We start from the raw sequence: 56,324 nt of genomic DNA, 5'->3' as shown, positions 1-56,324 counted from the left end.
GTATCGCCAGGAGTGCTGGCGGCGATCTCCAGCTCGCACATGGTCAACGACATGATGCAGTCGCTGATCCTGGCCATCTATCCGGTGATCAAGGGCGGTTTCAATCTCAGCTTCACCCAGATCGGCCTGATCACGCTGACCTACCAGCTCACCGCCTCGATCTTCCAGCCGCTGGTCGGGCTTGCTACCGACCGCCGGCCGGCGCCGTACTCCCTGCCGATCGGCATGGCCTCGACCTTGTGCGGCATGCTGCTGCTGGGATTCGCGCCCAATTACGCGATGGTGCTGCTGGCCGCCGCGCTGGTCGGCATCGGTTCGGCCATCTTCCATCCGGAAGCCTCGCGCATTGCACGCCTGGCCTCCGGTGGCCGCCACGGTCTGGCGCAGTCGGTGTTCCAGGTGGGCGGCAACTTCGGTACGGCGCTGGGGCCGCTGATCGCCGCGGCGGTGATCGTGCCCTACGGCCAGCATGCCGCATCGTGGTTTGCCGGTGCAGCGTTGATCGGCATTGCCCTGCTGACCTATGTTGGCCGCTGGTACTCGCTGCATCTGGGGGCTCCCCGGCCAGCAGCGCACGGGGTGATCGCCGCGCGCCATCCACCACGCACGATCGCCCGGGTGCTGGTCATCCTGCTGGTGCTGATCTTCAGCAAGTACTTCTACATGGCCAGCATCGGCAGCTATTTCACCTTCTACCTGATGCATCATTTCGGCATTCCGGTGGCGCAGGCGCAGCTGCATCTTTTCGCCTTCCTGGTGGCGTCCGCCGCGGGCGGCTTCTTTGGTGGGCCGCTGGGTGATCGTATTGGTCGCAAGCCGATCATCTGGGCCTCGATCCTGGGCGTGGCACCGTTCGCGCTGATGCTGCCGCATGCCGATCTGCTGTGGACCACGATTCTGGCGGTGCTGATCGGCTTCGTGTTGTCTTCCGCGTTCTCGGCCATCGTGGTGTACGCACAGGAAATGATGCCGCACCGGATCGGCATGGTGTCCGGCCTGTTCTTCGGCTTCGCCTTCGGCATGGGCGGCCTCGGTGCAGCAGTGCTGGGTTTGTTGGCCGACAAGACCAGCATCGAATTCGTCTACCAGCTCACCGCGTTCCTGCCGTTGCTTGGCATCGTGGCGGCATGGTTGCCGCCGTCCAGGCCTGCTGCGCACTGAGGGGGTTCTTCTGCAGGGCTGCGCCCTGCACCCGACGATGCCAGGGCAATGGCGACAGCCAAAGCAACAGCGGGCATTCCGTGGGTGGGCGGGGTGGGTCCGGTTGCGGGGGACGCCGTAAACCCATCCCTGGGGGCTTGGCCGCGGCATCCATGCCGCGGACACCCCCGCAACCGGACCCACCCCGCCTTCGACAGATTTCTGCGAACTGATTGAATGGCTCTTGGGGTCAGATCCGTTTTCCGTAGGAAAACGGATCTGACCCCAGATTGATTTCGATATCTGAAAGAGATTCATCCAGGCATGGCGTGGATCTACTGCTCGCGGGAAACTGTCGAAGGCGGGGCACTGTGGGTTTGCGGGGTGTGAGCGGCATGGATGCGGCGACCAAGCCTACAAGGACGTACTTGCGGCGGCCCCGCAAACCCACAGTGCCCCGCCATCCCTCGGAGTACCGCTGTTGCTGTTGCCGTGGCTTTGGCTGTTGCCTCTGCAGGTGCAGGGCGCAGCCCTGCCGAAAACTCCCTTGGGCGTAGAATGCGGGCATGAGCGAATCCCTCGACAACCACCTGGTCCACGGCCGCCGCCAGCGGCCCGACGGCCCTTCGCCGATCGATGTCATTTCGGTCCAATCACAACTGGTCTACGGCCATGCCGGCAACAGCGCCGCGCTGCCACCGATGCGCGCGCTCGGTGTGCGCGTGGCCTCGATCCCGACCACGCTGTTGAGCAATGCGCCGTTCTACGAGACCACCCGTGGCCGTGTGCTGCCCAGTGACTGGTTCGCCGACCTGCTGCTCGGCACGCGCGAGCGTGGCCTTCCACAACGGGCGAAGATGCTGGTATCCGGCTACTTCGGCAGCGCCGCCAATGGTGCCGCGTTTGCTGACTGGCTGGACGAGATCCTGCCGGCATGCCCGCAGCTGCGCTACTGCCTGGACCCGGTGATCGGCGATACCCACACCGGCCCCTACGTGGAGCCCGGACTGGAAGCGATCTTCGCTGAGCGCCTGCTGCCGCACGCCTGGCTGGTGACCCCGAACGCCTTCGAACTCGGTCGCCTGACCGGCATGCCGGCGCTGGCCGAAGCCGATGCCATCGCCGCCTCGCATGCGCTGTTGGCGCGCGGTCCGCAATGGGTGCTGGCCCACAGCGTCGGCGGCAATCCGGGCGAGCTTGTGACGCTGGCTGTGGGGCGCGAGGAAACCTGGCGCTGGACCTCGCCGCTGCTGCCAGTCGATGTGGCCGGTACCGGCGATGTGCTGATGTCGCTGATGGTGTCCTTCCTGCTGCGCGGTGAGCCGATGCAGACGGCCATCTCGCGTGCCATCGCCGGCACCCATGCGGCGCTGGAGGCGACCCTGGCCCTCGGCTTTGAAGAGTTTGACGTCATCGCGGCCGCACCGGCGGCCCTGGCCGACGGAATGCGCTTCCGCGCCGAACGGCTGGCATGAGCGGGCTGCACGAACGCACGCCGCGTACGGTCGGCATCGTCGGCAGTGCCGGCGCCTACGGGCGCTGGCTGACCCGCTTCTTCGAACAGCACATGCAGGTGCAGGTGATCGGCCACGATCCGGCCGATCCGGATTCGCATGCGCCGGAGCAGTTGCTGGAACAGGCCGATGTGCTGGTGTTCTCCGCACCCATCCGCCACACGTCCGCGTTGATCGCTGAGTACGCGCGCCTGTCGGCTGGCCGCGAGCAGGAACGCTTGTGGCTGGACGTAACCTCGGTGAAGGAAGCGCCGGTGCAGGCGATGCTGGCCTCGCGCGCCGAGGTGGTGGGCCTGCATCCGATGACGGCGCCGCCCAAGGCGCCGACTCTCAAAGGCCGGGTAATGGTGGTCTGCGAGGCGCGTCTGCAGCAGTGGCGGCCCTGGGTCGACGCGCTGTGCCTGGCACTGCAGGCTGAGTGCGTGCGGGCCAGCCCGCAGCACCACGACCAGATGATGGCGCTGGTGCAGGCGATGGTGCATGCGACCCATCTGGCCCAGGCGGGAGTGCTGCGCGAGTACCAGCCGCAGCTGGGTACGCTGGCGGCGATGCTGCCGTATCGGTCGGCCTCGTTCGAGCTGGATACGGCGATCATCTCGCGCATCCTGTCATTGAATCCGGCGATCTACGAAGACATCCAGTTCGGCAATCCCTATGTGGCTCCGATGCTGCAACGCCTGATCGGCCAGCTGCAGACACTGCAGGCGCAGGTCGGGCAGGGCGACGATGCTGCGCGTGGCGCGTTCCGAGAGCGGCTGCTGGGGGCCAACAGGACCGCCTTCGGCGACCAGGCGCTGGCTGCGGGAAACTACACCTTCGAGCGCGTCGGCTATCTGCTGGCCGACCTGACCGAGCGCAACGCCCTGTCGGTGCATCTGCCTGAAGACCGCGCGGGTTCGTTGCGCGAGCTGCTCAACGTGTTCGAGCAGCATGGCATCAGCCTGGCCTCGATCCATTCCTCGCGCACGCCGGCCGGTGAGGTGCATTTCCGTATCGGCTTCGTGGCGGGCAGCGAGCCAGGGGCTATCGCGGCCGCCGCCGCCGAGGTGGATGCCAGCGGGATCGGCCGGGTGCTCGCATAGAACATTCATCCACAGGGCGTGTGGATGGCTTCTGCGCAAACATGTGGATAACCGGCTGCAGGCCTTGGCAGGAAAGGCTGTCAAGATGGTTGGTCAAAAAATGACCAGCCTTCTTTGATGGGGCCAATGGCGGGGCAGAACGTGGATCGGCGCTACGGCGGATCGCTAGATCGACAACCTGACCTCACCACCGCTGGTGGTGAATTCGCGGCCGTTGCGCACCAGTTGGCGGCCGTCATCGAGTTCATAACGCGGCGTTGTCTCGGAGCCATGCCCGCTGCCGCTGGCTTCGGGCTTGAACTCGATGATGATGTGGCTTTCGCCATTGCTGTCGACAGCAGGGAACTGACGGAACGACATGCTGGACCTCCCTCAGTGGTTCATCGCTACGCCGACAGAGTGATCCGGCCGGTGTTAGCCGGCCGTCATCAATCGATGAACTGCAGGCGTGCAAGCTCGGCATACAGGCCGCCTTCAGCCAGCAGCTGCGCATGCGTGCCCTCGGCCACGATGCGGCCATGATCCATCACCACGATGCGGTCGGCCTTCAGCACGGTCGCCAGCCGATGGGCGATGACCACTGTGGTTCGCCCGGCCATCAATCGTTCCAGCGCCTGCTGTACGCCATGCTCGCTCTGCGCGTCCAGCGCGCTGGTGGCTTCGTCGAGCAGCAGGATCGGTGCGTCCTTCAACAAGGCACGGGCGATCGCCACACGTTGTTGTTGGCCACCGGACAGGCGGGCACCGCGCTCGCCCAGTTCGCTGTCGTAACCCTGCGGCAGTGCACGCAGGAAGGCGTCGGCTTCGGCCGCACGGGCTGCTTCTTCCACTTCGGCGTCGCTGGCCTCCAGCCGGCCGTAGCGGATGTTGTCGCGTGCGCTGGAGGCGAACAACGTCGGCTGCTGCGGCACCAGCGCGAGCTGTGCACGAAGCGCGGCCGGATCGACGTCGCGCACATCGATGCCGTCCACGCAGATGCGCCCGGCGGCCGGATCGTGGAAGCGCAGCAGCATCGACAGCACCGTGCTCTTGCCGGCGCCTGACGGGCCAACCAGGGCGACGGTTTCGCCCGGGCGCACGTGCAGGTTGAAATGATCCAGTGCGGCCTGGTCCGGTCGCTGCGGGTAGTTGAACACCACGTCGTCGAACTGGATTTCGCCACGCAGCGGCTGCGGCAGCGCACGCGGCGTGGCCGGCGCTCGGATCTCGATGTCTTCCTGCAGCAGCTCGCCGATGCGGCCCATGCCGCCGGACGCGCGCTGCAGTTCGTTCCACACTTCGGCCAACGCACCGACCGAACCGCCGCCGATCAGTGCGTACAGCACGAACTGGCCCAGCGTACCGGCGCTGAGACGCCCGTCGATGACGTCGTGCGCGCCCAGCCACAACACGCCGACAATCGCGCCGAACACCAGCAGGATGGCGCTGGCGGTGACCAGCGACTGCGCGCCGATGCGCCGGCGTGCGGCGCGGATCGCATCGCCCAGCGCATGGTCGAAACGGCCGCGTTCATAAGGTTCGCGCGCATGCGCCTGCACCGTGCGCACCGCGCCCAGCGTTTCGCTGGCCAGGCTGTTGGCATCGGCGATGCGGTCCTGGCTGCTGCGGGCGACGACGCGCAGCTTGCGCGCGCCGATGATGATCGGCAGCACCGCCAGCGGAATGCCGAGCAGCGACCAGGCGGCCAGCCGCGGGCTGGTGACGAACAGCATCGCCAGGCTGCCGACCACGGTGACGCTGCTGCGCAGCGCCACGGACATGGTCGAGCCGACCACGCTGCGCAGCAGTTCGCTGTCGGCAGTCAGGCGCGACACCAGTTCGCCGCTGCGGCTGCGGTCGTGGAAGCCAGCGCCGAGCTGGATCAGGTGCGCGTAGAGGCGGCTGCGCAGATCCGCCACGACCTTCTCGCCGAGCAACGAAACAAAGTAGAAACGCGCGGCCGTCGCCAGCGCCAGCACCACAGCCACCAGCATCAGCAGCGCAAAGGCACGGTTGATCTGGCCGCCGCTGCTGAAGCCGTGGTCGATCATCTGCTTCACGGCCGGCGGCAGGCTCAGGGTCGCCGCCGAAGAAACGGCCAGGGCCAGCAGCCAAGCGCTGAACAAGCCGCTGTGGCGGCGCACGAACGGCCACAGCGTACGCAGGCTGCCGAGGCGGCGCAGCGGCGGGGTGGCCGGGTCGGAGGCCGGTGCGTCCTTGTCAGTCATCGAGGGGGTCATCTTGGATACGGATACGATCACGAGTGGCGTCGCGCAGGCGGATTTTCAATGCGTCGACCTGGTCTGCAGGCAGTTCCACCCGCAATCTCACGCCATTGGCATCGAACTGTTCATCGCGCTTCTCGGCGGCGTGGGCGGGCAGGGCAGCGTGCAGCGCGCCCAGGTCCTCGAATCCGGCCAGCAGCTGCAGCCGCGCCATCGCGACCAATGGCAGGCGCGGCGCGGTGCGCAGGCATTCGGCAGCGGCGCCGCCGTACGCGCGGACCAGACCGCCGGCGCCCAGCTTGATGCCCCCGAACCAGCGGGTGACCACCACCATCACCCGATCAAATCCCTGGCCATCAATGGCGGCCAGGATCGGCCGGCCAGCGGTGCCGGCTGGTTCGCCATCGTCGCTGGAGCGATAGTCCTGGCCGTGCCGGTAGGCCCAGCAGTTGTGGGTCGCATCGGCCACGGCCACCGCCTGCAGAAAGGCCAGCGCAGCAGACGCACCCTCGATCGGCGCGGCATGCGCGATGAAGCGGCTGTGCTTGACGTCCAGGGTGTAGCTGACCGGTTGGGCGAGGGTATCGGGCATTCCCTTCATTCTACGGGCTTGCCGCCGACGTGCTTCAGTCGTCCAGCAATGGCCGCACATCCTTTGGCAGGCGCGCCTCGGGATAGGTCTGCAGGTAGCGCTCCAGGCTCGCCCTGGCCAGGTCGCGTTGGCCGGAATCGCGACGCTCGCGGATCTTCTGCAGCCATTGCCGGCGGGGCAGCCCGGCGTCGGCCTGCACTTCAGCCTGCACGGCCTCCGCGCTGAGGCCGGCATCGCTGGCGCGGCGCATGACGCCAGGTGCGGTTCTGCCGGCCGCGTCCTGCTTGGCTGCGGTGAGTGCGATGCGGTCTTCGGTCGTGGCCTGTGCCGAGGACATTGATTCCGCCGTCGCCGCAGTGGCCTTGCGCGCCCTCATCGCCGCGGCAGGAGCCGCAGGCGCGGAGGCAGGCGCAGGCATCGAATAGGCTTCCGGTGCGGCAGGCGCTGCCGCGGGCATCGCAGGCGCGGCAAACGCCGTGTCGGCGGCAGGCGCAGGTGGCGGTGCCGGCGCCATCATCGGAGCAGGCAACTGCCGCGGTGTCACGGGCGCAGGTTTCGGCACGTCTGCGATGGCCGCTGCCGAAGCAGGTGCTGCCTCAACGGCCGCAGGTGCCGGTGCTGCTGTCGGTGCCGGTGTCGTCTCGGCGGCCGCGACATCGGCGGCTGCGCTGTCGGAGGCCATGACTTCGGCGCTCGCATCGGCTGCCATTTCCTGTGCAGCCGGCGCGGTGGCAACCGCCTCCGCAGGGGCCGACGGCGGCTCTGGACGCATCTGCCAGGCGATGCCAACGGCAAACACTGTCGAGGCGGCCACGCCGAAGACGGCCGGCCAGCGGCGGCGCGGGCGCAGTGTGCGCGGTGCCGTCGGCGTCAGGGACGCCTCGCCCGCCGGTGCGTCCACGGCCGCACGCGCAGCGGCCAGGATCGCCGCGTCCAGCGCCGGCGGAGGGCTCTGTTCGGCGCGTCGCCCAAGCAGGCGTGCCAGCTCGCGTTCTTCCGGGGTCAGTGGATCGTCTCGGTTCATGCGTTCAGTCCCGCACGCAGCTTGTCCATCGCATAGCGCAGCCGCGATTTCACGGTTTCCCGGCCAACGCCGGTGATCTGGCCGATCTCCTCCAGGCTCAGTTCCTGTTCCAGCCGCAGCTGCAGCACTTCGCGCTGTTCTGCGGGCAGCTCTTCCATCGCCAGTTGAATGCGGCGACGTTGTTCGAATTCGGACAGCTCCGCTTCCGGGGTCTGCCCATCCTCCAGCGCTGCCAGGCGCAGGTCGGCGTCAGCCGGTGCAGGGGGCCGATGGCGGGCGGCACGCCAGTGGTCGTTCAGGCGGTTGTGGGCGATGCGGAACAGCCAGGTGCTGAAAGCCGCGTCGGCCTGCCAGCCGGCGCGTGCGCTGATCACCCGCTGCCAGACGTCCTGGAACATCTCCTCGGCCAGCGCGGTGTCGCGCAGCTGCCGCAGCAGGAAGCCGAACAGGCGCTTGCGATGACGTGCATACAGGCTTTCGAACGCGTGCACTTCACCGGCGGCCCAGGCCAGCATCAAGGCTTCATCGGTTGGCAGGGCGCTGGCGTCCACGCCGTACAGGGTAAGCCCTGCAGGCGGTGGCGCATAGCCGGCGATGGGGTGGGGCAAGGCGACGGTCACGGCGGGAATCGGGAGAGGATCGACAGGAAAAACGCCCGAAGGCACGTTTCGGGGTTGCCGGGCTTCCATTGCCCCCCGGGTGGCGCGTTATGCTCGGTAATTCAGGGGAGGCGGCGCTCAGGCGGCGCCAAGAGAACGTCATTTGTCCACCGAAGCCGACCGCGCGCTGGAAGCGTCACACAACGAGCCTGTGCTGAGCGCGGCGCTGGTACGCGCGCTGCATGCGCTGCTGCCGGAAACGGCGGTCGTGCGCGTCGGCTGGGACGATCCGCAGCTTGGCAGCGGGCAGGGCGGTTGGCCGATCAGCGGCGGCGGCGAGGACGTCTGGCAGCCGCTGGCCGACGATGCCGAAGGTCGCCACAGCTGGGAGTACGATGGCGCCCGGCTGCTGCTGTCGGTGCGCGGCGCGACACCCTCTCCGGCCTGGTGGGGACTGTCCCGGCAGGCGATGGAGCTGGCCCTGCAGCGCGACCGCCAGGCGGGCCAGATCAAGGCGCTGGAACAGGCCGAGCGGTTGCAGCAGGCCTTGTTCCAGATTGCCGACCTGGCCGGTGCCGACCTGGAAATGGGCGAGATGCTGCGCCACGTGCATGGCGTGCTGGGCATGCTGATGTACGCGCAGAACTGCTACATCGTCGAATATGACGACGCCCGCCGGCAGATCCGCTTCCTGTACTTCGCCGACCAGGTCGATGACTTCGTTGCCGATCCTGCACAGTGCTACGACATCGACCAGATGCCGCGCAGCCTGACCGTGGCGTTGCTGCGGCATGGCCGGCCGCTGAGTGGACCTTCGCGCGAACTGCTGGCGCGGGTAGACCAGGAGCACGACCCGCAGCGCGGCCCGGAAAGCCTGGACTGGCTGGGCGTACCGATGCTGCGCGATGGCCGCGTGTGCGGTGCGATCGTGGTGCAGAGTTACGAGCATGCCGACCGCTACGGCGAAGCCGAACGCGCGCTGCTGGGTTTTGTCGCTCAGCACGTGCAGACCGCGATGGACCGCCGCCAGGCGCAGGTGCGGCTGGAGCAGCAGGTGGAACGGCGCACGCAGGAGCTGCAGCGTGCCAATCTGAGCCTGCAGGATGAAGTGGCCGAGCGCCGCCGCGCCGAGCAGTTGCAGACCGCGCTGTACAACATTGCCGAAATGGCGATGTCGGCCGACAGCCTGGCGCAGTTCTACGGGCAGGTGCACGGGGTGGTCGGGCGCTTGCTGGATGCACGCAATTTCTATATCGCGCTGGTCAATGCCGAGGGCGATGGGCTGGATTTCGTCTATTCGGTCGACGAGCACAACGCCAGTCGTGCGCCGCGCGCGTTCAGTCGTGGCCTGACCGAATATGTGGTTCGCCATCGCCGGCCCTTGCTGGCCTCGCGTGCGCAGATCGATGCGCTGCTGGAAACCGGCGAGGTGCGCGAATCGGGCGCGCGTTCGCAGTGCTGGCTCGGTGTGCCGTTGCTGCGCGATGACGAAGTGGTCGGTGCGATCGTGGTGCAGAGTTACACCGAGCAGATCGCCTTCAGCGTGCATGACCAGCGTTTGCTGACCTTCGTCGCGCAGAACATCGGCACCGGTCTTGCGCGCCAGCGCGACCAGCAACGACTGCGCGCGGCGCATGCCGAGCTGGAAAAGCGGGTGGAGGAGCGCACCCGCGAATTGGGCGAGGTCAACGAAAAACTGCTGGGCCAGATCGGCGAGCGCCTGCGCGCCGAGCAGCGACTGACCCACCAGGCCATGCACGACGCGCTGACCGGACTGCCCAATCGCCTGCACCTGCTGGACAGGCTGCAGGATGCGCTGGCGCTGGCCCGGCGCGAAGGCGGCCCGGTATTCGCGGTGCTGTTCCTGGACCTTGACCGCTTCAAGCTGGTGAACGACAGCATCGGCCACGCCGCCGGCGATCGCATGCTGGTGGAAGTGGCCAAGCGCATCGTGTCCATGGCGGGTGACAACGATGTGGTGGCGCGCCTCGGCGGCGATGAGTTCGCCGTGCTGCTGCACTGTCCGGAAGGCCTGGCGCAAGCCCTGGATTTCGGCCAGCGGCTGTTGCTGGCGCTGCAGGAGTCGATGTGGATCGCCGGTCGGGAGCTGTTTCCCTCCGGCAGCCTGGGCATCGCCCTGTGGAACCCGCGCTATCGCACTGGCGAGGAGCTGTTGCGCGATGCGGATGCGGCGATGTACCGGGCCAAGGCGCAGGGCCACGACCGCTGCTCGATCTTCGATGAGGAGATGCGCGAGCAGGCGCTGCGCAGCCTGGACCTTGAGGCCGACCTGCGACGGGCAATCAACAACCGTGATTTCGTGCCGTTCTACCAGCCGATCGTGCGCCTGTCCGATGGCGAAGTGGTTGGCCACGAGGCCCTGCTGCGCTGGAAGCACGAGCGCCGCGGCCTGTTGCTGCCGGGCGCATTCCTGGAACTGGGCGAGGAAAGTGGCCTGATCGAACAGGTCGACTGGCTGATCTACGAGCAGGTCATCGCCGGCCTGGCCGACGGCGGGCGTGGCTATGTGTCGGTCAACGTGTCGCCACGGCATTTCCGCTCCGCCGAGTTCAGCGAGCGGCTGTATGGTCTGCTGGAGGCCTGCAACGCGGACCCGCGGCGGCTGCGCCTGGAGATCACCGAGGTCGCGCTGCTCGACGATGGTCCGCATACGCTGCGCATCCTGAAGGGCCTGCGCGAACGCGGCATCCAGGTGCAGCTGGATGACTTCGGTACCGGGTTCTCGGCACTGTCTTACCTGCACCGGTTCCCGATCAGCACATTGAAGATCGACCAGAGCTTCATTGCCGGCCTGCATGGACCGGAGGCGCAGAGTACGCGCGCGCTGGTGGAGGGCGTGCTGTCACTGGCACGCACGCTGGGCATCGAGACGATCGGCGAAGGCATCGAGACCGAGGCGCAGCGTGACACGCTGTTCGAACTCGGCTGCGACTACGGCCAGGGCTACCTGCTGGGCCGACCGGCGCCGTGGACGCGCGCGGCGGCCTGAGCCACCGCGCACGCGGTCTTCAGCGCAACGCCGCGCGGCGCTTCTCGTCGATCCACTTCGACGCCTGGGCCGGCTGGTAGTTCTTCATCCAGGCCAGCATCTCTTCGATGTCCGAGCCGTACCACAGGTCCTGGCGCTGCTCGGGGTGCAGGAAGCGCTCTTCCACCATGCGATCGATCATGCCGATCAGCGGTGCGTAGAAGCCGTCCACGTCGAGGAACGCGCAGGGCTTGTTGCCGATGCCGAGCTGGCGCCAGGTCAACATCTCGAAGATCTCTTCCATGGTGCCGAAGCCGCCGGGCAGGGCGACGAAACCATCGGACAGATCGAACATGCGCGACTTGCGCTCATGCATCGAACCGACGATCTCCAGTTCGGTCAGGCCGCGATGGGCCACTTCCCAGTCGGCCAGCTGGCGCGGAATCACGCCGGTGACCTCACCGCCGGCGGCGAGCACGGCATTGGCCACGGTGCCCATCAGGCCGACGTTGCCGCCGCCGTACACCAGTCGCATGCCGTCGCGGGCGATGCGGTCGCCCAGCGCGATGGCGCGTTCGGTGTAGACCGGCTTGCTGCCAGCGTTGGAACCGCAGTACACACAGATCGACTTCATGGATCTTCCTTTCTTGGCCGGAAACGAAAACGCCCCGCGGTCGACCAGTGAAGCCGGTCGCAGGGCGGGGTGTCCGGGCAATTATGAGGCCTTACCGATGTTCTCTGTAGCGCCGGGCCATGCCCGGCGGCATTTCGTTCAGATCACCGCCAGCCCGTCAGCCTTCAGCCGGGCAGCGCCCGGCTCTACGAGGGTCTGGGGTTACGCAGCGGCAGCCTGTTCGCGGCGGGGCCCTTCACGCAGCGCGCGGCCTACCATGCCCACCAGCAGGTCCAGCTCGCTGCTGTCCATGCCGAAGTGCGGGGTGAATCGCAGCGAGTTCTCGCCGCCATGGATCACGTTGATGCCGTGCTGGCGCAGCCATTCCTCGGTGGAATTGGCGCCATAGCACTTGAACTGCGGGGCCAGCTCGCAGGAGAACAGCAGGCCGGTGCCCTGCACCTTGGTGATCAGGCCGCCCAGCTCGTTCTTCAGCTGCTCCAGCTTGCGCACGGCCTCAGTGCCACGCTCTGTGATCGCCGCGCGGACCTGCGGGGTCAGCTGGGCCAGGGTGGCGCAGGCCACGTCCAGCGCACGCGGATTGCTGGTCATGGTGTTGCCGTAGATGCCCTTGCGGTACAGCTGCGCGGCGTGCTCGGTCACTGCCAGCACCGACAGCGGATACTGTGCAGCGTTCAGCGCCTTGGAATAGGTTTCCATGTCCGGCGCATCCAGGCCTTCGAAGCCGGGATAGTCGACCACCGACAGCACGCCATGGGCGCGCAGGCCAGCCTGGATCGAGTCCAGCAACAGCAGGCTGCCGTGGGCGCGGGTCAGTTCGCGGGCCAGTGCATAGAACGCCGGCGGTACGGAGCGGCCCGGGTCACCTTCGCCCATCACCGGCTCCAGGAACACCGCTTCGATGAACCAGTTGTTCTGCGTAGCCTCCTCGAACACCTTGCGCAGGCCGGCCTCGTCGTACGGCGCGATGGTGATCACCGAGTCCTCGCCACGGTAACTGGCCAGGTGCTGCATGTAGGTCTTGCGGCTGGAATCGGAATACAGCGCCGGTCGGTCGGTACGGCCATGGAAGCTGCCCTTGATGACCACGCGCTTGATCGCCGCACCGGCATGGCGGGCGCCCGGGTCGGTCTGCAGCTTGGCGTTGACGTCGGCGATGCGCGCCGCCAGGCCGACCGCTTCCGAACCGGAATTCAGGCACATGAAACGAGTGAACGGACAGCCGCCGCGACGGTGGCCGATCTCGGCCCGCAGCGCGCTGATGAAGCGCTGCTGGGACAGGCTGGGGGTCATGATGTTGGCCATCACCTGCGGCCGTGACATCGCCTCCATGACCGCATCGGGGGTGTGGCCGAAGCCGAGCATGCCGTAGCCGCCGGCGTCGTACAGCACCGCGCCCTTCAGGGTGACCACCCACGGACCGCGTGCGGCCAGCGCCACGTACGGGGTCACCGCATCATCGGCGTAGAAATTGACGAAGCCGTCCTGCATGGCATCGATCTGCGCCTGCTCATCCTGTGCCAGCAGCGGCCCCAGCTCGGCCTGCACGCGCGCGAATTCGGCAGCAGCGGCATCGACCGCAGCGACCAGTTGCGGGTGGTTCGCGGCGAGGGCGGTCAGGGTTGCGTCATCCAGGCCGTGGGTGAGGCGGGTGCCGGGCTGGGCGCGGAGGGGGGCGAGGCGTTCGATGAAGCTCATTGCAGATCTCCTGAAACGTTGGGTCGCACGGGCCTTCAAAAGCAAAACGCGCGTCTTTACGCGCGCTTGGGGCGGGCTCGTGCAGCGGACTTCCTCGTCGATGCTAGCACTTGTTTTTTTGCGCGATAACCCCGCAAAAGACTGCTGCATAGCAGCATTTTGCGCGACGTTCGGGCTCGGTCGTGCCGGCTCGCAGACGCTGGACGTACAATGCGCGCCATTGTCGACCTGTTGCCGTCCACTGCCTTGAAGAAGTCCGATTTCCATTACGACCTGCCGGCTGAACTGATCGCCCAGGCCCCCCTGGCCGAACGCTCGGCGAGCCGCCTGCTGCTGGTACCGCCGGCGCCGGCTGCCTTCACCGACCTGCAGGTGCGCGACCTGCCGTCGCTGCTGCAACCGGGCGACCTGCTGGTGTTCAACGACACCCGGGTGATCCCGGCGCGCCTGTTCGGGCAGAAGGCCAGCGGTGGCCGCGTGGAGATCCTGATCGAGCGCCTGCTCGGCGGCCAGCAGGCACGAGCCCAGGTGGGGGCCAGCAAGTCGCCGAAGCCCGGCAGCCGCATTGCCCTGGATGCCGGTGGCGAAGCCGAAGTGCTCGGTCGCGATGGCGAGTTCTATGTGCTGCAGTTCCATGTGCCGGAGTCGCTGGAACAGTGGCTGCTGCACGCCGGGCGGCTACCGTTGCCGCCTTACATCCAGCGCGAGCCGGGCGTGGATGATCGCGAGCGCTACCAGACCGTGTTCGCGCGCGAAGTGGGCGCAGTGGCGGCACCGACCGCCGGCCTGCATTTCGACGAGCCGCTGCTGGCCGCGCTGAAAGAGAAGGGCGTGGACTTCGGCCACGTCACCCTGCACGTCGGCGCGGGCACGTTCCAGCCGGTGCGCGCCGACGACCTGAAGGACCACGTGATGCACCGCGAGTGGCTGAACGTCGGTGCCGAGCTGGTGCAGCAGGTGCGGCGCACGCGTGCGGCCGGTGGCCGGGTGATCGGCGTGGGCACGACCGTGGTGCGCGCGCTGGAAAGCGCGATGCGCGATGGCGAACTGCTGCCGTTCGCTGGCGAAACGCAGATCTTCATCACCCCGGGCTACCGGATCCGCAGCGTCGACGCGATGGTGACCAACTTCCACCTGCCGGAAAGCACGCTGCTGATGATGATCTCGGCCTTCGCCGGCAAGGAGCGGGTGTTCGAGGCCTACCAGCACGCCATCGAGCAGCGCTACCGCTTCTTCAGCTATGGCGACGCGATGCTGCTGTTCCCGCAGGCGGGGTAGGGCTGAGGTGGGTAGCGCCGGGCCATGCCCAGCGTGGCGGAGTTGCGGGCCATCCGCCGGGCCATGCCCAGCGTGGCGGAGTTGCGGGCCATCCGCCGGGCATGGCCCGGCGCTACCGGAGCAGAAAAGGCGATTTTGGGAGACAATAGGCGACTATTTGCCCGAACGACCGCTCCATGTCCCGATTGCAGTTCCAGCTCCAGACCCGTGATGGCCGCGCCCGCCGTGGCCGCCTGACCTTCCCGCGTGGCACGGTGGAAACGCCGGCCTTCATGCCGGTGGGGACCTATGGCTCGGTCAAGGGCATCCTGCCGGACCAGGTGCGGGCACTGGGCGCCGAGATCATCCTCGGCAACACCTTCCACCTGTATCTGCGTCCGGGCCTGGACATCATCGCCGACCATGGCGGCCTGCACGGTTTCTGCCGCTGGGATGGCCCGATCCTGACCGACTCCGGCGGCTTCCAGGTGTTCTCGCTGGCCCACCGCCGCAAGATCACCGAGCAGGGCGTGACCTTCGCCTCGCCCACCGACGGTGCCCGGGTGTTCCTGGGCCCGGAAGAGAGCATGAAGATCCAGAAGGTGCTCGATTCGGACGTGGTGATGATCTTCGACGAGTGCACGCCGTACCCGGCCACCGAGGACGTCGCCCGCCGCTCGATGGAGCTGAGCCTGCGCTGGGCGCAGCGCAGCCGGAATGCCCATGACGAGCTCGGCAACGACGCGGCCCTGTTCGGCATCGTCCAGGGCGGGGTGCACACCGATCTGCGCAGCCGTTCGGCTGAGGCCCTGCAGGGGATCGGCTTCGACGGCTATGCCATCGGCGGCCTGGCCGTGGGTGAGCCGGAAGACGAGCGCAACGCCATGCTCGACCATCTGGACCCCGAGTTGCCCGCCGACCGTCCGCGCTACCTGATGGGCGTGGGCCGCCCCGAGGACCTGGTCGAGGGTGTCGCACGTGGCGTGGACATGTTCGATTGCGTGATGCCGACCCGGAATGCGCGCAACGGCCACTACTTCACCTCGTTCGGCACCGTTCGCATCCGCAATTCACAGTACGCGCGGGACATGGACCCGATCGAGCCGGGCTGTGGCTGCGTGGCCTGCGCCGGCGGCTATACCCGCTCGTACCTGCGTCATCTCGACCGCTGCAACGAGATGCTGGCACCGATGCTGGGCACCCAGCACAACCTCTTCTATTACGAAAAGCTGATGGCCGACATCCGCGCGGCCATCGAGGCGGGAACCTTCCTGGCCTTCCGCGAGTCCTTCTACGCAGCACGCGGGGCGGTAGCGCCACCGCTGTAAACCCGCAGCACCCCCTGCCAAACGGCCCAAGGACGAATGCCCGGGGCCGTGGCATACTTCAAGGCTGACCCAGATCCGCGGTCGACACCTCGTGCCCGTGAAACGGCCGAAGCGCCGCCCAACCAAAGGACCAACGATGAACCTGCTTGCCTTCCTGATTCCCGCCGCCCACGCCCAGGCCGCTGGCGGCCAACCGCAGGGCATGGGCCTGACCACGCTGCTGTTCCCGATCATCCTGATCGCCATCATGTACTTCCTGATGATCCGCCCGCAGATGAAGCGGCAGAAGGAGCACAAGGCCATGCTGGAGAAGATCAAGCGCGGCGACGAAGTGCTGACCAACGGCGGCATCGCCGGCAAGGTCACCGATATCGGCGACAACTTCGTCACCGTCGAAGTGGCCGAGAACGTGCGCATCCGCGTGCAGAAGGGCGCTGTCGGCAGCGTTCTGCCGACCGGCACCCTGGATTCGGCCAAGTAAGCCACTCCCTTTCTGAAGCACAACCGCGGCGCCGGGGATGGCGCCGCGCGGGACCCAAGCAATGCTCGAATTTCCACGCTGGAAGTACGTCGTCATCGTGATCGTACTGGCGCTCAGCGCGCTGTACGCACTGCCCAACATCTACCAGAAGGACCCGGCCATCCAGATCACCGCCAACCGTGGCGGCCAGGTCGACGATGCGCTGCGTGACCGCGTGCTGGCCGACCTGAAGAAGGCCGGTGTCACCACGCTCGGCGCAGAGAAGGAAGGGGACAGCCTGATCGTCCGCCTGTCGGACCTGAAGTCGCAGTCCGCCGCCAGCGATGCGCTGCGTGACAGCGTGGGCGAGAACTACACGGTGGCCCTGAACCTGGCCTCGACCGTGCCGGACTGGCTGGCCAAGCTCGGCGGTCGCCCGATGGTGCTGGGCCTGGATCTGCAGGGCGGCGTGCACTTCGTGCTGCAGGTCGACCAGAAGGCCGCGCTGGACAAGCGCCTGGATGCCTACACCGAAGACGTGCGCAGCACCCTGCGTGATGCGCGCATCGCCTACCAGTCGGTCGAGCGTCGTGCCGACAACACCATCGTCGCCAACCTGAGCCCGTCGGCCGGTGAAGACGCCGGTACCCGTGCCCGCGCCGCGCTGGCCAAGGCGCAGCCGACGCTCGGCTACGACGTCAGCGGCAACCGCATCACGGTGTCCATTCCGGAAGCCGAGATCGCGCAGATCGCCAACGGTGCCATCGAGCAGAACATCAACACCCTGCGCAACCGCGTGAACCAGCTCGGCGTGTCCGAGCCGATCATCCAGCGCCAGGGCGCCGACCGCGTGGTGGTGCAGCTGCCGGGCGTGCAGGACACGGCCGAAGCCAAGCGCATGATCGGTGCCACCGCCACCCTGGAATACCGGGCGGTTGTGGATGGCAACGCGCAGGACGCTATCGCGTCGGGTCGTATCCCGCCGGAAGCCAAGGTCTACCAGCGTCGTGACAACGGCGGCCCGGTGCTGCTGAACAAGCGCGTGATCGTCACCGGTGACCAGATGGTGGCCGCGCAGGCGGTGACCGATTCCACCAGTGGCACCCCGGCAGTCAGCGTGACGCTGAACAATGTCGGTGGCCAGCGCATGTTCGACTTCACCAGCGCCAACGTGAACAAGCCGATGGCGGTGGTGTACACCGAACGCGTGCCGACCGTGACCGTCGTCGACGGCCAGGAAGTGCGTGGCTTCAAGGTCAACGAGGAAGTCATTTCGGTGGCCAACATCAACGGCGTGTTCGGCAAGAACTTCCAGACCACCGGTCTGCAGAAGAAGGAAGCCGAAGACCTGGCCAAGCTGCTGAAGTCGGGCTCGCTGGCTGCCCCGATGGACTTCGTTGAAGAGCGTGTGGTCGGCCCGAGCCTGGGTGCGGAGAACGTCAAGAACGGCATCACCGCGGTGGTCTACGCGTTCATGTTCACCCTGGTGTTCTTCACCATCTACTACCGCATGTTCGGTCTGATCACCTCGATCGCGATGCTGTTCAACCTGCTGATCGTGGTGGCGGTGATGTCGCTGTTCGGCGCGACCATGACCCTGCCGGGCTTTGCCGGCCTGGCGTTGTCGGTCGGTCTGTCGGTCGACGCCAACGTGCTGATCAACGAGCGTATCCGTGAAGAGCTGCGTGCCGGCGTGCCGGGCAAGACCGCGATCGTGACCGGTTACGAGCGGGCATCGGGCACCATCCTCGACGCCAACCTGACCGGCCTGATCGTCGGTGTGGCGCTGTTCGCATTCGGTACCGGTCCGCTGAAGGGCTTCGCGCTGACCATGATCATCGGTATTTTCGCTTCCATGTTCACCGCGATCACCGTATCGCGTGCACTGGCGACGCTGATCTACGGCCGTCGCAAGAAGCTCCAGAACGTGGCCATCTGACGGGACGACACGCACATGAAACTGTTTCCGCTGCACATCCTCCCGAACGATACCAAGATCGACTTCATGCGCTGGCGCCATGTCGCGATGGTCGTCACGATCATCGTGTTCCTGGCATCGATCGGCATCATTGGCTTCAAGGGCTTCAACTACGCGCTGGACTTCACCGGCGGCACCCTGATCGAAGCCCGCTTCGAACACGCGGTGGACGTCGAGGACGTCCGCAGCAAGCTTGAGCAGAACGGCTTCGACGGCGCCCAGGTGCAGAGCGTCGGTGGCAACACCGACCTGCTGATCCGCCTGGCCCCGCACGGTGAGCACGCTCCGGGTACCGGCGGCGCCTCTGCCGAGGACAAGGCCACTGCTGCGGCCGTGGTCAAGGCGGTCTCTTCGGCCGACAACCAGGCCACGGTGCTGCGCAACGAGTTTGTTGGCCCGCAGATCGGCAAGGACCTGGCGATGAATGGCCTGTACGCCACCATCTTCATGTTGGCGGGTTTCCTGATCTACATCGCGGTGCGCTTCGAATGGAAGTTCGCGGTCACCGCCAGCATCGTGGCCATGTTCGACTTGATCGTGACGGTGGCCTACGTGTCGCTGCTCGGCCGTGAGTTCGACCTGACCGTGCTGGCCGGCCTGCTGTCGGTGATGGGTTTTGCGATCAACGACATCATCGTGGTGTTCGACCGTGTCCGTGAGAACTTCCGCAGCCTGCGCGTGGAGCCGATGGAAGTGCTGAACCGTTCGATCAACCAGACGCTGTCGCGTACGGTGATCACGGCGGTGATGTTCTTCCTGTCTGCGCTGGCCCTGTACCTGTACGGCGGCAGCTCGATGGAAGGCCTGGCCGAGACGCACATGATCGGTGCGGTGATCGTGGTGCTGTCCTCGATCCTGGTCGCCGTGCCGATGCTGACCGTGGGTGCCCTGCGCGTGACCAAGCAGGACCTGCTGCCCAAGGCCAAGGACGTCGAGGCTCTGGCCCGTCGCCCGTAAGCCTCTGCTGCACGCAGTACACAGAGAACCCCGCGCAAGCGGGGTTTTTTGTTGGCAGGGCTTGCAGCCCTGCACCTGCCGAAGCAACAGCAACAGCAACAGCGGGCATTCCGTGGATTGGCGGGGCGGTGCCGGAGTGCGGGGACGCCGCAAGTACGTCCCTGTAGGCTTGGCAGCCGCATCCATGCGGCTGACACCCCGCAATCCGACACCGCCCCACCTCTGACAGATCCCCACGGTGGGTAGGTGTCGACCTGGGTCGACACATCTGTCAGACATCGAAACAATTCTGGGGTCAGATCCGTTTTCCTTCGGAAAACGGATCTGACCCCACGAGCCGTTCCAACAGATCGCAGGAAACTATCGAAGGCGGGGTGGGTCCGGTTGCGGGGGCGTGAGCGCCCCTTGAGAGTGTCCAGAAGTACTTGACCACCACATATTTACGGCGTCCCCCGCAACCGGACCCACCCCGCCATCCCTCAGTAGCCCAGCTTTTGACGTTGCTTCGGCCGTTGCCGTTGCCTCTGCAGGTGCAGGGTGCAACCCTGCAGAACACCACCACCCTACGCCAGCGTCGGTTGTGCAATCGGCCCCTGCGCACTACGATCCTGCGGTTCGCGCGCACACGCGTGCCCGTATTCCTGCTGAGCGCCCCGTGCGCCGCATCTGCCAACCCGAGGTCTTCATGGTCATCAAACCGCGCGTCCGCGGCTTCATCTGCGTCACCACCCATCCGACCGGCTGCGACGCCGCCGTCAAGCAGCAGATCGACTACATCCGTGCGCGTCCGCCGATCCAGAACGGCCCCAAGCGCGTCCTGGTGATCGGTGCCTCGACCGGCTATGGCCTCGCCGCGCGCATCACCGCCGCCTTCGGCAGTGGCGCGGCAACCCTGGGTATCTTCTTCGAGCGCCCGGGCAGTGAAACCAAGCCGGGCACGGCGGGCTGGTACAACTCCGCGGCCTTCCATAAGTACGCCGACGAAGCAGGGCTGTACGCCAAGAGCATCAACGGCGATGCGTTCTCCGACGAGGTGAAGGCCAAGACCATCGAGATGATCAAGGCCGATCTCGGCCAGGTCGATCAGGTGGTCTACAGCCTGGCTGCGCCGCGCCGCAAGCATCCGAAGACCGGTGAGATCATCAGCTCCACGCTGAAGCCGATCGGCGAGCCGATCACCCTGCGCGGTCTGGATACCGACAAGGAAGTGCTGACCGAGACCCACCTGCAGCCGGCGACCCCGGAAGAGATTGCCGGTACCGTCGCAGTGATGGGCGGTGAGGACTGGCAGATGTGGATCGACGCGCTGGCCGATGCCGGCGTCCTGGCCAATGGCTGCACCACCACGGCCTTCACTTACGTGGGCGAAGAGATCACCCAGGCGATCTACTGGAATGGTTCCATCGGTGCCGCCAAGAAGGATCTGGACGACAAGGTGCTCGGCCTGCGCGAGAAGCTGGCCAAGATCGGCGGCGATGCGCGCGTGTCGGTGTTGAAGGCGGTGGTGACCCAGGCCAGCTCGGCCATTCCGACCATGCCGCTGTACCTGTCGCTGCTGTTCAAGGTGATGAAAGAGAAGGGCACCCACGAAGGCTGCATCGAGCAGCTCGACGTGCTGTACGACATCCTGTACGGCGCCAAGGCCGATGGCGTGGCGGTCGATCGCCTGCGGCACGACCTGGTCGATGGCGAGGGCCATGCCGTCGCGCTGATCGATGAAGAAGGTCGCCTGCGCGCCGACTACAAGGAAATGGCGGCCGACGTGCAGGGCAAGGTGCTGGCGCTGTGGCCGCAGGTGACCAACGAGAACCTGTATGAGATCAGCGACCTGGCCGGCTACAAGGCCGATTTCCTGCGTCTGTTCGGTTTTGGTGTCGACGGCGTCGACTACGAAGCCGACGTCAACCCGGACGTGAAGATCGACAATCTGGTCGATCTGACCTGATTGAAAAAGGCCGGCGCAAGCCGGCCTTTTTCTATTGGTAGCGCCGGGCCATGCCCGGCGAGCGTAGCGGTTTGCCGGCCATCCGCCGGGCATGGCCCGGCGCTACCGGCGAGGCATCAACCGAACTCGAAGTTCATCGCCGGCGCCGCAGGGCCGACGAAATCGCCCTGCACGTAGTCCACGCCGGCACTGAACAGCAGTGTCATCGAGTTGGCGTCGCTGACGAACTCGGCCATGGTGCGGATGCCGGCTTCCTGTGCGCGTGCGGTGATCTGGCTGACCCGGTCGATGTTCTCGCGGGTGGCGGCCAGGTCGCTGGTGAAGCCGCGATCGAGCTTGAGGAACTGCGGCTGGAAGTGGGCCAGCAGCTGGAACGAATCCAGGCCCGAGCCGAACTGCTCAAGACCGATCCGGCAGCCGAGAGGTGCTACTTCCGCCAGGAACTGCTGGGCGCTGCGCAGGTGCGTGAACACCTTTGACTCCGGCGCATGCAGCCACAGGCGTTCGCCCGGTACGCCGTGTGCCTGCAACTGCTGGCGCAGCGTGGCGATCATCTTCGGATCGTCGAACGATTCCGGCGTGACCTTCACCAGCATCTGCGTCGGATGACCCTCGCGCGCACGCGCGCCCAGTACCGTGATCGCCTGCGAGACGACCCAGCGGTTGATGTCCGCCAGCAGGCCGTGTTCTTCGGCAATGCCGAGGAAGGCGGTCGGGCTCAGCAACTCTCCGTTGTGTTCCAGCCGCAGGTAGGCTTCATACAGCTCCAGCGACTCGCCCTGCAGGTTCAGCACCGGCTGGTAATGCAGTTGGAAGCCATCGCCTGCCAAGGCCTCGCGGATACGCGCGACCCAGCGCTGCACGCGCTCTTCTTCCACGCGATCGACAGCGGCCGGGTCGAAGATGCGGCAGGTATTGCCGAGGGCGGCAGCGGCCTGTGTACATTCACTGGCGCGCGCCAGCACCTGGCCGATGCTGGCGATCTTCTCGCCCACCTGCACCCCGCCAATGCTGACGGTCACCGTAGCCGAACGCGCACCGATGCTGAAGACGTGCGCGGCGTAGGCTTCGCGGATGCGCTCGGCCAGTGCGACGGTCTGCGCATAGGGGCCTGACTGCAGCACGGCGAAACTGTGTTCGCCGAAACGGGCCAGCTGCGCGTCCTCCCCGACCACGTCGGCCAGCAGGGCGGCGAGGGCGCCGATCAGGGCGTCGGCCGAGGCCAGTCCAATGTCCGGTAGCAGGCGCGCGTAGTGGTCCGGTTCGACCATCAGCAGGCCGAACTGACCCTCGCTGCGCCCGGCCTGGGCAACCGCGTCCTCGACCTGCAGCATGAAGGTCGGGCGGTTGAGCAGGCCGGTGACCTGGTCGCGCTGGCGCAGGTCTTCGACCTCGCGCGCCAGCTCCGGGTCGAATTCCATGCGCCGGCGGAACACCACCTGCAGGCACGATTCGCCCTCGTAGGTGGCCGCGGTGAACTCCATCGTCGCCGGGAAGGCGCTGCCGTCCTGGTGGCGGGCATCGAGCTGGTACTGCGGTGGTGGCGCTTCGCCGCGGCTGAGTGACTTCAGCAGCTGCTTGAAATCATCCACGTGCTGGGCGGCGACCATGTCCAGCAATGAGATGCCTTCGACTTCCTCGAAATCCTCGTAGCCGAACATGTCCAGGTAGGCGTCATTGGCGCGGATGTGCATGCCTTCGTGGACATAGGCAATCGGCTCGCGCGACGAAGCGATCAGCGCGTCGCAGCGACGCTCGGTCTCGCGCATCTGCGCTTCGATCCGACGCAGGCCGCGGCGCGCCTGCAGGTCGACCCACTGGTCGCGGACCACTGCCAGCAGATGTTCGGCGCGCTGGCGCAGGGCGAGGGCGCGAACGCCGTTGCTGCTGGCCTGTACCAGTTCATCCTCGTCAATGCGCTCGGCCAGCAGCACCAGCGGGATGTCCTTGCCGCTGGCGGCGATGTGCTGGGCCACCAGTGGCAGCGGGATGCTCTGCGAGGGCGCCGCCAGCACCAGGTCGATCGCCTGGCTGGCCAGTACCTGCGACAGCTCGGCCGAGTCCTGCGGGCGCCATGGGCGCACCGCGATGCCGCTGTTGCGCAGGGTGCTGACGATGGCTTCGGCGTTTTCGCCGCTGTCATCGACGATCAGCAGGCGGATGGTGATGTCGTTCGCGTTCTGCATGCACTGCTCCCCAATCTGCAAATCTAGATACACGATGCGTGGCGGCGCGTCCATGCGCGCAACGCTTGCGTGCCTGGAACGGCGATGCGGTTCACACCACGCCGCCGGCCGCGTGCCCGCTGGCCCAGGCCCACTGGAAGTTGTAGCCACCCAGCCAGCCGGTCACGTCCAGCACCTCGCCGACGAAATGCAGGCCGGGCACGCGCTTGGATTCCAGCGTCGACGAAGAGACTTCATTGGTATCGACACCGCCCAGGGTGACTTCGGCGGTGCGGTAGCCCTCGGTGCCACTGGCCACCAGCGGGAAGGCTGACAGCACCTGCGCCGCCTTGCGCAGGTCCGGCTCGTCCAGCTGGCGCACCGGTCGGTCGGGCAGCCAATGCTCGCACAGGCGCTGCGCCAGTCGCTTGGGCAGCACATCGCCCAGCACCGTACGCAGTTCCGCGGCAGGTCGTTCGCGCTTCATCTGGCGCAGCCATTCGGCGGCATCCTGGCCGGGCAGCAGATCCAGTGACAGCGCGTCACCGGGCTGCCAGAACGAGGAAATCTGCAGGATGGCCGGGCCACTGACGCCACGATGGGTCAGCAGCATGAAGTTGCGGAAACTCGTGCCGTTGCAACTGGCCTCGACCGGCAGGGCGACGCCGCTGAGTTCGGCCAGGCGCTCCTGGTGGGTGCCACTGAGGGTCAACGGCACCAGGCCGGCACGGGTGGGCAGCACCTGGTGGCCGAACTGGCGCGCGATCTCATAGCCGAACCCGGTGGCACCCAGGCTTGGAATGGACAGGCCGCCGGTGGCGACCACCAGCGAGGCGCAATGGAACAGGCCGTGCGTGGTGTGCACGCGGAAGCCGTCAGTGCCGTGCTCGATGCGCTCCACGCTGCACTGGGTGCGGATCTGCACGCCGGCCTGCTGGCACTCGTCCACCAGCATCTTCACGATCTGCTTGGACGAGATATCGCAGAACAGCTGGCCCAGCTCTTTTTCGTGATAGGCGATGCCGTGGCGCTCGACCATGTCGATGAAGTGGTAGGGCGAGTAGCGCGCCAGTGCCGATTTGCAGAAATGCGGATTGGCCGAGAGGAAGTTGGCCGGGGTGGTGCCGGTGTTGGTGAAGTTGCAGCGGCCACCGCCGGACATCAGGATCTTCTTGCCGATCTTGTTGGCGTGGTCGATCACCTGCACATGCCGGCCCCGCTGGCCCGCCGTGATCGCGGTCATCAGCCCGGCTGCGCCGGCACCGATCACCAGCACGTCGCAGCGGATCGTGCTCATGCCTTGGCGCGCTTTCGCCAGTTGGGGATCACATCCAATTGCATCTGATCGTTGAGCAGCTGCACTTCGGCGTCCTGGATCAGCACGCTCCAGCGCATCGCACGCTGGATCTGCTGGCCCCACAGATCGACGAATCCACCGTCCAGGTCGACCACCGACAGATTGTCGAAGCGGGCCAGGCCCTTGCCCTGTTTCTGCCACCAGATGTCCGACGCATTTCCGCCGTAGTTGACGACCTGCACCTGTCGGCTGCGGTTGCTGGCCTTGCGGATGCGCGACTCGTCCGGATGGCCGAGGTCGATCCACTGCAGGATGTCGCCGGTGTAGTCGTGTTCCCACAGGTCCGGCTCATCGTCGGTGCTCAGGCCGCGGCCGAACTCCAGGCGGTCGCCGGCGTTCAGCGCGAAGGCGAGCAGGCGCACCATCAGGCGTTCGTCGGTTTCGGACGGATGCTGGGCCAGGGTCAGGTTGTGGGTCGCGTAGTAGCCGCGATCCATGTCGCTGATCTGCAGTTCGGCCTTGCGGATGGTGGCGGTGAGGGCCATGAAGATCCAGAGGGGTAAAGACCGTCAATGATAGAGGTTTGCCCCGGGGGTGTCCGGTATGGGGGTGTCGGCAGGGCGTGATCGGTGGCACGCTGGCCGCCCTGATTCTTCCGGTCTGCCCTCTCGTATGTCCCGTTCACGTCCGCGCCGCGTGCAGATCGATGGCGCCACGGCCGCGCCATGACCACGCCCAGCCGACTGCAGCTCCCACCCGGTGACTGGGCTTCCCTCCTGGAAGGGCTGTGCGCGCGATTCCCGCGCGTCGATCGGTTGCAATGGGAGAGTCGCTTCGCGCGCGGACGGGTACAGGACGCACAGGGCAGGGCGCTGGCGGCGGACATGCCCTGGCAGGTAGGGCTTGAGATCCGCTACTTCCGTGAAGTGGCTGATGAGCCGGTGATTCCCTTCGTGGAGACCATCCTGCATCACGACGCGCACCTGCTGGTGGCTGACAAGCCGCACTTCCTGCCGACCGCGCCTGCCGGTGCCTTTGTGCGCGAAACCCTGCTGGCGCGCCTGGTCGAGCGCACCGGCAACACCGAGCTGGTGCCGTTGCATCGGCTGGACCGGTTGACGGCTGGGCTTGTGCTGTTCTCCACCCAGTCAGAAACGCGCGACGCCTACCAGCGCCTGTTCCGTGAGCGCCGCATCGAGAAGACTTACGAGGCGCTGGCACCGGCCTTGCCCGATCTGCGGTTTCCGCTGGAGCGGCACAGCCGGCTGCAGCCAGGGGAACCGTTCTTCCGCATGGCCGAAGTTCCCGGCGAACCGAATGCGCGAACCCGTGTCGAGGTCATTGACGCGCATGGCCCGGTCTGGCGCTACCGGCTTGTGCCGGAATCCGGACGCAAGCATCAGCTGCGCGTCCATATGGCTGCGCTCGGTGCGCCGATCCTGGGCGACGGGTTCTACCCGCAGCTGCAGGACCGGCCGCAGGGTGAGGGCGAGCCGCCGTTGCAGCTGCTGGCGCAGGCACTGGCCTTCAACGATCCGTTGACCGGCCAGCGGCGCAGCTTCCGCAGTGTGCGCACCTTGAGCGTTTCCGGCTGAGGTGCAGCTGGATTCACCTGTTCGGGCGGCGCGCCAGCCAGCGGTCCAGCTCGGCAGCGAACAGCTGGCGGTCACGCGCACCCAGAGGGGGCGGTCCACCGGTCTGCACGCCCGCGCCGCGCAGTTCTTCCATGAAATTGCGCATCGACAGCCGCTCGGCCATGTTGTTGGGGGTGTACAGCTGGCCACGCGGGTTCAGCGCCACGCCCTTCTTCTCCAGCACCAGGGCGGCCAGGGGGATGTCCTGGGTGACCACCAGGTCGCCGGCGGCCACCCGCTCGACAATGGCGCTGTCAGCCACGTCCAGCCCCTGCGGCACCTGGATCGAGCGCAGCCAGCGCGACGGCGGGGTGCGGATCCACTGGTTGGCGACCAGGGTCAGCTCGACGCCCACCCGTTCAGCGGCGCGGAACAGGATGTCGCGAATGACGACGGGGCAGGCGTCTGCGTCCACCCAGATGCGGGGGAGGAGGGGTTCAGCTCGGGTTTCAGCTTCAGTCATTTACCCAGTGTAGGGTAGGAAAAACCTGAATGGGGGCCCGGGTTTAGCCTCGATCTGGTGCAATCCCTTGCCGTGCCTAGGGGCCGGCCGTTTGTCGCTGAATATCAGGGCTATCGCTTTTTGCTCAAAACACGCGTATCGTCTGGCCCACTGTGTTTGCTAGGGTCACCGTGAATCGTGGCCTGGTGCAGTTGATCTCACGATCCGCTCATCGATCCGCTTTACCAACGCCTGCAACTCAGTCTCGGCCCCGATACCCGGTGGCTGCGATTTTTTTCAACATGTGTTTCAGGAGTTAGTAAATATGTCTGATCGTCAGACCGGCACTGTCAAGTGGTTCAACGACGCCAAGGGCTTCGGCTTCATCACCCCGGAAAGCGGCCCGGACCTGTTCGTGCATTTCCGCGCGATCCAGGGCACCGGCTTCAAGACCCTGCAGGAAGGCCAGAAGGTTACCTTCGTCGCCGTCCAGGGCCAGAAGGGTATGCAGGCTGACCAGGTGCAGGCGGTCTAATCCGTCTGCTACCGTTTGGTAGCCAGAACGCCGGGAGCGAAAGCTCCCGGCGTTTTTCGTTATGGGCTTCTGTAGTGTCGAGCCAGGCCCGGCTCTACAAAGGGCATGCACCCGGCACGGTACGATGCAGTCCTCTCCAAGGATCGTCCCCATGCGCATCGTCCATCATCTGGAAAACTCCCGTTCGCTGCGTGTGCTGTGGATGCTGGAGGAGCTGGGGCTGGACTACGAGCTGCGCCGCTACCCGCGCGACCCGAAGACGATGCTGGCGCCGCCGGAGCTGCGCCAGGTGCACCCGCTGGGCAAGGCGCCGGTGCTGCAGGATGGCGAACTGATCCTCGCCGAATCCGGCGCCATCCTCGACTATCTGGTTGACCGCTACGACGTGCATCGGCAGCTGTCGCCGTCGCCGGTACCGGCCGACGGCAAAGAGCGCATCGATTACCGCTACTGGCTGCACTATGCCGAAGGCTCGGCGATGCCGCCGATGCTGCTGACCTTGGTGATCAGCCGCATCCGCAGCGCGCCGATGCCATTCTTCGCGCGGCCGATCGCCCGCAGCATCGCCGACAAGGCCGAGCGCGGTTTCGTCGGCCCGCAACGACGCCTGCATCTGGACTGGATGGAGCGGCGTCTGGCCGAAAGCCCGTGGTTTGCCGGCGAGCGCTTCACCGCCGCGGACATCCAGATGAGCTTCCCGATCCAGGCAGCGGCCGCACGCGGTGGCGGGCTGGACGACAAGCCGGCGTTGCGAGGCTTCCTCAAGCGCATCGGCGAGCGTTCGGCCTACCAGCGTGCCGAGGCGCACGGTGGCGCATTGCAGGCCCTGCGCGGCGATTGAGGACGGCCGTCGCCGCCCCCATGCTGTGCTCATGGATACCACGGCTCCCCAGTTCGACAACCGCCTGCTGACTCTGCTGCCGGGCGATCCCGAGTCCGGCCCGCGCCGGCGCGAAGTGCTGGGTGCGGCCTGGTCGCCGGTGATGCCGACACCTGTAGCAGCGCCGGTGCTGCTGGCGTGGTCGCCGGAGGTTGCCGCGATGCTCGGGTTCGATCCTGCGCAGGTCGATGATGAAGGCTTCGCCCAGGTGTTCGCTGGCAACGCGCTGTATGCGGGCATGCAGCCGTGGGCGGCCAACTATGGAGGCCACCAGTTCGGGCACTGGGCCGGTCAGCTGGGTGACGGTCGCGCCATCTCGCTGGGCGAGTTGATCGGCGCCGATGGCAGGCACTGGGAACTGCAGTTGAAGGGCGCCGGGCCAACGCCGTACTCGCGCGGGGCCGACGGCCGTGCGGTGCTGCGCTCGTCGATCCGCGAGTTCCTGTGCAGCGAGTCGATGCATCATCTCGGCGTGCCGACTACCCGCGCCCTGTCGCTGGTCGGCACCGGCGAGGACGTAGTGCGCGACATGTTCTATGACGGTCATCCGCGCGCGGAGCCCGGCGCGATCGTCTGCCGGGTATCGCCCTCGTTCCTGCGTTTTGGTTCATTTGAACTGCCCGCTTCACGTGGCGAGACCGCACTGTTGAAGCAGATGGTCGACGCCTGCATCGCCCGCGATTTCCCGGAACTGAAGGGGCAGGGCGAAGCGCTCTATGGCGACTGGTTCGCACAGATCGCCGTGCGCACCGCAGAGATGATCGCGCACTGGATGCGCGTCGGTTTCGTGCATGGGGTGATGAACACCGACAACCTCTCGGTGCTCGGCGTGACCCTGGACTATGGCCCGTATGGCTGGGTCGAGGACTTCGATCCGGACTGGACGCCGAACACCACCGATGCGCAGGGGCGTCGCTATCGTTTCGGCACCCAGCCGCAGGTGGCGTACTGGAATCTCAGCCGTCTGGCACAGGCGCTGCCGCCGTTGTTCGCTGATGTGCAGCCGCTGCAGGCAGGGCTGGCCGCCTACCAGGCGACCTTTGTTGCGTGCACCCGTCGCGATGTGGCGGCCAAGCTGGGTCTGGCGGCGGCCGACGATGCCGATCTGCAGCTCTACCAGCGTTGGCAGCAGCTGATGCAGGACGGTGGCATGGACATGACCCTGGCATGGCGTGCGCTGATGCGCATCGATACAAATGCGCCCGATGCGGGGGTACTGGCAGAAGTCTTCTACGACCCCGAGCGGCAGCACGCGGTGCAGGAACCTCTGCAGCAGTGGCTGCAGGATTACGCGGCCCGGCTGCGTGCCGATCCACTGTCGGCACCAGAGCGGTTCGTGAAGATGGGCGCAGCCAATCCGCTGTATGTGCTGCGCAACTGGCTGGCACAGGAAGCAATCGACCGCGCCGAGCAGGGCGACCTGGGCGGAGTGCACGCCCTGCAGGACGTACTGCGTGATCCATACACCGAACGTCCGGGGCTGGAACATTACGCCGGCAAGCGGCCGGCGTGGGCTGACGATCGCGCAGGCTGTTCAATGCTGTCCTGCAGTTCCTGAGGGTGGGTTTTGGCAGGGCTGCGCCCTGCACCTGCAGAGGCCAGGTCAACAGCCAGAGCAAAAGCTGGATTCCGTGGTTTGGCGGGGCGGTGTCGGAGTGCGGGGACGCCGCAAGTACGTCCTTTTAGGCTTGGCAGCCGCTTGCTCGTGTGCGCGTTCCTGCGCACACGGCAAGACCGGGGTTGGGCGTCCTGCCCAACCCGCCCGACGCATGCGTCGGGCCCATGCGGCTGACACCCCGCACTCCGACACCGCCCCACCTCCGACAGATTCTCGCTGCTGTGGGTAGGTGTCGACTTTGGTCGACACGGTAGATCCACGCCATGCGTGGATGCTCTTCGTTCAATTCTCGAAATATTCGATCTCGATGGAGATTCATCCACGCATGGCGTGGATCTACTGGCCACCGGCAAACTGTCGAAGGCGGGGCACTGTGGGTTTGCGGGGTGTGAGCCGCATGGATGCGGCGACCAAGCCTCCATGGACGGATTCACGGCGCCCCCGCAGACCCGCAGTGCCCCGCCATCCCACGGAATGCACGCCGTTGCTGTTGCCTCGGCTGTTGCTGCTGCCTCTGCAGGTGCCGGGCGCAGCCCGGCCGAACCCCTCAACAGGCAGCCGGCGCCCGGAACAGGTACCCTATGCCGCCATCAGACAACCGAATCGCCATGACCGACGCCATCGTCGCTCCGCAGTGGGCCTCGCGCCTGCGCGACATCGCCGACTTCCCCAAGCCGGGCATCCTGTTCAAGGACATCATGCCGCTGCTCGCTCACAGTGAGGACTTCCGTGGCGCGATCGTGGCGATGGCTGATCGCTGGCGCGATCAGAAGCTGGACGCGGTGGTCGGCATCGAATCGCGCGGCTTCATCCTCGGTGCGGCGATGGCGCTGGAACTGGGCGTGGGCTTCGTGCCGGTGCGCAAGCCGGGCAAACTGCCGGGCAAGGTGCTGCGCGAGGAATACACCCTGGAATACCGCAGCGACTGCATTGAAGTGCATGCCGACGCGTTGCCGGCCGGTGCGCGCGTGGCGATCATCGATGACGTGCTGGCAACCGGCGGTACGCTGGTTGCTGCGTTGTCGCTGGTGCGCCGCCTGGGCGTGGAAGTCGTCGGCGCCGGCGTGCTGGTCGAGCTGGACGGCCTGGGTGGCCGTGGCCGCTGGGAAGCGGATCTGCCGCTGCACACCGAACTGGTGTTCTGATTTCGCAGGTGCCAACCAAGGTTGGCATCTACCCGAGCGAATCGCGGCAAACCGGTAGCTGCCAACCTTGGTTGGCACCGGATGGATGGGCCAACCAAGGTTGGCCACTACCAGGTCATGTCGCTGCCAACCGTGATTGGCAGCGCTCCTTCAATCACATCATCCGCACGCGGAACCGTCGGCCCTTGATCTTGCCGGCTTCCAGCTTCGCCACCGCCTTGTTGACCTGCTCGCGGGCGATCGCCACGTAGGAACGGGTCGGGAAGATCGCGATCTTGCCGATGAACTTGGCCGACAGGCCGGCGTCACCGGTGAGTGCGCCGAGGATGTCGCCCGCGCGCAGCTTGTCGGTCTTGCCGCCATCGATACGCAGGGTGCGCATCGCCGCCTGCGGCAGCTCGGCCGGGCGCGACGTCGCCAGCGGCGTCTTCTGCCAGTCCAGCGGCTCGCCGCGCTGCGCTTCGATGGCGTCGGCGCGGTTCTTTTCGCGGCCCGCCACCAGGCTGATCGCCAGGCCACTGGCGCCGGCACGACCGGTACGGCCGACACGGTGCTGGTAGCTCTCGACGTCGGTCGGCAGCTCGTAGTTGATCACCGCGGCCAGCTCTTCCACATCCAGCCCGCGTGCGGCGACGTCGCTGGCAACCAGCACGTTGCAGCTGCGGTTGGCCAGGCGCAGCAGCACTTCCTCACGGTCGCGCTGCTCCATGTCGCCATGCAGGGCGAGCGCGGAGAAACCGAACTGCTGCAGCGAGTTGGCCACTTCGTCCACGTCCTTGCGGGTGTTGCAGAACACCACGGCCGATTCGGGCGTGTACTTCAGCAGCAGGCCAGCCAGCGCCTTCTGCCGGTGGGCCGGTTCGACCTCGCAGAACAGATGGCGGATGGCCGGCGCCTGGTCGGCGCCTTCCACGGTCACTTCCACCGCATCGCGCAGCAGGTCGCGGGCCATGGCGCGGATGGTGTCGGGGAAGGTGGCCGAGAACAGCAGGCTCTGGCGATCGCGGTGGGTGCGGCCGGCGATCTCACGGATCGGTTCCTCGAAGCCCATGTCGAGCATGCGGTCGGCTTCGTCCAGCACCAGCGTTCGCACGGCGCCCAGATTCAGTGCGCGCTTGCGCGCCAGTTCCTGTACGCGGCCGGGCGTGCCGACCACCACGTGCGGGTCGTGGCTTTCCAGCGATGCCAGCTGCGGGCCGAGCGGCGTGCCGCCGGTCAGCAGCAACAGCTTCAGGTTGGGGATGCCGGTGGCCAGCTTGCGGATCTGCTTGGCCACCTGGTCGGCCAGCTCGCGGGTGGGGCACAGCACCAGCGCCTGTACGCGGATCAGGCTGGGGTCGATGGACTGCAGCAGGCCCAGGCCGAAGGCGGCGGTCTTGCCGCTGCCGGTCGGGGCTTGGGCGATGACATCGCGGCCATCGAGGATGGCGGGCAGGCTCTGCGCCTGGATCGGCGTGAGGGTGGTGTAGCCGAGGGCATCCAGGCCGGGCTGCAGGGCCGGGCTCAGCGGCAGGGTCGAAAAGTCAGTCATGGCGCATTGTACCTGTGCGCGCGCCCGGTCCCGCCGTTCACGATTGAGGGGCGCCCGGTAGCGGCCGACCTTGGTCGGCACCTTGGCCGAGCGTCCCCTCAGGCCAGTCCGAGGGCCACCAGCCGATCAGCCATCGCCTGCAACTGCTCCGGGGTGGCCGCTTTTCCCGCAGCCCTGGGCTCCAGCAGCAGCTGGTGGAACCACGGGTTGGCGTGCTGTGTATCGAAGTCGAACGAACAGGTCGCCTGCTCGCCCATCACCGCTTGCACGATCCCGATCAGCGTGTCTTCGGCTTCATCGACATTGCCCGGCCCATAGCGATCATCCAGCAGGCGCAACGGGATCGGCAGCAGGGTGGGAGATACGGGCATGCCTCAAGTCTAACGATCCACGTTGGACAGGAGCAGGAGGAGACTCAGGCCGCGTCAACATGGAACTGGATCAGGCCGCAGTGCAGGCACTCGAACGTGTAGAAGCCGATATCTGCACCGGGCGCGTAGTCGCTGGCGAGCTCCAGCCAAACCGCTTCGTCGGCGTCATTGGTCGTGCACCATGCCGCGATGGTCGCTGCCGAGGCCTGACTCACCTGTTCCATGGTGGCGTCGCCCAGGAAGCGGCAGACATCATTGCAATGTGCCAGCCATTTTTCCCCTTGAAAACTGACATAACCTGGCGTGCGCCGGGACAGCTCTTCCAAAGCGGTTTCGGGCACGCTTTCGTCGATGTCCAGGCTCCACGCAAATGCGATATCCAGCGCCGACGCTGCACGGCCATCGGCAATGCACCAAGGGCAGATCTGCTCCGAATAGTCTTCGCGCCCTGCGTGGATGGCATCGTGCAGGTACACGTATCCACGCGCCTGCTGGCAGACCCTGCATGCAATGGTGGACGGCCCCACGTTGCCCGTCGCAACCGGGTCCGGGTGGTAGCGGAAGTTTGGAAAGTCATTGATGCTCATGGCGTCCATCCAGTGCAGCGCAGGGGACGTTCTTGTACGACCTGCGCATGGTCCCGGCAAGCTGGGAGGGTCGCTCAGCCCAGCACCGCCAGCACGCCCTGATGGATCGCCAGGCCGCCGAACAGCAGCCAGCCGAACAGGATCAGCGCCAGCAGCAGCGGCCTCAGCCCGGCCTGGCGCAGCGCGGAGACGTGGGTGGTCAGGCCCAGTGCGGCCATCGCCATCGCCAGCAGCACCGTATCCAGCCGCACCAGTCCTGCCTGCACACCCGCCGGCAGCAGGTGCAGCGAATTGAGGCCAGCGACTGCCACGAAACCGAACGCGAACCACGGCACCACGATCTTGGCCTTGCCGCCGTCCGCTGTTGCCTTGCCGCCACGCGCCAGCCACAGCGACAGCGCGATCAGGAACGGGGCCAGCAGCATCACCCGCACCATCTTGGTGATGACCGCGGTATCGGCGGCCGGCTCGCTCACCGCGCGTCCGGCGGCGACCACCTGCGCGACCTCGTGCACGGTCGCGCCGGTGAACAGGCCGTACTGCTGCGCGTCCATCGCCAGCCAGCCATGTGACTGCACCAGCGCGTACAGCGCGGGATACAGGAACATCGCCAACGTGCCGAACACCACCACCGTCGATACCGCCACTGTCACCTGCGCGGCACGCCCGCGTACCACCGGTTCGGCGGCCATGACGGCGGCCGCGCCGCAGATGGCACTGCCAGCGCCGATCAGCATGGCCGCCTCGCGCTCCATCTTGAACACCCGCACGCCCAACCAGCAGGCAAGGCCGAAGGTGCTCGCCACCACCAGCACGTCCATCAGCACGCCGGCCACGCCGACGTGGCCGATGTCCTGGAATGTCAGCCGCAGGCCGTACAGCACGATGCCGGCGCGCAGCAGCCAATGCTTGGAGAAGCCGACGCCCGCCGCGCTGGCAGGTGCCAACCGCGGGTAGAACGTGTTGCCGACCACGATGCCAGCGACGATCGCCACGGTCAGCGCGCTCAGGCCGTGCGCCTGCAGCCACGGCAGCTCGGCCAGATATAGTGAAGCGGCCGCGACCAGGCCGACCAGCAGCAGGCCGGGCAGTCGCGGCTGCCAGCGCTGGCGCAGGGCGGGCAGGGACCAGGAGGAGAGGGCGGAGGCGTTCATGGCAGTGGAGGGGTCTGGAGAGGCCATGCCAGCGTGCGCTCCGCACATTGACCTGTAAAACGAATAATATCGGTGAAAATTACCTATATCGCAGGTTGATTGTGCGCCTGACACTTCGCCAGCTGCAGGTCTTCGTCGCCATCGCCGATCACGGCAGCACCACGGCCGCCGGCCAGGCCATCGCCCTCTCACAATCGGCCAGCAGCGCCGCGTTGCAGGAGCTGGAGGCGCATTTCGGCACGCCGCTGTTCGACCGTATCGGCCGCCGTCTGGCATTGAACGGCCACGGCCGGGCGTTGTTGGAACCTGCACGCGCACTGCTGGTCAATGCCGCCGATCTGGAGCGGCAGTTGGCGGCGGGCGGTGACCCGGCCCAAGGCGCACCGCTGCGGCTGGTACTGGCGGCCAGCACCACCATCGGCAACTACCTGCTGCCGCCGCGTATTGCCGAACTGCTGCGGCAGGCGCCGCAGGCCGAGGTCGATCTGCGCATCGACAACAGCGCAGGCGTGGTGGCGGCCGTTCAACGGTTGGACGTGGATGCAGGATTGATTGAAGGCCCCTGCCACGAACGCGGCCTGCGGGTGACTGCCTGGCAGCAGGACCCGCTGGTGATCGTGGCGGCGGCGGGTGCGCCCCCGCGTTGGTCGCTGGATGAACTGCGCAGTGCCCGCTGGCTGCTGCGCGAACCCGGCTCAGGCACCCGCGAGGCCGTCGAACAGGCGTTGCTGCCGCACCTGCGCGGCTTCGCGCAGACGCTGCAGCTGGGCAATACCGAAGCCATCAAGCAGGCCGCCATCGCCGGCCTTGGCCTGGCCTGCCTGTCCCGCCACGCGCTGGAAGAGCCTCTGGCGCTGGGCCGCCTGCGCATTCTGGAGACCCCGCTGCCCGCCCTGCAGCGCACGCTGTGGCTGGTACGCCACCCCGGCAAGCGATGGTTGCCGGGTTTGCAGGCGCTGTTGGGGGACGTGCAGTAGCAGGGATTCATTTTCCCCAGACGCGAATTCCACGAAGGGGTCAGAGCCCGTTGCGCAGCAACGGGATCCGACCCCGTGCCGACCAACGGTCGGCACCCACCAACAGCAGCGGAAATCTGTCGAAGGCGGGGTGGGTCCGGTTGCGGGGGTGTCCGCGGCATGGATGCCGCGGCCAAGCCCCCAAGGACGGGTTTACGGCGTCCCCCGCAACCGGACCCACCCTGCCATCCCACAGGAAGCCAGCTTTTGACGTTGCTTTGGCTGCGGCCGTTGCCTCTGCGGGTGCCGGGTGCGACCCGGCCGACGCCCGCAACCCGCTACAATGGTCGGATGCCTCTGATTACTCTGCAAAACGTCGACTTCAGCGTCGGCGGCCCGCTGTTGCTGGAAAAAGCCGAACTGTCGATCGAACCGGGCGAGCGTATCGCCCTGATCGGACGCAACGGCGCCGGCAAATCGACCCTGCTCAAGCTGCTGTCCGGCGACCACAAGCCCGATGACGGCGAAGTGCGCGTGCAGCAGGGCGTGCGCGTGACCCGCCTTGAGCAGGAGGTGCCGCACGGTGCCGCCGGCAGCGTGTTCGACGTCGTCGCCGATGGCCTGGGCGAACTGGGCCAATGGCTCGCCGAATTCCATCACCTCAGCCACGCCGAAGTATTCGATGGCGAAGCGCTGGGCAACGTGCAGGCCAAGATCGACGCCGCCAACGGCTGGGGCCTGGACCAGCGCGTCAGCGAAACCCTGACCAAGCTCGACCTCGATGGCGACGCGGAGTTCGCGCGCCTGTCCGGCGGCATGAAGCGCCGCGTGCTGCTCGGCCGTGCGCTGGTCTCCAGCCCCGACCTGCTGTTGCTGGACGAACCGACCAACCACCTGGACATTGAAGCCATCGACTGGCTCGAAATGTTCCTCAAGAACTGGAACGGCAGCGTGGTGTTCGTCACCCATGACCGCCGCTTCCTGCGCGCGCTGGCCACCCGCATCGTCGAGATCGATCGCGGCCAGGTCACCAGCTGGCCGGGCGACTGGGCCAACTACGAGCGCCGTCGCGAAGAACGCCTCAATGCGCAGGCGCAGGAAAACGCACGGTTCGACAAGCTGCTGGCGCAGGAAGAAGTGTGGATCCGCCAGGGCATCAAGGCTCGCCGCACCCGTGACGAAGGCCGCGTGCGCCGCCTGAAGGCGATGCGCAACGAGCGTTCCGCACGCCGCGACCTCAGTGGCAACGTCAAGATGGAAGCGGCCCAGGGCGTGAGCTCGGGCAAGAAGGTCATCGACATCAAGGACATCTCGTTCGCCTTCGGCGATCGCACGATGGTCCGCGATTTCTCCACCACCATTTTGCGCGGCGATCGCATCGGCCTGATCGGCCCCAATGGCAGTGGCAAGACCACGCTGTTGAAGCTGCTGCTGGGCGAGCTGCAGCCGCAGAAGGGTGAGGTCAACGCCGGCACCAACCTGCAGGTCGCGTACTTCGACCAGTACCGTGCGGTGCTGCGCGAAGACTGGAGCGCGATCGAGAACGTGGCCGAAGGCCGCGATTTCCTCGAGTTCAACGGCAAGCGCAAGCACGTGCACGCCTACCTGCAGGACTTCATGTTCACCCCCGAGCGCGCGCGCGCGCCGATCACCCGCCTGTCCGGTGGCGAGCGCAACCGCCTGCTGCTGGCCAAGCTGTTCGCGCAGCCGTCCAACCTGCTGGTGATGGACGAACCAACCAACGACCTGGACGTGGAAACCCTGGAGCTGCTGGAAGAGCTGCTGGGCGAATACAACGGCACGTTGCTGCTGGTCAGCCATGATCGTGACTTCATCGACAACGTGGTGACGTCCACCCTGGTGATGGAAGGCGACGGCGTGATCGGTGAGTACGTGGGCGGCTACAGCGACTGGCAGCGTTACGCGGCCAGCGTGGCCGCAGCGCCTGCGGTGGCTGCCGCGGCCAAGCCGGTGGTTGCTGCCCCGGCAGCGGCGGCTGAACCGGCAACCCCCAAGCGCAAGCTCCCGTACAAGGAAGCGCGCGAGCTGGAACAGCTGCCGAAGACCATCGAAAAGCTGGAGGGCGATGTCGAAGGCCTTACCTCGGCAATGAACGATCCGTCGTTCTACACGCGCAGCAGCGCCGAAGTGACCGCGCACACCCAGCAGCTGGCCAAGGTGCAGGCCGAACTGGATGCCGCGTACGCACGCTGGGAAGAGCTGGAAGGCTGAGCGGCCACCACGGCCGTCTCGCCTTGGCGGGCGGCTGTGGCTTCTGATCTGATTCCGCCTTGTAGCGAGCCGAGCACCGCAGGTCCGGCGAGGGCGAAGAGGTGCGGGTGTCTGAGCGCAGCGAGTTCCCGCGCCGTCCCTCGGCGGACCGAGGAGCGCAGGGCACCGGTGCGTAGCACCGGCTCGCGGATGGCGGAGCGTTTCTTTTGGTTACTTTTCTTTGCGCGCAAAGAAAAGTAACGCCCATGAACGCATCAGATTGCAGCAGCAGTCACGATCCGCGCAGCGCGGTCATTTAACCCCGTGCAGATCCCGCAACTGGCTCGTGCGGCTGCCAAAGTAAGCCGCCAGATCTGCGATGTCCTGATCGCTCAGGTCCTTCGCCTGCGGTGTCATCAACGCATGCTGGCGGTCACCGGCGCGGTAGGCCTGCAGCGCATGCGCCAGGTAGTCGCCATATTGCCCACCCAGCTTCGGGTAGGTCGGATCGATCGGCGCATTGCCGTCGGCGCCGTGGCAATCGATGCAGCTCTGGCTGGTGGCCTTGCTCTTGACCTTGGCGCGGGCCTCACCGGCGGCTTCACGCCCGGCAGGCAGGCCCGCGGATGAAGACGATCCGTGCTCGCCGCTGGCATGGCCGGGATCGCCGGCGGATTTCTCGCTGTTTTCGACCTGTGACTGCGAGCAGGCCGCCAGCAGCAGGGCGACGGACAGGGCGATGGCGTGACGCAGTGGATGCGCGGCTTTCGACATGGGCGGGCCTTACTTGACGGTGGACAGGTAAACAGCGAGATCGGCGATCTCCTGTTCGCTGAAACTCATCGACTGTGCCTGCATCGTGGGATGCCGGCGCTTGCCCTGGCGGTACTCGGTCAGGGCCTGGGTCAGGTACTGCTGGGTCTGGCCACCGATCTTCGGTACCCGGTAACTGGGGTAGGCGTTCTTGTAACCGGTGATGCCGTGGCACCCCTGGCAGGTATAGGCCAGTACACGGCCATTGTCGAAACTGCCGGTGGGCGTGGCGGCCGCCGGCACAGGGGCCGTAGCCGGTGCCGGGGCGGGTGCTGCAGGAGCAGAAGCAGGAGCGGGCTGTGCGGCGGCCCCGAGGGGCAGGAGGACGGCCAGAGCGAGACAAGCGGCGAGCGGCTGCGGGCGCATGGTGTCTTTTCCGGGGATTCGGGTCTGGTCGTTCCGGCGTGGGGTACGGAACGACCCGAGTATAGCCTCAGGTTTCATCTAGCTGAAATGGGGTCGGCCCGACCGGCGGCGTGAAGACACCATGACCTTTGGGATATGGTGTTGCCGTGAAGTGGTGCATTACTTTGCTACCACACCTGCCCACGCATCCTCCAGGGATCTGACGATGTCGCACCGAACCTTCCTGCCCGGCCCCCGCAGCGGACTCTGCGCTGCCGCGCTGCTGCTCTCCACCTCCCTGCTGCTGAGCGGTTGCGCCGCTGGGCCCAACAACGAGGCCAAGGCGGCCGAGACCAAGGACGAGAAGAAGGTCGAGGCGGTGCCGGTGGAAGTGGCCGTGGCCAGCCATCGCGCGGTGGCTGCCAGCTACACCGGTACCGCGGCACTGGAGCCACGCGCCGAATCGCAGGTGGTTGCCAAGACCTCGGGCGTTGCGCTGGCGGTGCTGGTCGAGGAAGGGCAGCGGGTGAGCGCCGGACAGCCGCTGGTGCGGCTGGATCCTGACCGCGCGCGCCTGGCCGTGGCCCAGAGCGAAGCGCAGATGCGCAAGCTGGAGAACAACTACCAGCGCGCCCAGAAGCTGGTCGGCCAGCAGATGGTCAGTGCTGCCGATGTCGACCAGCTGCGTTACGACCTGGAAAACGTGCGTGCCCAGTACCGCCTGGCCACGCTGGAACTGTCCTACACCACCGTGGTCGCACCGATCTCCGGCGTGATCGCCTCGCGCTCGATCAAGACCGGCAACTTCGTGCAGATCAACACGCCGATCTTCCGCATCGTCGACAACTCGCGGCTGGAAGCCACCCTCAACGTGCCCGAGCGTGAGCTGGCAACGTTGCGTGCAGGCCAGCCGGTCACGTTGTCGGCCGATGCGCTGCCGGGCCAGACCTTCACCGGTGTCGTCGACCGCATCGCGCCGGTGGTCGATTCGGGCAGTGGCACCTTCCGTGTGGTCAGTGCATTCGATGGCGCCGCGCAGTCGCTGCAGCCGGGCATGTTCGGCCGCATCCGCATCGACTACGACCAGCGTGCCGATGCGCTGGTGGTGCCGCGCCTGGCACTGCTGGACGATGGTGAACCGGCGGTGTTCCGGGTGCGCGAGGGCAAGGTCGCGCGGGTGTCGGTCAAGCTTGGCTATGCCGAAGGGCCGTGGGTGGAGATCCGTGAGGGCCTGGCCGCTGGCGACCAGATCGTCACCGCCGGCAAGGTCGCCCTGCGCGATGGCACCGCAGTGCAGGTGATCGCCGATCCGAAGGCCAAGGCGAAGACGGTAGCCACCTCGGCCAAGCCCGCAGAGAAGGCCGGGAGCACGCAATGACCGCGCCCGGCCACGACCCCGGTGCCTCGCCAGGAAGCGACGGCGCCGCCGCAGGCATGCGTGGCGGCCTGGTGGAGTTCGCCACCCGCCGTCGCGTCACCATCGCCATGTGCACGGTCACCCTGCTGCTGTTCGGCCTGATCGCGCTGGGCAACCTCAAGGTCAACCTGCTGCCGGACCTGAGCTATCCGACGCTGACCGTGCGCACCGAGTACACCGGTGCGGCGCCGACTGAAATCGAAACCCTGATCACCCAGCCGGTTGAAGAAGCCGTGGGCGTGGTCAAGAACCTGCGCAAGCTGAAGTCGGTCTCGCGTACCGGCCAGAGCGATGTGGTGCTCGAGTTTGCCTGGGGCACCAACATGGACCAGGCCAGCCTGGAAGTGCGCGACAAGATGGAGGCGTTGAACCTGCCACTGGAAGCCAAAGCGCCGGTGCTGCTGCGCTTCAATCCCTCCACCGAGCCGATCATGCGCCTGGTGCTGTCGACCAAGGCCGCGCCCGCGACCGACGAGGAAGCGATCCGTGAACTGACCGGGCTGCGTCGCTATGCCGATGAAGACCTGAAGAAGAAGCTGGAGCCGGTCACCGGCGTGGCCGCGGTCAAGGTCGGCGGTGGCCTGGAGGATGAGATCCAGGTCGACATCGACCAGCAGAAACTGGCCCAGCTCAACCTGCCGATCGACACCGTCATCAAGCGGTTGAAGGAAGAGAACATCAACATTTCCGGCGGCCGCCTGGAGGAGGGCTCGCAGCGCTTCCTGGTGCGTACCGTCAACCAGTTCGCCGACCTGGAAGAGATCCGCAACCTGCTGGTCACCACCCAGGCATCCAACGGCAGCGCGGCCGACTCGGCGCTGCAGCAGATGTTCAACATCGCGGCCTCGACAGGCTCGGCTGCGGCGGTTGCTGCTGCGTCGGCCGCCCAGAGTGCGTCGTCCGGCGGCGCCTCCAGCGTGGTCGCCAACGGTGTGCCGGTGCGCCTGAAAGATGTGGCCACCGTGCGCCAGGGCTACAAGGAACGCGAAGCGGTCATCCGCCTGGGCGGCAAGGAATCGGTCGAACTGGCGATCTACAAGGAAGGCGATGCCAATACGGTTGCCACCGCCGAGGCGCTGCGCAAGCGCCTTGAGCAGATCAAGGCAACCTTCCCGGCCGACGCCGAACTGACCACCATCGAAGACCAGTCGCGCTTCATCGAGCATGCCATCGCCGACGTCAAGAAGGACGCAGTGATCGGTGGCCTGCTGGCGATCCTGATCATCTTCCTGTTCCTGCGCGATGGCTGGAGCACGTTCGTGATCAGCCTGTCGTTGCCGGTTTCGATCATCGCCACGTTCTTCTTCATGGGCCAGCTCGGCCTGAGCTTGAACGTGATGTCGCTGGGCGGCCTGGCACTGGCCACGGGCCTGGTGGTGGATGACTCGATCGTGGTGCTGGAAAGCATCGCCAAGGCGCGCGAACGCGGCCTCGGCATCCTGCAGGCCGCCATCGCCGGTACCCGCGAAGTGAGCATGGCCGTGGTCGCCTCGACCCTGACCACCATCGCGGTGTTCCTGCCGCTGGTGTTCGTCGACGGCATCGCCGGCCAGCTGTTCCGCGACCAGGCGCTGACCGTGGCCATCGCCATCGCGATCTCGCTGCTGGTGTCGATGACCCTGATTCCGATGCTGAGCTCGCTGAAGGGCCGGCCGCCGCTGGCATTCCCGGAAGAAGCTGCGGCCGAGCCGTGGCAGCCGCAGAGCCGCTGGCAGAAGCCGGTCGCGCTCGGCCGTCGTGGTGTGATGGCAACGATGCGCTGGAGCTTCTACGCGCTGGCGTGGCTGGTGGTGCGACTCTGCCGCGGCGTGGCTGCAGTGGTCGGCCCGGTGATGCGCAAGGCCAGCGACATCGCCATGAAGCCGTACGCCGGTGCCGAGCGTGGCTACCTGCGGCTGCTGCCGGGTGCGTTGGCCCACCCCGGCAAGGTGCTGGGCCTGGCGGCGCTGGCGTTCGTCGGTACCATGGCACTGGTGCCGATGCTCGGCGCCGACCTGATCCCGCAGCTGGCGCAGGACCGCTTCGAAATGACGGTGAAGCTGCCGGCCGGCACGCCGCTGAAGCAGACCGATGCACTGGTGCGCGAGCTGCAGTTGGCGCACGGCAAGGGTGAAGGCGTGGCATCGCTGTACGGCGTCAGCGGCAGCGGTACCCGCCTGGATGCCAGCCCGACCGAGAGTGGCGAGAACATCGGCAAGCTGACCATCGTGATGGAAGGTGGTGGCAACCCGCAGACCGAAGCGGAGATCACCGAGCGCCTGCGCGACACCATGGGCCAGCACCCGGGTGCGCAGGTGGACTTCGCGCGGCCGGCATTGTTCAGCTTCTCCACGCCGCTGGAGATCGAACTGCGCGGCCAGGACATGGCGACCCTGGAAGTGGCGGGCCAGCGCCTGGCGGCGCTGCTGCGCGGCAACGCGCACTACGCCGACGTCAAATCCACCGTGGAAGAGGGCTTCCCGGAAATCCAGATCCGCTTCGACCAGGAGCGTGCCGGTGCGCTGGGCCTGACCACGCGGCAGATCGCCGACGTGGTGGTGAAGAAGGTGCGCGGCGATGTTGCCACCCGCTACAGCTTCCGTGACCGCAAGATCGACGTGCTGGTGCGCGCGCAGGAAACCGATCGTGCCAGCGTGGAGAGCATCCGACGCTTGATCGTCAATCCGGGCAGCACCCGTCCGGTCACCTTGGACGCAGTGGCTGACGTGGTCGCCACCACCGGACCTAGCGAAATCCATCGTGCCGACCAGACCCGGGTTGCCGTGGTCTCGGCCAACCTGCGCGACATCGACCTTGGCGCGGCCATGCGCGAAGTGCAGCAGATGGTGTCCGAACAGCCGCTGGGCGCCGGCGTGGGCCTGCACATCGGTGGCCAGGGTGAGGAACTGGCACAGGCAGCGAAGTCGCTGATCTTCGCCTTCGGCCTGGCGATCTTCCTGGTCTACCTGGTGATGGCGTCGCAGTTCGAATCGCTGCTGCATCCGTTCGTGATTCTGTTCACCATCCCGCTGGCGCTGGTGGGCGCGATCCTGGCGTTGATGCTGACCGGCAAGCCGATCTCGGTGGTGGTGTTCATCGGCCTGATCCTGCTGGTCGGTCTGGTCACCAAGAACGCGATCATCCTGATCGACAAGGTCAACCAGCTGCGCGAGGCTGGCGTGGCCAAGCACGAGGCACTGGTGGAAGGTGCGCGCTCGCGCCTGCGGCCGATCATCATGACCACCCTGTGCACGCTGTTCGGCTTCCTGCCGCTGGCGGTGGCGATGGGCGAGGGCGCCGAGGTGCGCGCACCGATGGCGATCACCGTGATCGGCGGCCTGCTGGTGTCGACCCTGCTGACCCTGCTGGTGATCCCGGTGGTGTACGACCTGATGGACCGCCGCGGTGATGCCTATTACCGCGAACGTGGCCGCAAGCATGCCGGTGAGGGCCTGCACGGCGCCGCGGGCAGTGCAGCGGGTGCGGAGGAACCGGCATGAGCATCGCCGAGTTCTCCATCCGTCGGCCGGTCACCACCATCATGTGTTTCGTGTCGCTGGTGGTGGTCGGGCTGATCGCCTCGTTCCGGCTGCCGCTGGAGGCGCTGCCGGACATCTCGGCACCGTTCCTGTTCGTGCAGATTCCGTACACCGGCTCCACCCCGGAGGAAGTCGAGCGGACCATCATCCGGCCGGTGGAAGAGTCGCTGGCGACGATGACCGGCATCAAGCGCATGCGCTCGTCGGCAACCTCGGAAGCCGCGTCGATCTTCATCGAGTTCAGCGACTGGGATCGTGATATCGCCATCGCCGCTTCCGACGCGCGCGAACGCATCGATGCGATCCGCAGCGATCTTCCCGACGACGTGCAGCGTTACAACGTGTTCAAGTGGTCCAGCAGCGACCAACCGGTGCTGAAGGTGCGCTTGGCCAGTACCACCGACCTGACCACCGCCTACGACATGCTCGACCGCGAGTTCAAGCGGCGTATCGAACGGATTCCGGGCGTGGCCCGGGTCGAGATCACCGGCGCGCCGCCGAACGAGGTGGAGATCGCGATCGATCCTAACCGCCTGAACGCCCACGGCCTGAGCATCAACGAGCTGAGTGATCGCCTGCGCACGTTGAACTTCTCGATCTCGGCCGGGCAGATCGACGACAACGGCCAGCGCGTGCGCGTGCAGCCGGTGGGTGAGATCACCGACCTGCAGGAAATGCGCGACCTGGTCATCAATGCCAAGGGACTGCGCCTGGGTGACATTGCCGATGTGCGGCTGAAGCCGGCGCGGATGAGCTACGGCCGCCGCCTGGATGGCAATCCTGCCGTCGGCCTGGACATCTACAAGGAACGCAGCGCCAACCTGGTGGACGTCTCACGCGGCGCGCTTGCCGAGGTTGAAGCGATCCGCGCGCAGGACTCGATGCGCGACGTGCAGATCAAGGTGATCGACAACCAGGGCAAGGCGGTGACCTCGTCCCTGCTGGAGCTGGCCGAGGCCGGCGGCGTCGGCCTGATCCTGTCGGTGACGGTGCTGTTCTTCTTCCTGCGCCACTGGCCGTCCACGCTGATGGTGACCCTGGCCATTCCGATCTGCTTCACCATTACCCTCGGTTTCATGTACTTCGCCGGCGTCACGCTCAACATCCTGACCATGATGGGCCTGCTGCTGGCCGTGGGCATGCTGGTCGACAACGCCGTGGTGGTGGTCGAAAGCATCTACCAGGAACGCGAGCGACTGCCGGACCAGCCACGCCTGGCCTCGATCATCGGCACCCGCAACGTTGCCATCGCGCTCAGCGCCGGCACCTTGTGCCACTGCATCGTGTTCGTGCCCAACCTGTTCGGCGAAACCAACAACATCAGCATCTTCATGGCGCAGATCGCGATCACCATCTCGGTCTCGCTGCTGGCCTCGTGGCTGGTGGCGGTCAGCCTGATCCCGATGCTGTCCGCACGCATGGCCACGCCGAAGCTGGTGCATTCGCAGACCGGCGTGATCGCGCGCCTGCAGCGTCGATACGCGCAGCTGCTGGACTGGTCACTGCGCCATCGTGGCTGGAGCCTGCTGGGCATCCTGCTGGTGGTGCTGGTCAGCCTGGTGCCGATGAAGCTGACCAAGATCGACATGTTCGGTGGTGATGGTGGCAAGGACATCTTCATCGGCTACATGTGGAAGGGCGCCTACACCTACCGGCAGATGTCCGAGGAAGTGGCCCGCGTCGAAGGCTGGATCGAGGAGAACCGCGAGCGTCTGCACGTGCAGCAGGTCTACTCCTGGTACAGCGAGCAGGAAGGCAGTTCGACCGTGGTCACCCTGGACGAGAAGTACGCCAAGGACATCAAGGCGCTGCAGGAGGAGCTGCGCAAGGGCCTGCCGAAGTCCGCGCGCACCGACTACTTCGTCGGCAACCAGGGGGGTGATGGCGGCGGCGGTGGTGGCAACCAGGGCGTGCAGGTGCAGCTGGTTGGCGACTCCAGTGCGATGCTGCAGGAGATCGGCCAGGAAGTGCTGCCGCTGCTGGCCCAGCGCGCCGAGCTGCGCGATGTGCGCATCGACAATGGCGAGAAGGGCGGCGAGCTGAAAGTGCACGTCGACCGCGAGCGTGCAGCGGCGTTCGGATTCAACGCCGAGCAGGTGGCCAGCTTCGTCGGCCTGGCGCTGCGTGGCGCGCCGATGCGCGAGTTCCGTCGCGGTGACAACGAAGTGCCGGTGTGGGTGCGCTTTGCCGGTGCCGAACAGAGCAGCCCCGAAGACCTCGCAGGCTTCAGCGTGCGCACCGGCGATGGCCGCAGCGTGCCGTTGCTGAGCCTGGTCAGCGTCGATGTGGGTTCATCGGCGACCCAGATCGGCCGCACCAACCGCCAGACCACGCTGACCATCAAGGCCAACCTGGCCGAGAAGATCACCGCGCCGGACGGCCGCAAGGCCATGGAAGCGGTGCTGAAGCCGATGAACTTCCCGGCCGGCTACGGCTTCACCTTCGACGGTGGTGACTACGGCGATGACAACGAGGCGATGCAGCAGATGGTGTTCAACCTGCTGATCGCGCTGGTGATGATCTACGTGGTGATGGCCGCGGTGTTCGAATCGCTGCTGTTCCCGGCGGCGATCATGAGCGGCGTGCTGTTCTCGATCTTCGGCGTGTTCTGGCTGTTCTGGATCACCGGCACCTCGTTCGGGATCATGTCCTTCATCGGCATCCTGGTGCTGATGGGCGTGGTGGTGAACAACGGCATCGTGATGATCGAGCACATCAACAACCTGCGCCGTGGCGGGATGGGGCGTACGCAGGCGCTGGTCGAAGGCTCGCGCGAGCGTCTGCGCCCGATCATGATGACCATGGGCACGGCGATCCTGGCGATGGTGCCGATCTCGCTGACCGATACGCAGATGTTCGGCAACGGGCCGGAGTACTCACCGATGGCGCGTGCGATTGCCGGTGGCCTGGCGTTCTCGACCGTGGTCAGTCTGCTGTTCCTGCCGACCATCTACGCGGTGCTCGATGACCTGCGCAACGCGGTGGTGCGCCTGATCCAGCGCGCCCGTGGCCTGGAGAGGGTAGAGCCGGGCGCTGCCCGGCTGTAATGCACAACACAACGTGTTTGTGGTGGGGGGAGACCGGTCGTAGTGGGGCGGTCTCCCCCTTTTTTCAAGTTTCTTCGACCTTGATCAACTGTGATTTGTACTTTGGATACAGCGTTGTTCCGTGGTTGAGGAAACCCTTCACGCGCGCGTCGGGATCTAGACGCTTTGCCGAATTCTGCTGGGGGCCTGATGCCCTCCAGAGGCCAAATGCAATGACATGGGTGCCCGGCGGATATTGCTGGAGCCATTCCCGGTCGATGTGGCCGATGCTCACTCCATACGTTGGCTGTATTCCGTCAGCTCCAGCTCTGTGCCTTTCCGCAATCAGATTGAGGAACGTATTTCGTTGATTCGAACCGGCGGTGGGAAGGCCGATTCGATCCACGACGCCGGCTATCGCAAACGGGTGAGCCGATGGCTTGGCTTTGCGCAGCATTCCCCAAGCGTCCTCGTAACGATTCTGTTCAAAATAGAACTGGCGCCAAGTGATCTTGCGACTACCAAGGCGCAGTAGCAGAGTTCCGCTCAGTTCGGCATCCTCCTCGCAGCGTTCGCGCAGCTTGAGAATGTCCATCGTTGTTCGCAGATAGCCATCGAGCTTTCTATCAGTTCTGATGTAGTCAGTTCTGATGTGCTCATCTTGAGTTTGCGAGCCGGTCTGGTGAATCGCCTTCACGAATCGATCAGCGCTGCCAAGTGCGTTGTGTAGCAGTTGTAGGCGAAGCTCGTGCTTTCCTTCGTCTAGGCTTGACAGGAAGTCAGGATCAGATTGGCTGGCGATGATCAGCTTGAGCTTTCCAGTTGCGTTGTAGCTGCAGCTTGTCTCGTGATCTGAATCCTTGGCCGATGTGAGGCCAATGTATGCAGCCCGCTCCACGGGTTCCTTTCCCGGTGGCCCATTTCGAAGGCCGAGCTTGACGAAACGGACGGCTGCAGAGCATCCAACACCATCACAGAAAAGCGTAGGGATTTTCTGTCCATTGTCAGCTCTACTCTGCAGTGATTCGAGCGTATGCCGGTTTCTCTGATCGTCCACGGCCGAAGCCATCTTGATGCCTTTTCCCATACAGGCCCTCCCAGGCTCAGACAAGTTTCCTTGATCATACTGACCGGAAACGCGGCACAAAAAAACGGCCACGCAATGCGTGGCCGATTTCGTTCGGAAATGATGTGCCAACCAAGGTTGGCACCTACCGGTAGCGCTGGGCCACGCCCGGCGCAACCATCAGCTCGCCACCTTGCTCCACACCTTGCCGGCGGTCAGCCACAGGCCCAGCATGCTGCCCAGGTTGGTCAGCATGAAGGTCAGCACCACGCGGGTGACGCGGTTGCGGTACCAGCCCTTCAACGACTGTGCGTCGTCACGCAGCTTGAGGAAATCCTCGTAGGTCGGCTTGCGCAGGCGCGCTTCCACCAATGCCGCGAATGCGCCGGTCGGGATGCTCAGGCGGAACGGCTTGAACGGCGCCACCACGATCGCGGTGAGGATGCTCAGCGGATGGCTGCCGGCCACCAGGCAGCCCAGGCCAGCCAGGCCGCCGGTATACATCGCCCAGGTCGCCAGCAGCTCGGTGCCCACGCCCAGTCCACCCCGATAGAAGCCGACACCGATGCCGGTGGCCACGATGGCGAGGATCGCCAGGGTGAACCACGGGATGTTGCGCTTCTTCGGCACCGCTTCCAGCTGCTCGCGCAACGGCGCGGGCGCTTCGTTGTCGGTTTCCAGGTAACGCGCCAGGCCGGCCAGGTGACCGGCACCGACCACCGCCAGCACTTCGCGCTGCTGCGGATCATGCGCTTCACGCAGACGCGTCGCCATGTAACGGTCGCGCTCGCCGATGATCGTTTCGTACAACGCCGGGTTCTCGCTGGCGAATTCGCCGAAGCTCGATTCCAGCATGTCACCCTGCTTCAGCTTCTCGATCTCGTCTTCGCCCACGTCCTCCGACGAGAACAGGCCGGCGCCGAGGCCGGCCACCAGCTTCAGCTTGCCGAAGAAGCCCAGTCGCTGCGAAGCGCGGCGGAACGTCAGGCCCACTTCGCGGTCGATCAGGTGCACCGGCAGATTGCGCTCGCGCGCCAGTTCCACGGCACGCTTCAGTTCCGCGCCCGGTTCGATGCCGAGCTGTTCGGCCAGTCGACGCTGGTAGGCAGACAGCGCGAGGTTGGCCGCGAACAACGCGACGCGGCCCTTGCGGATCACTTCCACCAGGTCCAGTTTGGCCAGCGTGTCCGGGTCGCTCAGTGCCTGCAGGCGCTGCGGGTCCAGCTCGACGGCCACCGCATCGAAACGGCCGCTGTCGATGGCTTTTTCCACTGCCTCGACGCTGGCATGGGATACGTGGGCAGTGCCCAGCAGGGTGTAGCGCACGCCATCGCGTTCGACCACGCGTACGGGCTGGCCGGCGAACAGATCGTCGCCGGTTTCGGGAAGGGTTTCGGTCATGGAATCATTCATTGGAAGGAGCGGAATCGGCGCCATCGCCGAGCGCGCGCTGCATCTGTACGGTGTCCAGCCAGCGGCCGTGCTTGCGGCCGAGGCCACGGAACACGCCCACCAGCTGGAAACCGAAGCGTTCGTGCAGCTTGATGGAAGCGGTGTTGGTCGGCTCGCCGATCACCGCCACCATCTGTCGATGGCCGCGCGCGGTGCAGGCATCGATCAGTGCCTGCAGCAGGCTGGTGCCGACGCCACGGCCCTGGAAACGGGCATCGACGTAGACCGAGTTCTCAACGGTCCACTGGTAGGCGATGCGCGTGCGGTAGGTGTTGGCATACGCGTAGCCGGCAACCTGGCCATCGACCTCGGCCACCAGGTAGGGGAAGCCGCGGTCGATGATGTCGCGCATGCGGCGCAGCATCTCGGCCTGGTCGGGAATGTCGTACTCGTAGGTGTTGACGAAGTCGGTCACTTCCACCGCGTAGATCGCGGTGATCGCAGCAATGTCGGCAGGGCCGGCATCACGGATGAGTACGGCCATGCGCGGGCTCCGGGTCAGTCGATGTAGCGCTTGAGCAGATCGCCGTAGGCGTCGATGCGACGATCGCGCAGGAACGGCCAGATGCGGCGCACGTGCTCGCTGCGTTGCAGGTCGACCTCACACATCAGGATCGTCGCGTCGGTGCCGGCCTCGGCCAGGAACTCGCCCTGCGGACCCAGCACGTGGCTGTTGCCCCAGAACTGGATGCCCGAGGCGCCCAGCGGCGACGCTTCATGGCCCACGCGGTTGCAGCTGAGCACCGGCACGCCGTTGGCCACGGCATGGCCACGGTGGCTCAGCACCCAGGCGTCACGCTGGCGCGTCTTCTCGTCCTGCACGTCATCCGGGTCCCAGCCGATCGCGGTGGGGTAGAGCAGCAGTTCCGCACCGGCCAGCGCCATCAGGCGCGCCGCTTCCGGGTACCACTGGTCCCAGCACACCAGCACGCCAAGGCGGCCGACCGAGGTGTCGATCGGCTTGAAGCCGATGTCGCCCGGAGTGAAGTAGAACTTCTCGTAGAAACCCGGGTCGTCCGGAATGTGCATCTTGCGGTACTTGCCCAGCAACGTGCCGTCTTTTTCGAAGACCACGGCGGTGTTGTGGTACAGGCCGGCAGCGCGGCGCTCGAACAGCGAGCCGACCAGCACCACGCCGTGCTTCTTCGCCAGCGCGCCCAGGCGCTCGGTGCTTGGGCCCGGGATCGGCTCGGCCAGGTCGAATTCATCGACCGATTCGTGCTGGCAGAAGTAGGGACCGTTGTGCAGTTCCTGCAGCAGCACCAGCTTCGCGCCCTGTGCCGCAGCGTCGGCAACACGCGCTTCGATCACCGCCAGGTTGGCGGCGGCATCACCGTGGTTGCGCTCCTGGATCAGGGCGACGGTAAGAGGGCTGCGCGAGTTCATGCGGGGCGATCCTGCGGGGGAAAACCCGCATGTTAACGCGGATGCGGCATGACAGCGTGTTGGCTGCTGAATGGTGCACGCAACCGGTAGCGCCGGGCCATGCCCGGCGGATTTTCCAGATGCCGCTGCGCTCGCCGGGCATGGCCCGGCGCTACCGCGTGGATTACGCCTTCAACAGCCCGGCCGGCAACTGCATGGTGATGCAGTGCAGGCTGCCGTTCTGCCAGATCAGCGAGCGGCAGGGCACCTGCACGATCTCACGGCCCGGGTGCGCCTGTGCCAGCACATCACGGGCCAGATCGTCGGCCGGGTCGCCATAGGCCGGCATCAGCACCGCGCCGTTGACGATCAGGTAATTGGCATACGACGCAGCCAGGCGGCGGCCCTCATCGATCACCGGCTTTGCCCACGGCAGCGGGAACAGGCGGTACGGCTGGCCGTCACGCGTGCGCAGCGCGGCCAGCTCGGCGCCCATCGCCTGCAGCTCGGCGTAGTGCGAGTCACTCTCGTCGTCGCAGGCCTGGTAGACGATGCTGTCGGCCGAGGCGAAGCGGGCCAGGGTGTCGATATGGGCGTCGGTGTCGTCGCCTTCCAGGTAGCCATGATCCAGCCACAGCACGCGCTCCTGCTGCAGCCAGTTCGCCAGGTCGGCGCTCAGACTGTCGCGGTCACGGTCGGGATGGCGCTCGTGCAGGCACTTCCAGGTGGTCAGCAGGGTGCCTTCGCCATCGGTCTCGATGCCGCCGCCTTCCAGTGCGAACGGAATGCTGCGCACCGCCGCGTCGTTGAATACGCCGGCCTGGTCGAGCACGCCGACCAGCTGGTCATCGAGGGTGGCATCGAACTTGCCGCCCCAGCCGGTGAAGCGGAAGTCCAGCAGCTGGAAGCTGCCATCGGCGCGGCGCAGGGTGATCGGGCCCGAATCACGCAGCCAGGTATCGTCGTACGCGGCGGTGGTGAAGTGGACCTTGTCCATGTCGATGCGGTTGGAGCGCAGCCGCATCTCGGCATAGGTCTCCACGTCATCGTCGGCCACGCAGATCAGCACCGGCTGGAAGCGGGTGATCGCCGCAACCAGGGCGATGTAGGTCTCTTCCACCTGGCCCAGGCGCTCGGCCCAGTCGGTGTCGGCGGTGGGCCAGGCAATCAGGACGCCGCTCTGGGCTTCCCATTCGGCAGGAAAACGAAGGGTCTGGTTCATGGTCTCGCTACACGCGCCCGCCGGTGGCGGGCATGGGGGTCAACGGATCGGCGGCTTGGGGCCGATTTCGTTCGGATCCGCCTGGTTTGCCACCACGTCGATCACCTTCTGCTTCTCGAAGTAGACGGTGAACTGCGGGTACACCCAGCGGTGGATGGTCGGCCATTGCCGTTTCTGTCCGCCGCGCGGCTGCAGCTGCTCTGCCGGCGCGCCGAACTGGGACTGCACCTGCTGCATGCTCTGGCCGCGGACGGGCAGGGCGCCGGCCGGCTTTTCGCGGGCGCGGTCGACAAGCAGGGTATCGGCCAGCGCCGGGGTGGCGGCAGCCAGGGTGGCCAGTACGGCCAGGGTGCACAGGTAACGCGTCATCTCGATCTACTCCCCAGTGGTCAAGAACAGCGATTACAGCAAAAACGACAGGAAAAAACCGCATAAACAAAAAACCGCCCGAAGGCGGCTTTTTGCATCGGGTCGGCCCCGCGTGGGGCCAGCCGCGGTCACGAGGACCGTTGGGCTTAGCGCTGACGCGCCTTGAAACGCGGGTTCGACTTGCAGATGACGAAGATCTTGCCACGACGACGCACGACCTTGCAGTCACGGTGACGGGCCTTCGCCGACTTCAGGGAGGACAGAACTTTCATGGCATACCTCGGCGTAAACAGTAGTTGTTCGGGTGGAGCGTGGCCGCGATATGCGAAAGACAATCGGCAGTGGACGCTCGTTCAAGCCCGCCATTCTACCGGGCTTTTCCCCATGGTTTCAAGTGGTTGCACAAAAGGCCCGTTGCGGGGTGTCTGGCAGGGGCTAGAATGCCCCCTTCACACGCGCAAGGACCCCCATGAATCCACTCGTTCCCGTCCTGACCATCGACGGCCCGTCAGGGGCTGGCAAGGGTACCATCAGCCGCATTGTGGCGCGCCGGTTGGGCTGGCACTACCTGGATTCGGGTGCGCTGTACCGCGCCGTGGGCGTGGCGGCCAGCTGGGCCGACATCGACACCTCCGATGCCTCCGCGCTGGTGCGCTGCACCTTTGATACCCATGTCCAGTTCGTCGAGCAGGGCGATGCCATGCGGGTCCTGGTCAATGGCACCGATGCCACCGACGAGCTGCGGCTGGAGACCACCGGAGCGCTGGCGTCGGCGATTGCCGCGATTCCGGAGGTCCGGGCCGCCCTGAAGGAGCGCCAGCGCGCATTCAGGGTGGAGCCGGGGCTGGTCGCGGACGGCCGCGACATGGGCACCGTCATCTTCCCGGACGCTCCCTACAAGGTCTTCCTGACCGCCAGTGCCGAGGAGCGCGCCGAGCGCCGGCATAAGCAGTTGAAAGACAAGGGGGTTTCTGTTAACTTTGAAGACCTCCTGCGCGAGATCATGGCCCGCGACGCCCGTGATGCTCAGCGTACCGTGGCGCCCCTGAAGCCGGCAGACGATGCTGTCCTCATCGACACCACAGGCATCGGCATCGAAGATGTCGTTGCCAGAGTGATGGATCTGCTTCCGGTTCCGGCTGCCTGATCCGTTCGCGCGGGAGCTCTGCCAGCATCATCGGTGGAGGTCGCGCATCTGCAGTGCTGTAAAAGCTCCGTCGCGCAATGATGCGTGGCGGTTTTCCTACTTCCACACACGACCTGCATTTCCGGGGTCGACCAACAGGCGGGCGGCAGCCATTCCCTGAAGGGAAGCCAGCCGACCCATGTGTCCAACAGAGTAAATCTAATGACCGAATCATTTGCCGAACTGTTTGAAGCCAGCCAGGCCAACCTGGCCAAGCTGAAGCCGGGCGCCATCGTCAGCGGTACCGTTGTTGAAGTCCGCGGCGACGTCGTGGTGATCAACGCCGGGCTGAAGTCGGAAGGCATCGTGCCGATCGAACAGTTCCGTAACGACGCTGGCGAAATCGATGTTGCCGAAGGCGACATCGTCAAGGTCGCCCTCGACTCGATCGAGAACGGCTTCGGTGAAACCGTCCTGTCGCGCGAGAAGGCCAAGCGCGCGATGGTGTGGGACGAGCTGGAAGAAGCGTTGGAAAAGAACGAAACCATCACCGGCCGCATCAGCGGCAAGGTCAAGGGTGGTTTCACCGTGGACATCAAGGATGTCCGCGCCTTCCTGCCGGGTTCCCTGGTCGATGTGCGCCCCGTGCGCGATCCGGCCTACCTGGAAGGCAAGGAGCTGGAATTCAAGCTCATCAAGCTTGACCGCAAGCGCAACAACGTCGTGGTCTCGCGCCGCGCTGTCGTCGAAAGCGAGCACTCGGAAGAGCGCGAGCAGCTGATGGACAAGCTGCAGGAAGGCGCGATCCTGAAGGGTGTCGTCAAGAACCTGACCGATTACGGCGCATTCGTGGACCTGGGCGGTATCGACGGCCTGCTGCACATCACCGACATGGCATGGAAGCGCGTGCGCCATCCGTCCGAAGTCGTGAACGTCGGCGACGAGCTGGACGTGCGCGTGCTGAAGTTCGACCGCGAGCGCAACCGCGTTTCGCTGGGCCTGAAGCAGCTGGGCGAAGATCCGTGGGATAACATCGCCCGTCGTTACCCGGCCAACAGCCGCGTGTTCGGCAAGGTCTCCAACGTCACCGATTACGGCGCATTCGTCGAAATCGAGCCGGGCGTCGAAGGTCTGGTGCACGTTTCCGAGATGGATTGGACCAACAAGAACGTCAACCCGTCCAAGGTTGTGCAGGTCGGTGACGAAGTTGAAGTCATGGTCCTGGACGTCGACGAGGAGCGTCGCCGCATCTCGCTGGGCATGAAGCAGGTTGCCGCCAATCCGTGGGAAACCTTCGCTGCCACCCACAAGAAGGGTGACAAGGTGTCGGGCCAGATCAAGTCGATCACCGACTTCGGCATCTTCATCGGCCTGGACGGCGGCATCGACGGCCTGGTTCACCTGTCCGACATCAGCTGGGCGACCACTGGCGAAGACATCGTTCGCAACTTCAAGAAGGGCGACAACCTGGACGCAGTGGTCCTGGCCGTCGATCCGGAGCGCGAGCGCATTTCGCTGGGCGTCAAGCAGCTGGAGCAGGATCCGTTCGGCCAGTACATGGCGACCAATCCGAAGGGCTCCAAGGTCGAAGGCGTGGTGAAGGAAGTCGACGCCAAGGGCGCGATCATCGAGCTGGCCGACGGCATCGAAGGCTATGTTGCAGCTCGCGACATCGCCAACGAGCGTGTTGACGACGCGACCCAGCACCTGAAGGTTGGTGACAAGGTTGAAGCCAAGTTCGTGGGCATGGATCGCAAGGGTCGTACCCTGCAGCTGTCGATCAAGGCCAAGGACGACGCGGAAATGCGCGAAGTGCTGGAGGAATACCAGTCCTCTTCGGCATCCAGCGGCACCACCCAGCTGGGCGCGCTGCTGCGTGCACAGCTGAACGGCAACAAGTCCGAGTAATATCGGCCTTAGGCTGTTTGTTGTTTCCTGGACGGCCCGGGCATTGCCCGGGCCGTTTCAGGCTGAGATGCCCCTGATGTGAGCCGGTAATGACCAAATCCGAACTGATCGAAATCCTCGCGCGCCGACAGGCGCACCTGAAGGCCGATGATGTCGATCTGGCGGTCAAGTCATTGCTGGAAATGATGGGGGGCTCACTGTCAGCCGGCGATCGCATCGAGATCCGCGGCTTCGGCAGCTTTTCGCTGCACTACCGTCCGCCGCGCCTGGGTCGCAACCCGAAGACCGGCGAATCGGTTGCCCTGCCGGGCAAGCATGTCCCTCATTTCAAGCCAGGCAAGGAATTGCGCGAGCGGGTCAGCAGCGTGCTGCCGCTGGACGCAGATCCGGCCTGAGCCGTCCGTCGCGCGACTTCGTGCGAATCCCGCCACGAGTCGGATAAGCTACGACCTCCTGCCAATGGAGCTGTCGCATGAAAGTTTTTCGTCTGCTGGTCCTGCTGGCGGTTCTGATCCTTGGTCTGATCATTGGTGCGGTCAACATGACGGCCATGTCGATCAACCTGCTGTTTACCCAGTTGAACACGTCCGTCGGCGTGGCGCTGATTGCCGCCCTGCTGATTGGTGTCGTGGTCGGTGCTGGCCTGGTGCTGGTAAGCGTGGTCATTCCGCTCTACAGCCAGCTGCGCCGTGCCAACAAGTCGGCGGCTGCGCCGTCGGCGCCGGTTGCCCCCTCCCAGTCTTTTGATGGACGTTGATCGAAGATGGAAT

Annotated in this window: 49 protein-coding genes (2 of these 49 cut by a window edge); 25 read left to right on the top strand and 24 right to left on the bottom strand. The window is 65.9% G+C overall.

Annotated features, from left to right (window positions below):
- The 3 genes from MRBLST15_RS04880 to MRBLST15_RS04870 form a co-directional block, all read left to right on the top strand.
- On the top strand, positions 1-1,161 hold the 3' portion of the coding sequence (locus MRBLST15_RS04880; RefSeq protein ID WP_367785383.1) for an MFS transporter. It extends 39 nt beyond the left edge of the window; the window shows 1,161 of its 1,200 coding nt (coding positions 40-1,200); its start codon lies beyond the left edge, outside the window; its stop codon occupies positions 1,159-1,161.
- A gap of 545 nt (positions 1,162-1,706) precedes the next feature.
- Positions 1,707-2,615 carry a pyridoxal kinase gene (gene pdxY / locus MRBLST15_RS04875; RefSeq protein WP_367785382.1) on the top strand — a complete coding sequence of 303 codons (909 nt, stop codon included), beginning with the start codon at positions 1,707-1,709 and terminating at the stop codon, positions 2,613-2,615.
- A complete protein-coding gene (locus MRBLST15_RS04870; RefSeq protein ID WP_367785381.1) occupies positions 2,612-3,736 on the top strand; it encodes a prephenate dehydrogenase in 1,125 nt (374 codons plus the stop codon). The genes pdxY and MRBLST15_RS04870 overlap by 4 nt, the downstream gene beginning before the upstream one ends.
- A 165-nt stretch (positions 3,737-3,901) precedes the next feature.
- Here MRBLST15_RS04870 and MRBLST15_RS04865 read toward each other — a convergent pair whose 3' ends face one another.
- The 5 genes from MRBLST15_RS04865 to MRBLST15_RS04845 form a co-directional block, all read right to left on the bottom strand.
- Positions 3,902-4,096, bottom strand: coding sequence for a hypothetical protein (locus MRBLST15_RS04865; RefSeq protein WP_088101408.1), 195 nt, complete (start codon positions 4,094-4,096; stop codon positions 3,902-3,904).
- A 68-nt stretch (positions 4,097-4,164) separates the two neighbouring features.
- Positions 4,165-5,943 carry an ABC transporter transmembrane domain-containing protein gene (locus MRBLST15_RS04860; RefSeq protein ID WP_265954620.1) on the bottom strand — a complete coding sequence of 593 codons (1,779 nt, stop codon included), beginning with the start codon at positions 5,941-5,943 and terminating at the stop codon, positions 4,165-4,167.
- Complete coding sequence (locus MRBLST15_RS04855) at positions 5,936-6,532, bottom strand: IMPACT family protein (RefSeq protein WP_312705878.1); 597 nt, start codon at positions 6,530-6,532, stop codon at positions 5,936-5,938. Before MRBLST15_RS04855 ends, MRBLST15_RS04860 begins: the two co-directional genes overlap by 8 nt.
- Positions 6,533-6,566: 34 nt before the next feature.
- Positions 6,567-7,556 (bottom strand): hypothetical protein, encoded by a 990-nt coding sequence (locus MRBLST15_RS04850; protein WP_367785380.1) that lies wholly within the window; start codon positions 7,554-7,556, stop codon positions 6,567-6,569.
- Positions 7,553-8,071: an RNA polymerase sigma factor gene (locus tag MRBLST15_RS04845; RefSeq protein ID WP_229291374.1), complete on the bottom strand. Its 519-nt coding sequence runs from the start codon at positions 8,069-8,071 to the stop codon at positions 7,553-7,555. The genes MRBLST15_RS04850 and MRBLST15_RS04845 overlap by 4 nt, the downstream gene beginning before the upstream one ends.
- A gap of 247 nt (positions 8,072-8,318) precedes the next feature.
- Between MRBLST15_RS04845 and MRBLST15_RS04840 the strand changes: the two genes are divergently transcribed.
- Positions 8,319-11,165 carry a bifunctional diguanylate cyclase/phosphodiesterase gene (locus tag MRBLST15_RS04840; RefSeq protein WP_367785379.1) on the top strand — a complete coding sequence of 949 codons (2,847 nt, stop codon included), beginning with the start codon at positions 8,319-8,321 and terminating at the stop codon, positions 11,163-11,165.
- Positions 11,166-11,184: 19 nt separating this feature from the next.
- Here the strand turns inward: MRBLST15_RS04840 and MRBLST15_RS04835 are convergent, their stop codons facing one another.
- Both MRBLST15_RS04835 and MRBLST15_RS04830 read right to left on the bottom strand, forming a co-directional pair.
- The gene (locus tag MRBLST15_RS04835; RefSeq protein WP_025875132.1) at positions 11,185-11,778 is read right to left on the bottom strand and encodes a TIGR00730 family Rossman fold protein; all 594 of its coding nucleotides are present in this window, start codon (positions 11,776-11,778) and stop codon (positions 11,185-11,187) included.
- 201 nt (positions 11,779-11,979) lie between these two features.
- The gene (locus tag MRBLST15_RS04830; RefSeq protein ID WP_367785378.1) at positions 11,980-13,476 is read right to left on the bottom strand and encodes an aminotransferase class III-fold pyridoxal phosphate-dependent enzyme; all 1,497 of its coding nucleotides are present in this window, start codon (positions 13,474-13,476) and stop codon (positions 11,980-11,982) included.
- 210 nt (positions 13,477-13,686) lie between these two features.
- Between MRBLST15_RS04830 and queA the strand changes: the two genes are divergently transcribed.
- The 6 genes from queA (at position 13,687) to fabV (ending at position 21,401) form a co-directional block, all read left to right on the top strand.
- Positions 13,687-14,754 (top strand): tRNA preQ1(34) S-adenosylmethionine ribosyltransferase-isomerase QueA, encoded by a 1,068-nt coding sequence (gene queA, locus MRBLST15_RS04825; RefSeq protein ID WP_265954611.1) that lies wholly within the window; start codon positions 13,687-13,689, stop codon positions 14,752-14,754.
- A gap of 176 nt (positions 14,755-14,930) precedes the next feature.
- A complete protein-coding gene (gene tgt / locus MRBLST15_RS04820; RefSeq protein ID WP_025875126.1) occupies positions 14,931-16,061 on the top strand; it encodes a tRNA guanosine(34) transglycosylase Tgt in 1,131 nt (376 codons plus the stop codon).
- A 136-nt stretch (positions 16,062-16,197) separates the two neighbouring features.
- Positions 16,198-16,542 carry a preprotein translocase subunit YajC gene (gene yajC / locus MRBLST15_RS04815; protein WP_025875124.1) on the top strand — a complete coding sequence of 115 codons (345 nt, stop codon included), beginning with the start codon at positions 16,198-16,200 and terminating at the stop codon, positions 16,540-16,542.
- A 61-nt stretch (positions 16,543-16,603) separates the two neighbouring features.
- Positions 16,604-18,460, top strand: a complete 1,857-nt coding sequence (gene secD, locus MRBLST15_RS04810; protein WP_176020997.1) for a protein translocase subunit SecD — start codon at positions 16,604-16,606, stop codon at positions 18,458-18,460.
- A gap of 15 nt (positions 18,461-18,475) precedes the next feature.
- A complete protein-coding gene (gene secF / locus MRBLST15_RS04805; RefSeq protein ID WP_025875120.1) occupies positions 18,476-19,456 on the top strand; it encodes a protein translocase subunit SecF in 981 nt (326 codons plus the stop codon).
- 685 nt (positions 19,457-20,141) lie between these two features.
- Positions 20,142-21,401: an enoyl-ACP reductase FabV gene (fabV, locus tag MRBLST15_RS04800; RefSeq protein ID WP_367785377.1), complete on the top strand. Its 1,260-nt coding sequence runs from the start codon at positions 20,142-20,144 to the stop codon at positions 21,399-21,401.
- Between the two features lie 116 nt (positions 21,402-21,517).
- On the opposite strand, the gene MRBLST15_RS04795 is transcribed toward fabV, so the two are convergent.
- The 3 genes from MRBLST15_RS04795 to MRBLST15_RS04785 all read right to left on the bottom strand — a co-directional run bounded on the left by MRBLST15_RS04795 (position 21,518) and on the right by MRBLST15_RS04785 (position 25,408).
- Entirely contained in the window at positions 21,518-23,587 is a 2,070-nt protein-coding gene (locus MRBLST15_RS04795; protein ID WP_265954443.1) for an EAL domain-containing response regulator, read from the bottom strand.
- 91 nt (positions 23,588-23,678) lie between these two features.
- Complete coding sequence (locus tag MRBLST15_RS04790) at positions 23,679-24,863, bottom strand: NAD(P)/FAD-dependent oxidoreductase (protein ID WP_367785376.1); 1,185 nt, start codon at positions 24,861-24,863, stop codon at positions 23,679-23,681.
- Positions 24,860-25,408, bottom strand: a complete 549-nt coding sequence (locus tag MRBLST15_RS04785) for a YaeQ family protein (protein WP_025875114.1) — start codon at positions 25,406-25,408, stop codon at positions 24,860-24,862. The genes MRBLST15_RS04790 and MRBLST15_RS04785 overlap by 4 nt, the downstream gene beginning before the upstream one ends.
- Before the next feature lie 180 nt (positions 25,409-25,588).
- On the opposite strand from MRBLST15_RS04785, the gene MRBLST15_RS04780 reads away from it, so the two are divergent.
- Entirely contained in the window at positions 25,589-26,458 is an 870-nt protein-coding gene (locus MRBLST15_RS04780; protein ID WP_367785375.1) for a pseudouridine synthase, read from the top strand.
- A 13-nt stretch (positions 26,459-26,471) separates the two neighbouring features.
- Here the strand turns inward: MRBLST15_RS04780 and MRBLST15_RS04775 are convergent, their stop codons facing one another.
- Positions 26,472-26,960 carry a YaiI/YqxD family protein gene (locus tag MRBLST15_RS04775; RefSeq protein ID WP_099821241.1) on the bottom strand — a complete coding sequence of 163 codons (489 nt, stop codon included), beginning with the start codon at positions 26,958-26,960 and terminating at the stop codon, positions 26,472-26,474.
- 304 nt (positions 26,961-27,264) lie between these two features.
- On the opposite strand from MRBLST15_RS04775, the gene MRBLST15_RS04770 reads away from it, so the two are divergent.
- The 4 genes from MRBLST15_RS04770 (at position 27,265) to MRBLST15_RS04755 (ending at position 31,117) form a co-directional block, all read left to right on the top strand.
- A complete protein-coding gene (locus MRBLST15_RS04770; protein WP_025875108.1) occupies positions 27,265-27,474 on the top strand; it encodes a cold-shock protein in 210 nt (69 codons plus the stop codon).
- A gap of 151 nt (positions 27,475-27,625) precedes the next feature.
- Positions 27,626-28,315 (top strand): glutathione S-transferase, encoded by a 690-nt coding sequence (locus tag MRBLST15_RS04765; protein WP_367785374.1) that lies wholly within the window; start codon positions 27,626-27,628, stop codon positions 28,313-28,315.
- A gap of 31 nt (positions 28,316-28,346) precedes the next feature.
- Positions 28,347-29,912 carry a protein adenylyltransferase SelO gene (locus tag MRBLST15_RS04760; RefSeq protein ID WP_367785373.1) on the top strand — a complete coding sequence of 522 codons (1,566 nt, stop codon included), beginning with the start codon at positions 28,347-28,349 and terminating at the stop codon, positions 29,910-29,912.
- Positions 29,913-30,580: 668 nt separating this feature from the next.
- Positions 30,581-31,117, top strand: coding sequence for an adenine phosphoribosyltransferase (locus MRBLST15_RS04755; protein ID WP_049464353.1), 537 nt, complete (start codon positions 30,581-30,583; stop codon positions 31,115-31,117).
- 154 nt (positions 31,118-31,271) lie between these two features.
- On the opposite strand, the gene dbpA is transcribed toward MRBLST15_RS04755, so the two are convergent.
- From dbpA to MRBLST15_RS04735, 4 genes are all read right to left on the bottom strand, one after another.
- Positions 31,272-32,648 carry an ATP-dependent RNA helicase DbpA gene (gene dbpA / locus MRBLST15_RS04750; RefSeq protein WP_025875072.1) on the bottom strand — a complete coding sequence of 459 codons (1,377 nt, stop codon included), beginning with the start codon at positions 32,646-32,648 and terminating at the stop codon, positions 31,272-31,274.
- Positions 32,649-32,746: 98 nt separating this feature from the next.
- Positions 32,747-33,019: a hypothetical protein gene (locus tag MRBLST15_RS04745; protein ID WP_367785372.1), complete on the bottom strand. Its 273-nt coding sequence runs from the start codon at positions 33,017-33,019 to the stop codon at positions 32,747-32,749.
- 44 nt (positions 33,020-33,063) lie between these two features.
- Positions 33,064-33,606, bottom strand: a complete 543-nt coding sequence (locus MRBLST15_RS04740; RefSeq protein ID WP_367785371.1) for a CbrC family protein — start codon at positions 33,604-33,606, stop codon at positions 33,064-33,066.
- Between the two features lie 74 nt (positions 33,607-33,680).
- Positions 33,681-34,760: a YeiH family protein gene (locus tag MRBLST15_RS04735; protein WP_367785370.1), complete on the bottom strand. Its 1,080-nt coding sequence runs from the start codon at positions 34,758-34,760 to the stop codon at positions 33,681-33,683.
- A 101-nt stretch (positions 34,761-34,861) separates the two neighbouring features.
- Between MRBLST15_RS04735 and MRBLST15_RS04730 the strand changes: the two genes are divergently transcribed.
- Together MRBLST15_RS04730 and MRBLST15_RS04725 are read left to right on the top strand one after the other, a co-directional pair.
- On the top strand, positions 34,862-35,737 hold the full coding sequence (locus MRBLST15_RS04730; protein WP_312705825.1) for a LysR family transcriptional regulator: 876 nt from the start codon (positions 34,862-34,864) through the stop codon (positions 35,735-35,737).
- Between the two features lie 330 nt (positions 35,738-36,067).
- Positions 36,068-37,948: an ATP-binding cassette domain-containing protein gene (locus MRBLST15_RS04725; RefSeq protein WP_265952388.1), complete on the top strand. Its 1,881-nt coding sequence runs from the start codon at positions 36,068-36,070 to the stop codon at positions 37,946-37,948.
- 291 nt (positions 37,949-38,239) lie between these two features.
- On the opposite strand, the gene MRBLST15_RS04720 is transcribed toward MRBLST15_RS04725, so the two are convergent.
- The gene (locus MRBLST15_RS04720) at positions 38,240-38,701 is read right to left on the bottom strand and encodes a c-type cytochrome (RefSeq protein WP_099821251.1); all 462 of its coding nucleotides are present in this window, start codon (positions 38,699-38,701) and stop codon (positions 38,240-38,242) included.
- A 9-nt stretch (positions 38,702-38,710) separates the two neighbouring features.
- Positions 38,711-39,106, bottom strand: coding sequence for a c-type cytochrome (locus tag MRBLST15_RS04715; protein ID WP_089240512.1), 396 nt, complete (start codon positions 39,104-39,106; stop codon positions 38,711-38,713).
- 205 nt (positions 39,107-39,311) lie between these two features.
- Between MRBLST15_RS04715 and MRBLST15_RS04710 the strand changes: the two genes are divergently transcribed.
- Genes MRBLST15_RS04710 through MRBLST15_RS04700 form a run of 3 tightly spaced genes read left to right on the top strand, consistent with a single transcriptional unit; the run spans position 39,312 to position 47,067 of the window.
- Entirely contained in the window at positions 39,312-40,463 is a 1,152-nt protein-coding gene (locus MRBLST15_RS04710) for an efflux RND transporter periplasmic adaptor subunit (RefSeq protein WP_367785369.1), read from the top strand.
- A complete protein-coding gene (locus MRBLST15_RS04705; RefSeq protein ID WP_414716141.1) occupies positions 40,460-43,981 on the top strand; it encodes an efflux RND transporter permease subunit in 3,522 nt (1,173 codons plus the stop codon). Before MRBLST15_RS04710 ends, MRBLST15_RS04705 begins: the two co-directional genes overlap by 4 nt.
- Complete coding sequence (locus tag MRBLST15_RS04700; RefSeq protein WP_265952386.1) at positions 43,978-47,067, top strand: efflux RND transporter permease subunit; 3,090 nt, start codon at positions 43,978-43,980, stop codon at positions 47,065-47,067. Before MRBLST15_RS04705 ends, MRBLST15_RS04700 begins: the two co-directional genes overlap by 4 nt.
- Before the next feature lie 64 nt (positions 47,068-47,131).
- Here MRBLST15_RS04700 and MRBLST15_RS04695 read toward each other — a convergent pair whose 3' ends face one another.
- From MRBLST15_RS04695 to ykgO, 7 genes are all read right to left on the bottom strand, one after another.
- On the bottom strand, positions 47,132-48,133 hold the full coding sequence (locus MRBLST15_RS04695; protein WP_312704993.1) for a hypothetical protein: 1,002 nt from the start codon (positions 48,131-48,133) through the stop codon (positions 47,132-47,134).
- Positions 48,134-48,292: 159 nt separating this feature from the next.
- Positions 48,293-49,513: a TraB/GumN family protein gene (locus MRBLST15_RS04690; RefSeq protein WP_414716142.1), complete on the bottom strand. Its 1,221-nt coding sequence runs from the start codon at positions 49,511-49,513 to the stop codon at positions 48,293-48,295.
- Positions 49,514-49,517: 4 nt separating this feature from the next.
- Positions 49,518-50,048: a GNAT family N-acetyltransferase gene (locus MRBLST15_RS04685; RefSeq protein ID WP_099821257.1), complete on the bottom strand. Its 531-nt coding sequence runs from the start codon at positions 50,046-50,048 to the stop codon at positions 49,518-49,520.
- 14 nt (positions 50,049-50,062) lie between these two features.
- Complete coding sequence (locus tag MRBLST15_RS04680) at positions 50,063-50,950, bottom strand: carbon-nitrogen hydrolase (protein ID WP_025875046.1); 888 nt, start codon at positions 50,948-50,950, stop codon at positions 50,063-50,065.
- 163 nt (positions 50,951-51,113) lie between these two features.
- Positions 51,114-52,151, bottom strand: coding sequence for an agmatine deiminase family protein (locus MRBLST15_RS04675; RefSeq protein WP_367785367.1), 1,038 nt, complete (start codon positions 52,149-52,151; stop codon positions 51,114-51,116).
- 39 nt (positions 52,152-52,190) lie between these two features.
- Positions 52,191-52,520: a hypothetical protein gene (locus MRBLST15_RS04670; RefSeq protein ID WP_089240526.1), complete on the bottom strand. Its 330-nt coding sequence runs from the start codon at positions 52,518-52,520 to the stop codon at positions 52,191-52,193.
- A gap of 146 nt (positions 52,521-52,666) precedes the next feature.
- Entirely contained in the window at positions 52,667-52,792 is a 126-nt protein-coding gene (gene ykgO / locus MRBLST15_RS04665) for a type B 50S ribosomal protein L36 (RefSeq protein ID WP_005409283.1), read from the bottom strand.
- A gap of 197 nt (positions 52,793-52,989) precedes the next feature.
- Here ykgO and cmk point away from each other — a divergent pair, with 197 nt between their 5' ends.
- The 5 genes from cmk to lapB form a co-directional block, all read left to right on the top strand.
- A complete protein-coding gene (gene cmk, locus MRBLST15_RS04660; protein WP_132825322.1) occupies positions 52,990-53,667 on the top strand; it encodes a (d)CMP kinase in 678 nt (225 codons plus the stop codon).
- Positions 53,668-53,868: 201 nt separating this feature from the next.
- Positions 53,869-55,554 (top strand): 30S ribosomal protein S1, encoded by a 1,686-nt coding sequence (rpsA, locus tag MRBLST15_RS04655; protein WP_049466147.1) that lies wholly within the window; start codon positions 53,869-53,871, stop codon positions 55,552-55,554.
- Between the two features lie 89 nt (positions 55,555-55,643).
- Complete coding sequence (locus MRBLST15_RS04650) at positions 55,644-55,949, top strand: integration host factor subunit beta (protein WP_005409286.1); 306 nt, start codon at positions 55,644-55,646, stop codon at positions 55,947-55,949.
- A 77-nt stretch (positions 55,950-56,026) separates the two neighbouring features.
- Positions 56,027-56,311 (top strand): lipopolysaccharide assembly protein LapA domain-containing protein, encoded by a 285-nt coding sequence (locus tag MRBLST15_RS04645; RefSeq protein ID WP_025875021.1) that lies wholly within the window; start codon positions 56,027-56,029, stop codon positions 56,309-56,311.
- A gap of 6 nt (positions 56,312-56,317) precedes the next feature.
- A protein-coding gene (lapB, locus tag MRBLST15_RS04640) for a lipopolysaccharide assembly protein LapB (RefSeq protein WP_367785366.1) crosses the window boundary here: on the top strand, positions 56,318-56,324 show its 5' end (the start). It continues 1,172 nt past the right edge of the window; the window shows 7 of its 1,179 coding nt (coding positions 1-7); it begins with the start codon at positions 56,318-56,320; its stop codon lies off the right edge, out of view.

The sequence above is a fragment of the Stenotrophomonas sp. LST15-1-1.1 genome, assembly GCF_040815575.1.
GTDB lineage: Bacteria > Pseudomonadota > Gammaproteobacteria > Xanthomonadales > Xanthomonadaceae > Stenotrophomonas > Stenotrophomonas lactitubi_B.
Note: the sequence above shows the minus strand (reverse complement) of the source record. Positions and strands in the feature narration are given on the sequence as shown.

What these genes read in the sequence shown, in the direction of transcription:
- secF (WP_025875120.1), top strand. Translation starts at nt 18,476, where the DNA reads ATGAAACTGTTTCCGCTGCACATCCTCCCGAACGATACCAAGATCGAC.
- MRBLST15_RS04740 (WP_367785371.1), bottom strand. Translation starts at nt 33,606, where the DNA reads ATGAGCATCAATGACTTTCCAAACTTCCGCTACCACCCGGACCCGGTT.
- MRBLST15_RS04755 (WP_049464353.1), top strand. Translation starts at nt 30,581, where the DNA reads ATGACCGACGCCATCGTCGCTCCGCAGTGGGCCTCGCGCCTGCGCGAC.
- MRBLST15_RS04650 (WP_005409286.1), top strand. Translation starts at nt 55,644, where the DNA reads ATGACCAAATCCGAACTGATCGAAATCCTCGCGCGCCGACAGGCGCAC.
- MRBLST15_RS04765 (WP_367785374.1), top strand. Translation starts at nt 27,626, where the DNA reads ATGCGCATCGTCCATCATCTGGAAAACTCCCGTTCGCTGCGTGTGCTG.
- MRBLST15_RS04860 (WP_265954620.1), bottom strand. Translation starts at nt 5,943, where the DNA reads ATGACTGACAAGGACGCACCGGCCTCCGACCCGGCCACCCCGCCGCTG.
- MRBLST15_RS04830 (WP_367785378.1), bottom strand. Translation starts at nt 13,476, where the DNA reads ATGAGCTTCATCGAACGCCTCGCCCCCCTCCGCGCCCAGCCCGGCACC.
- MRBLST15_RS04670 (WP_089240526.1), bottom strand. Translation starts at nt 52,520, where the DNA reads ATGACGCGTTACCTGTGCACCCTGGCCGTACTGGCCACCCTGGCTGCC.
- MRBLST15_RS04695 (WP_312704993.1), bottom strand. Translation starts at nt 48,133, where the DNA reads ATGGGAAAAGGCATCAAGATGGCTTCGGCCGTGGACGATCAGAGAAAC.
- MRBLST15_RS04745 (WP_367785372.1), bottom strand. Translation starts at nt 33,019, where the DNA reads ATGCCCGTATCTCCCACCCTGCTGCCGATCCCGTTGCGCCTGCTGGAT.
- tgt (WP_025875126.1), top strand. Translation starts at nt 14,931, where the DNA reads ATGTCCCGATTGCAGTTCCAGCTCCAGACCCGTGATGGCCGCGCCCGC.
- MRBLST15_RS04865 (WP_088101408.1), bottom strand. Translation starts at nt 4,096, where the DNA reads ATGTCGTTCCGTCAGTTCCCTGCTGTCGACAGCAATGGCGAAAGCCAC.
- MRBLST15_RS04710 (WP_367785369.1), top strand. Translation starts at nt 39,312, where the DNA reads ATGTCGCACCGAACCTTCCTGCCCGGCCCCCGCAGCGGACTCTGCGCT.
- queA (WP_265954611.1), top strand. Translation starts at nt 13,687, where the DNA reads ATGCGCGCCATTGTCGACCTGTTGCCGTCCACTGCCTTGAAGAAGTCC.
- MRBLST15_RS04780 (WP_367785375.1), top strand. Translation starts at nt 25,589, where the DNA reads ATGACCACGCCCAGCCGACTGCAGCTCCCACCCGGTGACTGGGCTTCC.
- MRBLST15_RS04725 (WP_265952388.1), top strand. Translation starts at nt 36,068, where the DNA reads ATGCCTCTGATTACTCTGCAAAACGTCGACTTCAGCGTCGGCGGCCCG.
- MRBLST15_RS04700 (WP_265952386.1), top strand. Translation starts at nt 43,978, where the DNA reads ATGAGCATCGCCGAGTTCTCCATCCGTCGGCCGGTCACCACCATCATG.
- MRBLST15_RS04850 (WP_367785380.1), bottom strand. Translation starts at nt 7,556, where the DNA reads ATGAACCGAGACGATCCACTGACCCCGGAAGAACGCGAGCTGGCACGC.
- ykgO (WP_005409283.1), bottom strand. Translation starts at nt 52,792, where the DNA reads ATGAAAGTTCTGTCCTCCCTGAAGTCGGCGAAGGCCCGTCACCGTGAC.
- MRBLST15_RS04870 (WP_367785381.1), top strand. Translation starts at nt 2,612, where the DNA reads ATGAGCGGGCTGCACGAACGCACGCCGCGTACGGTCGGCATCGTCGGC.
- fabV (WP_367785377.1), top strand. Translation starts at nt 20,142, where the DNA reads ATGGTCATCAAACCGCGCGTCCGCGGCTTCATCTGCGTCACCACCCAT.
- secD (WP_176020997.1), top strand. Translation starts at nt 16,604, where the DNA reads ATGCTCGAATTTCCACGCTGGAAGTACGTCGTCATCGTGATCGTACTG.
- MRBLST15_RS04715 (WP_089240512.1), bottom strand. Translation starts at nt 39,106, where the DNA reads ATGCGCCCGCAGCCGCTCGCCGCTTGTCTCGCTCTGGCCGTCCTCCTG.
- MRBLST15_RS04690 (WP_414716142.1), bottom strand. Translation starts at nt 49,513, where the DNA reads ATGACCGAAACCCTTCCCGAAACCGGCGACGATCTGTTCGCCGGCCAG.
- MRBLST15_RS04770 (WP_025875108.1), top strand. Translation starts at nt 27,265, where the DNA reads ATGTCTGATCGTCAGACCGGCACTGTCAAGTGGTTCAACGACGCCAAG.
- MRBLST15_RS04790 (WP_367785376.1), bottom strand. Translation starts at nt 24,863, where the DNA reads ATGAGCACGATCCGCTGCGACGTGCTGGTGATCGGTGCCGGCGCAGCC.
- MRBLST15_RS04680 (WP_025875046.1), bottom strand. Translation starts at nt 50,950, where the DNA reads ATGAACTCGCGCAGCCCTCTTACCGTCGCCCTGATCCAGGAGCGCAAC.
- dbpA (WP_025875072.1), bottom strand. Translation starts at nt 32,648, where the DNA reads ATGACTGACTTTTCGACCCTGCCGCTGAGCCCGGCCCTGCAGCCCGGC.
- MRBLST15_RS04835 (WP_025875132.1), bottom strand. Translation starts at nt 11,778, where the DNA reads ATGAAGTCGATCTGTGTGTACTGCGGTTCCAACGCTGGCAGCAAGCCG.
- MRBLST15_RS04720 (WP_099821251.1), bottom strand. Translation starts at nt 38,701, where the DNA reads ATGTCGAAAGCCGCGCATCCACTGCGTCACGCCATCGCCCTGTCCGTC.
- MRBLST15_RS04795 (WP_265954443.1), bottom strand. Translation starts at nt 23,587, where the DNA reads ATGCAGAACGCGAACGACATCACCATCCGCCTGCTGATCGTCGATGAC.
- MRBLST15_RS04855 (WP_312705878.1), bottom strand. Translation starts at nt 6,532, where the DNA reads ATGCCCGATACCCTCGCCCAACCGGTCAGCTACACCCTGGACGTCAAG.
- MRBLST15_RS04685 (WP_099821257.1), bottom strand. Translation starts at nt 50,048, where the DNA reads ATGGCCGTACTCATCCGTGATGCCGGCCCTGCCGACATTGCTGCGATC.
- MRBLST15_RS04675 (WP_367785367.1), bottom strand. Translation starts at nt 52,151, where the DNA reads ATGAACCAGACCCTTCGTTTTCCTGCCGAATGGGAAGCCCAGAGCGGC.
- pdxY (WP_367785382.1), top strand. Translation starts at nt 1,707, where the DNA reads ATGAGCGAATCCCTCGACAACCACCTGGTCCACGGCCGCCGCCAGCGG.
- MRBLST15_RS04645 (WP_025875021.1), top strand. Translation starts at nt 56,027, where the DNA reads ATGAAAGTTTTTCGTCTGCTGGTCCTGCTGGCGGTTCTGATCCTTGGT.
- MRBLST15_RS04760 (WP_367785373.1), top strand. Translation starts at nt 28,347, where the DNA reads ATGGATACCACGGCTCCCCAGTTCGACAACCGCCTGCTGACTCTGCTG.
- rpsA (WP_049466147.1), top strand. Translation starts at nt 53,869, where the DNA reads ATGACCGAATCATTTGCCGAACTGTTTGAAGCCAGCCAGGCCAACCTG.
- MRBLST15_RS04845 (WP_229291374.1), bottom strand. Translation starts at nt 8,071, where the DNA reads ATGCTGGCCTGGGCCGCCGGTGAAGTGCACGCGTTCGAAAGCCTGTAT.
- yajC (WP_025875124.1), top strand. Translation starts at nt 16,198, where the DNA reads ATGAACCTGCTTGCCTTCCTGATTCCCGCCGCCCACGCCCAGGCCGCT.
- MRBLST15_RS04785 (WP_025875114.1), bottom strand. Translation starts at nt 25,408, where the DNA reads ATGGCCCTCACCGCCACCATCCGCAAGGCCGAACTGCAGATCAGCGAC.
- MRBLST15_RS04735 (WP_367785370.1), bottom strand. Translation starts at nt 34,760, where the DNA reads ATGAACGCCTCCGCCCTCTCCTCCTGGTCCCTGCCCGCCCTGCGCCAG.
- cmk (WP_132825322.1), top strand. Translation starts at nt 52,990, where the DNA reads ATGAATCCACTCGTTCCCGTCCTGACCATCGACGGCCCGTCAGGGGCT.
- MRBLST15_RS04705 (WP_414716141.1), top strand. Translation starts at nt 40,460, where the DNA reads ATGACCGCGCCCGGCCACGACCCCGGTGCCTCGCCAGGAAGCGACGGC.
- MRBLST15_RS04775 (WP_099821241.1), bottom strand. Translation starts at nt 26,960, where the DNA reads ATGACTGAAGCTGAAACCCGAGCTGAACCCCTCCTCCCCCGCATCTGG.